This is a genomic window from Streptomyces sp. NPDC001204 (assembly GCF_053598035.1).
In genome coordinates, this window is sequence record NZ_JBSFJL010000006.1 from 111,664 (window position 1) to 168,386 (window position 56,723).

48 protein-coding genes and 1 riboswitch (2 of these 49 only partly in view) are annotated in these 56,723 nt (G+C 72.6%); of the genes, 23 read left to right on the forward strand and 25 right to left on the reverse strand.

Translation table 11 applies throughout. The features are described 5' to 3' along the window. On the reverse strand, window positions 1-892 hold the 5' portion of the coding sequence (locus tag ACWC91_RS10895; protein ID WP_450643005.1) for a Gfo/Idh/MocA family protein. It extends 167 nt beyond the left edge of the window; the window shows 892 of its 1,059 coding nt (coding positions 1-892); its start codon is at window positions 890-892; the stop codon falls past the left edge of the window. 120 nt (window positions 893-1,012) lie between these two features. On the opposite strand from ACWC91_RS10895, the gene ACWC91_RS10900 reads away from it, so the two are divergent. The 5 genes from ACWC91_RS10900 (at window position 1,013) to ACWC91_RS10920 (ending at window position 6,729) form a co-directional block, all read left to right on the forward strand. Then, on the forward strand, window positions 1,013-2,320 hold the full coding sequence (locus ACWC91_RS10900; protein WP_376500557.1) for a multidrug effflux MFS transporter: 1,308 nt from the start codon (window positions 1,013-1,015) through the stop codon (window positions 2,318-2,320). Next, entirely contained in the window at window positions 2,269-3,456 is a 1,188-nt protein-coding gene (locus ACWC91_RS10905) for a serine hydrolase domain-containing protein (RefSeq protein WP_225074432.1), read from the forward strand. Before ACWC91_RS10900 ends, ACWC91_RS10905 begins: the two co-directional genes overlap by 52 nt. A gap of 718 nt (window positions 3,457-4,174) precedes the next feature. Then, window positions 4,175-5,170 (forward strand): small ribosomal subunit Rsm22 family protein, encoded by a 996-nt coding sequence (locus ACWC91_RS10910; protein WP_450643008.1) that lies wholly within the window; start codon window positions 4,175-4,177, stop codon window positions 5,168-5,170. 70 nt (window positions 5,171-5,240) lie between these two features. Beyond that, window positions 5,241-5,870 carry a TetR/AcrR family transcriptional regulator gene (locus tag ACWC91_RS10915; RefSeq protein WP_225074430.1) on the forward strand — a complete coding sequence of 210 codons (630 nt, stop codon included), beginning with the start codon at window positions 5,241-5,243 and terminating at the stop codon, window positions 5,868-5,870. A gap of 121 nt (window positions 5,871-5,991) precedes the next feature. Continuing rightward, a complete protein-coding gene (locus tag ACWC91_RS10920; RefSeq protein WP_225074429.1) occupies window positions 5,992-6,729 on the forward strand; it encodes a bifunctional DNA primase/polymerase in 738 nt (245 codons plus the stop codon). A gap of 112 nt (window positions 6,730-6,841) precedes the next feature. Here the strand turns inward: ACWC91_RS10920 and ACWC91_RS10925 are convergent, their stop codons facing one another. The 7 genes from ACWC91_RS10925 to ACWC91_RS10955 form a co-directional block, all read right to left on the reverse strand. Continuing rightward, window positions 6,842-7,843: a hypothetical protein gene (locus ACWC91_RS10925; protein WP_225074428.1), complete on the reverse strand. Its 1,002-nt coding sequence runs from the start codon at window positions 7,841-7,843 to the stop codon at window positions 6,842-6,844. Beyond that, on the reverse strand, window positions 7,803-8,675 hold the full coding sequence (efeU, locus tag ACWC91_RS10930) for an iron uptake transporter permease EfeU (RefSeq protein WP_225074427.1): 873 nt from the start codon (window positions 8,673-8,675) through the stop codon (window positions 7,803-7,805). Before efeU ends, ACWC91_RS10925 begins: the two co-directional genes overlap by 41 nt. A 3-nt stretch (window positions 8,676-8,678) precedes the next feature. After that, window positions 8,679-9,938 carry an iron uptake transporter deferrochelatase/peroxidase subunit gene (efeB, locus tag ACWC91_RS10935; RefSeq protein ID WP_225074426.1) on the reverse strand — a complete coding sequence of 420 codons (1,260 nt, stop codon included), beginning with the start codon at window positions 9,936-9,938 and terminating at the stop codon, window positions 8,679-8,681. Window positions 9,939-9,948: 10 nt separating this feature from the next. Continuing rightward, entirely contained in the window at window positions 9,949-11,085 is a 1,137-nt protein-coding gene (efeO, locus tag ACWC91_RS10940) for an iron uptake system protein EfeO (protein ID WP_450643011.1), read from the reverse strand. A gap of 187 nt (window positions 11,086-11,272) precedes the next feature. Beyond that, window positions 11,273-12,097 (reverse strand): heme ABC transporter ATP-binding protein, encoded by an 825-nt coding sequence (locus tag ACWC91_RS10945; RefSeq protein ID WP_450643013.1) that lies wholly within the window; start codon window positions 12,095-12,097, stop codon window positions 11,273-11,275. Continuing rightward, window positions 12,094-13,188: a FecCD family ABC transporter permease gene (locus ACWC91_RS10950; RefSeq protein WP_450643014.1), complete on the reverse strand. Its 1,095-nt coding sequence runs from the start codon at window positions 13,186-13,188 to the stop codon at window positions 12,094-12,096. The genes ACWC91_RS10945 and ACWC91_RS10950 overlap by 4 nt, the downstream gene beginning before the upstream one ends. Further along, window positions 13,185-14,198: a heme/hemin ABC transporter substrate-binding protein gene (locus tag ACWC91_RS10955; RefSeq protein WP_450643016.1), complete on the reverse strand. Its 1,014-nt coding sequence runs from the start codon at window positions 14,196-14,198 to the stop codon at window positions 13,185-13,187. Before ACWC91_RS10955 ends, ACWC91_RS10950 begins: the two co-directional genes overlap by 4 nt. Window positions 14,199-14,310: 112 nt before the next feature. Here ACWC91_RS10955 and ACWC91_RS10960 point away from each other — a divergent pair, with 112 nt between their 5' ends. The 3 genes from ACWC91_RS10960 to ACWC91_RS10970 all read left to right on the forward strand — a co-directional run bounded on the left by ACWC91_RS10960 (window position 14,311) and on the right by ACWC91_RS10970 (window position 18,321). After that, window positions 14,311-15,843: an HtaA domain-containing protein gene (locus tag ACWC91_RS10960; protein WP_450643017.1), complete on the forward strand. Its 1,533-nt coding sequence runs from the start codon at window positions 14,311-14,313 to the stop codon at window positions 15,841-15,843. A gap of 110 nt (window positions 15,844-15,953) precedes the next feature. Further along, a complete protein-coding gene (locus ACWC91_RS10965; protein WP_450725875.1) occupies window positions 15,954-17,612 on the forward strand; it encodes an HtaA domain-containing protein in 1,659 nt (552 codons plus the stop codon). Between the two features lie 64 nt (window positions 17,613-17,676). Beyond that, window positions 17,677-18,321 (forward strand): PhzF family phenazine biosynthesis protein, encoded by a 645-nt coding sequence (locus ACWC91_RS10970; RefSeq protein ID WP_225074420.1) that lies wholly within the window; start codon window positions 17,677-17,679, stop codon window positions 18,319-18,321. Window positions 18,322-18,422: 101 nt separating this feature from the next. Here the strand turns inward: ACWC91_RS10970 and ACWC91_RS10975 are convergent, their stop codons facing one another. Next, window positions 18,423-19,070: a biliverdin-producing heme oxygenase gene (locus ACWC91_RS10975; RefSeq protein WP_225074419.1), complete on the reverse strand. Its 648-nt coding sequence runs from the start codon at window positions 19,068-19,070 to the stop codon at window positions 18,423-18,425. 157 nt (window positions 19,071-19,227) lie between these two features. Continuing rightward, a complete protein-coding gene (gene map, locus ACWC91_RS10980) occupies window positions 19,228-20,085 on the reverse strand; it encodes a type I methionyl aminopeptidase (protein ID WP_225074418.1) in 858 nt (285 codons plus the stop codon). Between the two features lie 58 nt (window positions 20,086-20,143). Between map and ACWC91_RS10985 the strand changes: the two genes are divergently transcribed. Then, window positions 20,144-20,383 carry a hypothetical protein gene (locus tag ACWC91_RS10985; RefSeq protein WP_141361442.1) on the forward strand — a complete coding sequence of 80 codons (240 nt, stop codon included), beginning with the start codon at window positions 20,144-20,146 and terminating at the stop codon, window positions 20,381-20,383. Between the two features lie 47 nt (window positions 20,384-20,430). Here ACWC91_RS10985 and ACWC91_RS10990 read toward each other — a convergent pair whose 3' ends face one another. Beyond that, window positions 20,431-21,768, reverse strand: coding sequence for an MFS transporter (locus ACWC91_RS10990; RefSeq protein WP_281156233.1), 1,338 nt, complete (start codon window positions 21,766-21,768; stop codon window positions 20,431-20,433). A gap of 56 nt (window positions 21,769-21,824) precedes the next feature. Then, window positions 21,825-22,424: a hypothetical protein gene (locus tag ACWC91_RS10995; protein ID WP_225074416.1), complete on the reverse strand. Its 600-nt coding sequence runs from the start codon at window positions 22,422-22,424 to the stop codon at window positions 21,825-21,827. 106 nt (window positions 22,425-22,530) lie between these two features. On the opposite strand from ACWC91_RS10995, the gene npdG reads away from it, so the two are divergent. Next, complete coding sequence (npdG, locus tag ACWC91_RS11000) at window positions 22,531-23,235, forward strand: NADPH-dependent F420 reductase (protein ID WP_141361448.1); 705 nt, start codon at window positions 22,531-22,533, stop codon at window positions 23,233-23,235. An 87-nt stretch (window positions 23,236-23,322) separates the two neighbouring features. Then, on the forward strand, window positions 23,323-23,535 hold the full coding sequence (locus ACWC91_RS11005; protein WP_141361450.1) for a hypothetical protein: 213 nt from the start codon (window positions 23,323-23,325) through the stop codon (window positions 23,533-23,535). On the opposite strand, the gene ACWC91_RS11010 is transcribed toward ACWC91_RS11005, so the two are convergent. Next, window positions 23,525-24,334 (reverse strand): site-2 protease family protein, encoded by an 810-nt coding sequence (locus tag ACWC91_RS11010; RefSeq protein ID WP_225074415.1) that lies wholly within the window; start codon window positions 24,332-24,334, stop codon window positions 23,525-23,527. The two genes, ACWC91_RS11005 and ACWC91_RS11010, sit on opposite strands and share 11 nt — an antisense overlap. 153 nt (window positions 24,335-24,487) lie before the next feature. Here ACWC91_RS11010 and ACWC91_RS11015 point away from each other — a divergent pair, with 153 nt between their 5' ends. After that, complete coding sequence (locus ACWC91_RS11015) at window positions 24,488-27,955, forward strand: AfsR/SARP family transcriptional regulator (protein WP_450725877.1); 3,468 nt, start codon at window positions 24,488-24,490, stop codon at window positions 27,953-27,955. A 25-nt stretch (window positions 27,956-27,980) separates the two neighbouring features. Here ACWC91_RS11015 and ACWC91_RS11020 read toward each other — a convergent pair whose 3' ends face one another. The 3 genes from ACWC91_RS11020 to panB form a co-directional block, all read right to left on the reverse strand. Next, window positions 27,981-28,811 carry an ABC transporter permease gene (locus ACWC91_RS11020; RefSeq protein WP_450644217.1) on the reverse strand — a complete coding sequence of 277 codons (831 nt, stop codon included), beginning with the start codon at window positions 28,809-28,811 and terminating at the stop codon, window positions 27,981-27,983. After that, complete coding sequence (locus tag ACWC91_RS11025) at window positions 28,808-29,833, reverse strand: ATP-binding cassette domain-containing protein (RefSeq protein WP_225074412.1); 1,026 nt, start codon at window positions 29,831-29,833, stop codon at window positions 28,808-28,810. The genes ACWC91_RS11020 and ACWC91_RS11025 overlap by 4 nt, the downstream gene beginning before the upstream one ends. Before the next feature lie 192 nt (window positions 29,834-30,025). Beyond that, the gene (panB, locus tag ACWC91_RS11030; RefSeq protein WP_281157371.1) at window positions 30,026-30,892 is read right to left on the reverse strand and encodes a 3-methyl-2-oxobutanoate hydroxymethyltransferase; all 867 of its coding nucleotides are present in this window, start codon (window positions 30,890-30,892) and stop codon (window positions 30,026-30,028) included. Window positions 30,893-31,084: 192 nt separating this feature from the next. Here panB and ACWC91_RS11035 point away from each other — a divergent pair, with 192 nt between their 5' ends. From ACWC91_RS11035 to ACWC91_RS11050, 4 genes are all read left to right on the forward strand, one after another. Continuing rightward, window positions 31,085-32,683, forward strand: coding sequence for an MFS transporter (locus ACWC91_RS11035; protein ID WP_450644220.1), 1,599 nt, complete (start codon window positions 31,085-31,087; stop codon window positions 32,681-32,683). A 121-nt stretch (window positions 32,684-32,804) separates the two neighbouring features. Next, window positions 32,805-33,431, forward strand: a complete 627-nt coding sequence (locus ACWC91_RS11040; RefSeq protein ID WP_225074409.1) for a TetR/AcrR family transcriptional regulator — start codon at window positions 32,805-32,807, stop codon at window positions 33,429-33,431. Between the two features lie 176 nt (window positions 33,432-33,607). After that, window positions 33,608-34,663: an endonuclease/exonuclease/phosphatase family protein gene (locus ACWC91_RS11045; protein WP_450644222.1), complete on the forward strand. Its 1,056-nt coding sequence runs from the start codon at window positions 33,608-33,610 to the stop codon at window positions 34,661-34,663. Between the two features lie 110 nt (window positions 34,664-34,773). Beyond that, entirely contained in the window at window positions 34,774-36,087 is a 1,314-nt protein-coding gene (locus ACWC91_RS11050) for an MFS transporter (RefSeq protein ID WP_225074407.1), read from the forward strand. Window positions 36,088-36,148: 61 nt separating this feature from the next. Here the strand turns inward: ACWC91_RS11050 and ACWC91_RS11055 are convergent, their stop codons facing one another. Both ACWC91_RS11055 and ACWC91_RS11060 read right to left on the reverse strand, forming a co-directional pair. After that, window positions 36,149-37,903 carry an NAD+ synthase gene (locus ACWC91_RS11055; protein ID WP_376500577.1) on the reverse strand — a complete coding sequence of 585 codons (1,755 nt, stop codon included), beginning with the start codon at window positions 37,901-37,903 and terminating at the stop codon, window positions 36,149-36,151. A 258-nt stretch (window positions 37,904-38,161) separates the two neighbouring features. Beyond that, window positions 38,162-38,683: a hypothetical protein gene (locus tag ACWC91_RS11060; RefSeq protein WP_450645098.1), complete on the reverse strand. Its 522-nt coding sequence runs from the start codon at window positions 38,681-38,683 to the stop codon at window positions 38,162-38,164. 468 nt (window positions 38,684-39,151) lie between these two features. On the opposite strand from ACWC91_RS11060, the gene ACWC91_RS11065 reads away from it, so the two are divergent. Then, on the forward strand, window positions 39,152-39,475 hold the full coding sequence (locus ACWC91_RS11065) for a hypothetical protein (RefSeq protein ID WP_450725879.1): 324 nt from the start codon (window positions 39,152-39,154) through the stop codon (window positions 39,473-39,475). A gap of 7 nt (window positions 39,476-39,482) precedes the next feature. On the opposite strand, the gene ACWC91_RS11070 is transcribed toward ACWC91_RS11065, so the two are convergent. From ACWC91_RS11070 to ACWC91_RS11080, 3 genes are all read right to left on the reverse strand, one after another. Continuing rightward, window positions 39,483-41,417 (reverse strand): S53 family peptidase, encoded by a 1,935-nt coding sequence (locus ACWC91_RS11070; RefSeq protein WP_281155500.1) that lies wholly within the window; start codon window positions 41,415-41,417, stop codon window positions 39,483-39,485. Between the two features lie 276 nt (window positions 41,418-41,693). After that, window positions 41,694-42,326 (reverse strand): DUF305 domain-containing protein, encoded by a 633-nt coding sequence (locus tag ACWC91_RS11075; protein WP_225074402.1) that lies wholly within the window; start codon window positions 42,324-42,326, stop codon window positions 41,694-41,696. Beyond that, complete coding sequence (locus tag ACWC91_RS11080) at window positions 42,323-42,997, reverse strand: DUF3105 domain-containing protein (RefSeq protein WP_450644898.1); 675 nt, start codon at window positions 42,995-42,997, stop codon at window positions 42,323-42,325. The genes ACWC91_RS11075 and ACWC91_RS11080 overlap by 4 nt, the downstream gene beginning before the upstream one ends. Window positions 42,998-43,150: 153 nt before the next feature. Here ACWC91_RS11080 and ACWC91_RS11085 point away from each other — a divergent pair, with 153 nt between their 5' ends. Further along, on the forward strand, window positions 43,151-43,594 hold the full coding sequence (locus ACWC91_RS11085; RefSeq protein ID WP_450644900.1) for an RrF2 family transcriptional regulator: 444 nt from the start codon (window positions 43,151-43,153) through the stop codon (window positions 43,592-43,594). 117 nt (window positions 43,595-43,711) lie between these two features. Here the strand turns inward: ACWC91_RS11085 and ACWC91_RS11090 are convergent, their stop codons facing one another. Then, window positions 43,712-44,923: a globin domain-containing protein gene (locus ACWC91_RS11090; protein WP_450643240.1), complete on the reverse strand. Its 1,212-nt coding sequence runs from the start codon at window positions 44,921-44,923 to the stop codon at window positions 43,712-43,714. A 327-nt stretch (window positions 44,924-45,250) separates the two neighbouring features. On the opposite strand from ACWC91_RS11090, the gene glnA reads away from it, so the two are divergent. Further along, complete coding sequence (gene glnA / locus ACWC91_RS11095) at window positions 45,251-46,612, forward strand: type I glutamate--ammonia ligase (RefSeq protein WP_141361480.1); 1,362 nt, start codon at window positions 45,251-45,253, stop codon at window positions 46,610-46,612. Between the two features lie 102 nt (window positions 46,613-46,714). Here the strand turns inward: glnA and ACWC91_RS11100 are convergent, their stop codons facing one another. Then, complete coding sequence (locus tag ACWC91_RS11100) at window positions 46,715-47,941, reverse strand: NlpC/P60 family protein (protein ID WP_450643238.1); 1,227 nt, start codon at window positions 47,939-47,941, stop codon at window positions 46,715-46,717. 8 nt (window positions 47,942-47,949) lie between these two features. Continuing rightward, a riboswitch (cyclic di-AMP (ydaO/yuaA leader) is annotated at window positions 47,950-48,129 on the reverse strand. 330 nt (window positions 48,130-48,459) lie between these two features. Here ACWC91_RS11100 and ACWC91_RS11105 point away from each other — a divergent pair. Beyond that, entirely contained in the window at window positions 48,460-51,456 is a 2,997-nt protein-coding gene (locus ACWC91_RS11105; protein WP_225074397.1) for a bifunctional [glutamine synthetase] adenylyltransferase/[glutamine synthetase]-adenylyl-L-tyrosine phosphorylase, read from the forward strand. 120 nt (window positions 51,457-51,576) lie between these two features. Here the strand turns inward: ACWC91_RS11105 and ACWC91_RS11110 are convergent, their stop codons facing one another. Beyond that, window positions 51,577-52,419 (reverse strand): phosphatase PAP2 family protein, encoded by an 843-nt coding sequence (locus ACWC91_RS11110; protein ID WP_281155497.1) that lies wholly within the window; start codon window positions 52,417-52,419, stop codon window positions 51,577-51,579. Between the two features lie 75 nt (window positions 52,420-52,494). Next, the gene (locus tag ACWC91_RS11115; RefSeq protein ID WP_141361486.1) at window positions 52,495-53,529 is read right to left on the reverse strand and encodes a LacI family DNA-binding transcriptional regulator; all 1,035 of its coding nucleotides are present in this window, start codon (window positions 53,527-53,529) and stop codon (window positions 52,495-52,497) included. Window positions 53,530-53,974: 445 nt separating this feature from the next. On the opposite strand from ACWC91_RS11115, the gene ACWC91_RS11120 reads away from it, so the two are divergent. The 3 genes from ACWC91_RS11120 to ACWC91_RS11130 form a co-directional block, all read left to right on the forward strand. Further along, entirely contained in the window at window positions 53,975-55,252 is a 1,278-nt protein-coding gene (locus ACWC91_RS11120) for an extracellular solute-binding protein (RefSeq protein WP_225074394.1), read from the forward strand. 100 nt (window positions 55,253-55,352) lie between these two features. Next, on the forward strand, window positions 55,353-56,357 hold the full coding sequence (locus ACWC91_RS11125) for a carbohydrate ABC transporter permease (protein WP_225074393.1): 1,005 nt from the start codon (window positions 55,353-55,355) through the stop codon (window positions 56,355-56,357). Window positions 56,358-56,376: 19 nt separating this feature from the next. Then, on the forward strand, window positions 56,377-56,723 hold the 5' end (the start) of the coding sequence (locus tag ACWC91_RS11130; RefSeq protein ID WP_225074392.1) for a sugar ABC transporter permease. It continues 559 nt past the right edge of the window; only the first 347 of its 906 coding nucleotides appear in the window; it begins with the start codon at window positions 56,377-56,379; the stop codon falls past the right edge of the window.

Sequence of the window (56,723 nt, forward strand, 5' to 3'; positions counted from 1 at the left end):
TCACCTCCAGCGCCTCGTGCCGCAGGCTGGTGCGCGGACCGTCGGCCGGGTCCGCGGTGAACTCCTCCGGCTCACGCCCGTGCCGGCGCAGCACGAAACGCTCCGGGTGGAAGAAGCCGGAGGGCACGTCGATCCGGCCCTGGGAGCCGGTGACCGAGGCGCAGGTCGCCGTGGAGCCCGTGATGGAGCAGTGCAACTGGGCCAGCGCGCCGCCGTCCCAGGAGAGCAGCGCGCCGGTCTGGAGGTCGACACCCTCCGCGGACAGCACCGCCCTGGCCGTCACGTCCGACGGCTCGCCGAGCAGCAGCTGCGCGAACGCCACCGGGTACACGCCGAGGTCGAGCAGCGCCCCGCCGCCGAGGTGCGGGTCGCGCAGCCGGTGCGAGGGCGGGAAGGGGCCGGCGAGCCCGAAGTCGGCCTGGACGGTGCGCACTTCGCCGATCGCGCCGTCCTCGACCAGTGCCTTCAGGCGCCGTACCAGTGGATTGCAGTACATCCACATGGCCTCCATCAGGAACCGGTCGTGCTCCCGGGCGAGCGCGACGAGTTCCCGGGCCTGCCGCAGGTTCAGCGTGAACGGCTTCTCGCACAGCACGTTCCGCCCGGCCTCCAGGCACAGGCCGGCGGCCGCCCGGTGGGCCGCGTGCGGGGAGGCGACGTAGACGACGTCGACGTCCGGGTCGTGGGCGAGCGACTCCCAGTCGCCATAGGCCCGCGGGATCCCGAACCGTTCCGCGAACGCCCTCGCCGGCTCCTCGGCCCGCGAGGCCACCGCCACGACCTCGGCGTCCGGCAGGTCCACCAGGTCCGCGGTGAACGCGGCCGCCATCTGGCCGGTCGCCAGAATCCCCCAGCGCACCGTCTGTTCCGCCACCCCGGACACTTCCGACATCCCGGACCCCACCCTCGCTCACGCGTTCCTCGGCTCGGTGTACGAGCTGAGAGCATAGGCGGCGGATCAGACGGAGAAGGCCGAAGACGGCCGGTGAGGGCCGGAGAGGGAGGGGCACACATGTCGGAGGGTGGGGCGCCGGCGCCGCACGCGCCGCGGACGGCCGTACCGGAGCGGGGACTCGCCGGACCACCGGCGCGCGCGGCCCGCAATGCCGGGCTGCTGGTGACCCTGATCCTCGGCGGCCTGACCGCGACGCCTCCGCTCGCGATGGACATGTACCTCCCGTCGCTGCCGGAGGTCACCCGGTCCCTGCACGCCCCGGCCGCGACCGTCCAGCTCACGCTGACCGCCTGCCTGGCCGGCATGGCGCTCGGGCAGATCGTGGTCGGCCCGATGAGCGACCGGTGGGGGCGCCGCCGCCCGCTGCTGGCCGGGCTGGCCGTCTACGTCCTCGCCACCGCGCTGTGCGCGCTCGCCCCGAACGTCGAGACGCTGGTCGCCTTCCGGCTGGCCCAGGGACTGTCGGGCGCGGCCGGCATCGTGATCGCCCGCGCGGTCGTCCGGGACCTGTACGACGGCGTGGCCATGGCCCGCTTCTTCTCCACCCTGATGCTGATCTCCGGGGTCGCCCCGATCGTGGCGCCGCTGATCGGCGGGCAGATCCTGCGGGTGACGGACTGGCGGGGCGTGTTTGTCGTCCTCACGGTGGTCGGGGCGCTGCTGGCCGTGGTCGTCTGGACCCGGCTGCCGGAGACCCTGCCGCCCGCCCGGCGGCACGGCGGCGGGGTGGGCGAGACGCTGGGCTCGATGCGCCGGCTGCTCGCCGACCGCGCCTTCACCGGGTACCTGCTCGCGGGCGGCTTCGCCTTCGCCGCGCTGTTCGCGTACATAGCGGCCTCACCGTTCGTGATCCAGGAGATCTACGGCGCCTCCCCGCAGACGTACAGCCTGCTGTTCGGGCTCAACTCGGTCGGGCTGGTCATCGTGGGCCAGATCAACGGCCGGGTGCTGGTCGGCCGGGTCCGCCTGGACCGGGTGCTGGCAGTCGGCCTCGCCGTGGTCATCCTGGCCGCGGCCGGCCTGCTGCTGATGGCCGCGGGAGTCTTCGGGAACGTGGGCCTGGCGCCCGTGGCCGCCGCGCTGTTCGTGCTCATGTCCGCGATGGGCGTCACCCTGCCCAACACCCAGGCGCTCGCCCTGATGCGCACCCGGCAGCACGCCGGCTCCGCGTCCGCCCTGCTCGGCACGTCGTCCTTCCTCATCGGCGCGGTCGCCTCCCCGCTGGTCGGGATCGCCGGGGAGCACACCGCCGTGCCCATGGCGCTGGTCCAACTGGCGGCCGCGCTGGTGGCGCTGGTCTGCTTCATGGGAATGTGCCGTCCCTGGAGGCCACGTGCGGCCGGGAGCCCGGGGGAGGAGAGCTGAGCGCACCGAGACTGCGCGGGGACACCCCGGAGAATGCCGGACTGGACCCCGCCGAGCTGCGGCACCTCGTCCGCGAGGTCCACGACCTCACCGCCGGGGAGCACCCCTGGGCGGCGGGCGCCGTCGTCATCGCCGGGCGTGGTCCGGTGGTCGCCGTCGCCGAGGCGGCGGGCTGGGCGGTGCGGTACGCGTCCTACGACCCCGCCACCGACCGGGGGGTCGAACTGCCGCTCTCCCAGCGGGTGCCTATGACCCTGGACACGCCGTTCGACCTGGCCTCCCTCACCAAGCTGTTCACCGCGGTCGCCGCCGTGCAGCAGATCGAGCGGGGCACGCTGGGCATCGACGCGCGGGTGGGGGCGTACCTGCCGGAGTTCCGGGCCGCCGCCGCGCACGGCGTCACCGTACGGCAGCTGCTCACCCATACCTCCGGGCTGCGCCCCGAACTCCCGCTGTACGACTGCCCCGACGACGCCTCCCGGTCGGCGATGCTGCGCGCGGAGGCCCCGGTGGGCGAACCCGGCACGTACACCTACTCGGACCTCAACCCGCTGCTGCTCCAGCGCGTCCTGGAGCGGATCACCGGCCGCCCCCTGGACGTCCTGGTCCGCGACGGGATCACCCGCCCGCTGGGCATGGCGTCGACCCGCTTCGGCCCGTGCCCCGGCGCGGCGGCGACCGAGGACCAGCGGCGGCCCTGGGCCAAGGCGGACCGGGGGATGCTGCGCGGGGAGGTCCACGACGAGAACGCCTGGGCGCTGGGCGGTGTGGCCGGGCACGCGGGCCTGTTCTCGACGGCCCCCGACCTCGCGGTCTTCTGCCGCGCGCTCCTCGCGGGCGGCTCCTACGGTCCCGCACGGATCCTCGGCCCCGACTTCGTCGAGCTGCTGCTCGCCCCGCCGGGCCTGGGTTTCGCCGTGGACCAGCCGTGGTTCATGGGCGAGCTGGCGGGCGGCGGCGCGGCGGGCCACACGGGCTTCACCGGCACGTCCCTGGTCCTCGACCCGGCCACGGACACCTTCCTGGTCCTCCTGGCCAACACGGTCCACCCCCGCCGCCGCCCACCGACAAGCGCCCCGCGCACGGCAGCCGCGACCCGCCTGGCACGAGCGGTACGAGCAGGCCGCCGGGCCTGAGCGGCGAGCGGCCCGGGTGACCTGCGGGGGAGTGGGAGGCACGGCGGTCCGGGCGGCATGCCGGGCTTGGGTGGTCCGGGTGGTGTGCCGGGCCTGAGCGGCGCTCGCGGTCCGGTCGACCTGCGCGGTGGGAGGCGCGGGCGCGGTCCGGGCGGCATGCCGGGCTTGGGTGGTCCGGGTGGTGTGCCGGGCCTGAGCGGCGCTCGCGGTCCGGTCGACCTGCGCGGCATGGGAGGCGCGGCGCTCCGGGCGGCATGCCGGGCTTGGGTGGTCCGGGTGGTCTGCCGGGCCTGAGCGGCGCTCGCGGTCTGGTCGACCTGCGCGGCATGGGAGGCGCGGGCGCGGTCCGGGTGGTGTGCCGGACGTGGGAGGCGCGAGCGTGGTCGGGGCGGCGTGCTGGGTCTGGGAGACGAGAGCGGGTCCGGGGTGGCTCGCTGCGACCCGGCCGGCGCGGGCGGCCCAGGCGGCCTGCCGGACGTGGGAGGCGCGAGTGGGGCCGGGCTGCCCGCCGGGTCTGAGAGGCGCGAGCGGCCAGGGCGGTATGCCGGGCCTGGGAGGCGCGGATGGTCCAGGCGGCCCGCCGAAGCTGAGAGGTGCGGGCGGGCCGTTGGAGCTGGGGGCTCCGGGCGGGCCGTTGGAGCGGGGGGCTCGGGCGGGACGTCGGAGTTGGCAGGCTCGGGCGGTTCGGGGGGCTCGGGGGAGCTGAGAGAATCGGACGGTGAATGACGTCGTACCCCCGTCGGAGACCCTCCGTGCCGCGCTCTCCGGGCTGCTCGACGGGCTGCCGCCACGGCAGGCCGCGGGTGCCGTGGAGCGGCTGATCGCCAACTACCGGGGAAGCACCCCGACCGACGCGCCGATCCTGCGCGACCGCGCGGACGTGGTCGCCTACGCCGCCTACCGGATGCCGGCCACCTTCGAGGCGGTCCGCTCGGCGCTGGACGCGTTCGCGGAGGCCGCGCCCGAGTGGACGCCCGCCAGTCACACCGACGTCGGCGGCGGGACCGGCGCCGCCGCCTGGGCCGTCGGCGCCACCTGGGACGGCATCCGGCCGGTGACCGTGCTCGACTGGGCCGAGCCCGCGCTCGCCCTCGGCCGGGAGATCGCCGAGGCCGACCCGGCCCTGCGGGACGCCCGCTGGCAGCGCGCCCGGATCGGCGCGGCGCTCACCCTCGACGACACCGACCTCGTCACCGTCTCCTACGTCCTGGGCGAGCTGACCGAGGCCGACCGCGCGGCCGTCGTGGCCGCCGCCGCGGCCGCCGCCCGCGCCGTCGTGGTCGTCGAGCCCGGCACACCCGACGGCTACGCCCGCGTCATCGAGGCCCGGGACCGGCTGATCGAGGCCGGCTTCCAGGTCGCCGCGCCCTGCCCGCACAGCGCCGCCTGCCCGATCGTGCCCGGCACGGACTGGTGCCACTTCTCGGCCCGGGTCAGCCGGTCCTCCCTGCACCGGCAGGTCAAGGGCGGCTCCCTCGCGTACGAGGACGAGAAGTTCAGCTACGTCGCCGCCACCCGCTTCCCGGTCGCCCCGGCCCCCGCGCGCGTCGTCCGCCGCCCCCAGATCCGCAAGGGCCAGGTCCTGCTGAACCTCTGCACGCCCGACGAGGGCCTGCAACGGGAGACGGTCACCAAACGCCACGGCGACCTGTACAAGGCGGCCCGCGACACGGACTGGGGCGACCCCTGGCCGCCTCTCGACCCGACGCGCTAGAAACCTGCCCCCGCACGGTCCGGGAGGAGTGGCGAGACGCGCCGTCTCACACCCCTGCTACCGTCGGCGCATGCCCGACAAGCCCGCCCCCGACGCCAGCCGCCGCAGTGAGAAGTCCCGCCGCGCGATCTACGCCGCCGCCCTCGCGCTCGTCGCGGAGACCGGGTACCCGAAGACCACGATCGAGTCGATCGCCGCGCGGGCCGGGGTGGGCAAGCAGACGATCTACCGCTGGTGGCCCTCGAAGGCGGACGTGCTCATGGAGGCGTTCCTCGACCTCGGCGAGCAGGCGGCGGCCCGGCAGGGAGACGCGCGGGAGGACGGGCAGCCGGACGGGATCCCCGACACCGGCGACCTCGCCGCCGACCTCAAGGCCGTCCTGCGCGCCACCGTCGACGAGCTGTTCGACCCGGCGTTCGAGGCGCCCGCCCGGGCCCTGGCCGCCGAGGGCGTGGTGAACGAGCAGCTCGGCCGGGAGTTCGTGGCCAAGCTGCTCCAGCCGCAACTGGAGCTGTACGTCCGCAGGCTGCGCTCGGCCCAGGACACCGGCGCCGTACGCCCCGGAGTCGACCCGCGCATCGCCCTGGAGCTCTTCGTCTCCCCGCTCGCCCAGCGCTGGCTCCAGCGCACCGCGCCGATCTCCTACGAGTACACCGACACCCTCGTCGACTACGCCCTGTACGGGCTCGCGCCACGCTGAGCGCCGCCGCGGCCGCCCCGGAGGCGGGCGCGGCCACCCCGGTTGCGGGCTCCGGCCCCCCGAGGCGGAGGATGGTGGGACCATGGGGCATGCTGTCCACACCAGCGAGGTCAGGGGATAGATGAGCGCGGAGTTCGGCGACCGCACCGGCCGGCAGGGCAAACTCACCAGGTGGCTGCGGGGACGCCGCCCCAAGGAGACGGCCGGCGACGGCGGTCGTGAGGACCTGCTGCTCGCCGCCGCCACCGCGGGACTCCCCCTCGCGCCCGCCGCGCACCCGGCCACCGCATACGGCTGCTCCTGCGACCGCGTCGGCTGTCCCACGCCCGCCCGGCACCCGGTGTCGTTCGCCTGGCAGACGCAGTCGACCACCGACCGCGCCCAGATCGAGCGCTGGGCCCGGCACCAGCCGCAGGCCAACTTCATCACCGCGACCGGAATGGTGCACGACGTCCTCGACGTGCCCCTGGAGGCCGGCCGCGAGGCCCTGGAGCGGCTGCTCGCCGAGGGCGTCGAGGTCGGCCCGGTCGCCGAGAGCGACGACGGCCGCATGCTGTTCTTCACCCTCACCCGCGGCACGCCCGAGGACGAGGACGAGTGGTGGCCCTGCGAGCTGGACTGCCATCCGGAGACCATGGACGAGCACCCGGGCCTGCGCTGGCACTGCCGCGGCTCCTACGTCCTGGTACCGCCGGCCCGCCTGCCCGGCGACGACGACCAGCAGGTGCGCTGGCTGCGCGGCCCCGAGCACGCCCTCCCGGACCCGCTGAGCCTCCTGGAACCCCTCACCGACGCCTGCGCCCGCCACGCCGCCCAGGCACCGGACCCCCACTCCACGACCTGGCCCCTGCACCACTGAATCCCCGGCGCCGCTGAACTCCCGGGTACCACCGAACCCCCTGCGGCGGAACCCCGTGGCCCGGGGACCCCGTGCCGGACACCGTGTGCGCGGTCCGTGCGGGTCCCGGACCCTACTCGCCCTGGGCCGAGGTGAGGCCCTGGACGCGGGCCAGTATGGACACCCGCTGCCCGGCCGCGCCCCTCGGCGGATCGAGGGCCACCTCGTTGGAGACGAACTCCATCGTCAGGGACTGCTTGACCTCGCCCGTGGTGAGGGCCTGGACGTCCTTGTTGGGGGTGGGGACGGAAGCCCCCTCGGCGGCGGTCTGCTTCTCGTAGTGGCGGGTGGTGAAGAACACCAGCGCGCCGCCGTCCGCGGTGCGCAGCGCCAGAGGGGCGTAGGCGCCGTCCGTCAGGGGCTGGTCGATGTACTGCCGCGCCAGCCCGGGCCGGCTCGCGGCCCTGGTACGCAGCTTGCGCCAGCCGGTGGTGTGGGTGCCGTCGGCGAAGGTGTCCCCGCCGCTGCCCAGGTACGCCGCGTAGTCCTTGCTCAAGTCGCCGGGCGCGACCGCCAGTTCGGTGCTGCTCTCGGGCAGTGCCTCGGCCAGGCCGTCCGCGTCCTTCCGGAACTTTGGTACGTCTCCGGGGGATGCCAGCGTCAGGAACGCCACCCGCCACTGCTCGGTGACGCCGTAACGCAGGAACACCAGCAGCCACCGCTGGTCGCCGCCCTTGTTCCCCTTGGCGTCGGCGAGGAACCAGCGCGGCCAGCCCGCCTTCTTGGGGATCGTGAACTTCGTGTCCGTCAGCGTCAGCGGCGTGTGCGCGGAGTTGCCGCCCGGGTTGTTGGTGCGCCCCGCCTTCAGCCGCGCGCCGTCGATGGCGCCGAGCGCGCCGGTGACGAAGTCCGCGTCCAGGGTGCGGTCGTAGGCCTTGTCGGCCTTGTTGTAGGCGTCGGTGAACCGTGCCAGCGCCTTCGCGGCCTCCGCGGGGGTGGTGGCCGGGAGCACCTCACGCTCCCCGTGCACCACCACGCACCCGCTCGCCGTCAGCGTCAGCGCGGCCGCCGTGACCGCCGCCGTCGCCCAACGCTCAAGCCTGCGAAGCCTTTGAGGGTCGCGAACCCTGCCCATCAGCCACCGTCACCTTCCTCTTCCCGGAGGCGAACCCTACCGGGGCGAAGAAGACCGTGAGCGTCGGGACCAGGTACAGCAGCCACACCGTGACCTGGATGACCGTCGGGTCCGGCTGGAAGTTGAACACGCCCTTCAGCAGCGTGCCGTACCAGCTGTCCGGCGGGATGGCGCCGCTGATGTCGAAGGCGAGGTTGCCCAGCCCCGGCACCCAGGCGGCCTCCTGGAGGTCGTGGACGCCGTACGCCAGCACGCCCGCCGCGACGACGACCAGCATGGCGCCGGTCCAGGTGAAGAACTTGGCGAGGTTGATCCGCAGCGCGCCCCGGTAGAACAGCCAGCCCAGGAGGACCGCCGTGGCCAGGCCGAGGGCGACCCCGATCAGCGGGCGCGGGGTGCCGTCGGAGGCCGCGTGGACCGACGCCCACACGAACAGCGCCGTCTCCAGGCCCTCACGGCCCACGGCCAGGAACGCGGTGGCGACCAGCGCGCCCGTGCCCATCGCCAGCGCCTGGTCCAGCTTGCCGTGCAGCTCGGACTTCAGATGCCGGGCGGTGCGCCGCATCCAGAAGACCATCCAGGTCACCAGGCCCACGGCGACGATCGACAGGGTCCCGCCGAGCGCCTCCTGCGCTTCGAACGTCAGCTCCTGGGAGCCGAATTCGAGGACGCAGCCGAAGCCCATGGCGATCGCGACCGCGATGCCGATGCCGGTCCAGATCGGCCTCAGGGCGTCCCTGCGGCCGGTCTTGACCAGATAGGCGATGAGGATGCACACGACGAGGCTGGCTTCCAGCCCCTCGCGCAGGCCGATCAGATAGTTGGAGAACACGGGTCACGCCTCCTCGGACAGCAGGGTGCGTCCCCACCAGTCGTGCGCGTCACGCACGCCGGGCGGAACCGCGAAGACCGCCGAACCCACGTGCTGGATGTACTGGTTGAGCGCGTCCGACGCCGCCAGCTTGCGCTGGAGCGGGATGAACCCGTTGCGTGGGTCGCGCTGGTAGGCCAGGAAGAACAGTCCGGCGTCCAGGCGGCCGAGGCCGTCGGTTCCGTCGGTGAAGGAGTAGCCGCGGCGCAGGATCGTGATCCCGCCGTTGGCGTCGGGGTGCGAGAGCCGTACGTGCGCGTCGGGCTTCATCGCCTTCAGGAACGGCTCGTCGTGCTCCTTGGCCCTGCCGACCGGTGCGCCCTCGCCCTTGTCCCGGCCGAAGATGTCCTCCTGCTCCTGGAGCGGAGCCCGGTCCCAGGTCTCGATGTTCATCCGGATGCGCCGGGCGACGACGTACGAACCCCCGTGCATCCAGGCGTCGTTCGCGCCGCCGTCCTTGTCGCCGACCCAGACGAACTCGTCCAGCCGGCCGGTCTCGGTGCCCGCGATGTTGCGGGTGCCGTCCTTGAAGCCGAAGAGGTTGCGCGGGGTGTGGGCGTCCGGGGTGGTCGAGGAGGTCTTGCCGAAGCCGAGCTGGGACCAGCGGACGGCGACCTTGCCGAAGCCGATGCGGGCCAGGTTGCGGATCGCGTGCACGGCGACCTGCGGGTCGTCCGCGCAGGCCTGGATGCACAGGTCGCCGCCGGTGCGGGAGCGGTCCAGGTTGTCGCCGGGGAACTTGGGCAGGTCCACCAGGGCGGCCGGCCGCCTGTCCCGCAGCCCGAACTTCTCGAACAGCGACGGCCCGAAGCCGATGGTCAGCGTCAGCCGCGAGGGCTTGAGACCGAGCGCCTCGCCGGTGTCGTCGGGCGGCGCCTCGGCGAGTCCACCGTACGCGCCCTCACCGACCTCCTTGCCCGCGGTCATCCGGCGCGCGGCGGCCGTCCAGTCCTTCAACATCCGCACGAACTCGGCACGGTCGTCGGTCTTCACGTCGAACGCGGCGAAGTGCAGGCGGTCCTGCACGGGCGTGGCGATGCCGGCCTGGTGGGCGCCGTGGAACTCCACCGCGCCGCCCGCCTCCGCGCCGACCGGGTCGAGGTCGGAGCCGGCCTTGGTCATCGCCACCGCGCCGCCGGCCGCGACGGCACCGAGCGCGATCCCGGCCCCGCCCCAGCCGATCACGGCACGGCGGGACGGAGTGCCGCCCTGGGTCTCGGTCATGTCCCGCCCTCTACTTCACAACGGCCGCGGCGAGCTTGGACAGCGGCTCGGCGAGCGCGTTCACCGCGTCCGAGAGCTCCTTGCGCTCGTCCTTGCCGACCTTGTCGTAGGAGACGAAGTCGTACGACGTCTTGTCCGTGCGGTACTTGTCGAGAAGCGTTTCGAGCGCGGCGAACTGCTTGTCGAGCTCCTTGGCCAGCGCCGGGTCGTTCTTCGAGGCGACCGGCTTGAGGAGTTCGTACGCCTTCTGCGCGCCCTCGACGTTGCCCTTGAAGTCGACCAGGTCGGTGTGGGCGTAGCGGTCCTCCTCGCCGGTGACCTTGCCCTGGGCGACCTCGTCGAGGAGTTCCTTGGCGCCGTTGGCCATGGAGGTCGGGGTGATCTCGGCGGTGCCGACCCGCTTCTGCCAGTCCTGGAGGTCGGTGAGGAGCTGGCCGGCGAGCGCCTTCTCTTCGGCGCCGATCCTGCCATCCTTCCACAGCGACTTCTCCAGGCGGTGCCAGCCGGTCCACTTCTGGCCGTCCTCCAGGCCGTCCTCGCGGACGTCGACCTTGGGGTCGATGTCGCCGAAGGACTCCGCGACCGGCTCGGTGCGCTCCCAGCCGAGGCGGGAGATCGCGTACGCCTTCTTGGCGGCCGGCACGTCGCCGGCCTTGATCGCCTTCACGAAGGCCTCGACGCGGGGCAGGGTCTCGTCGGCCTGCTCCTGGGCGTACCGGCGGTAGTCGGCGACGGCCGCGTCCAGCTTCGGGTCGCGCTTGGCGACCGTGCCGCCGGTCGCCTTGACCTCCTGGCGGATGCCCTTGCCCTTCATGCCCGGCTTGCAGGCGATGACGTAGTCGCCGGCCTTCACCTCGGCCGTGACCTTCTGCTTGATGCCGGGGCCGATGTTCTCGCGCTCGGCGACGATCCGGTCGTCCGGGAAGAGGAGGTAGACCTCGGTGACCTTCGAGCCCTTGTTCTCGATGGCGAGCTCGACGTGCCCGGCCGGGAACGCCTTCTTCGACACCTCGCAGGAGTCGTCCTTCGCGGTCACGTCGACCACACGGCCGGCGTCCTGCGTGCCGCTTTTCTGCGTACAGGCCGTCACGGCGGTCAGCGCGACCGCCGCCGCGGCGGTGATGACGGAGAAGCGGACGGCTCGCACGAGGGCTCCCGGAAGTGGCTGGAAGGTGACCTGACACCCCACGACCCTTGGTGAGGCTTGCCTAACTTAACCGAGGCTTACCTGGTTCCTACCCGTGCGGACCGTGATTCCTGTCTCATGATCGGCGCACGGGAACGAACTGATCGCGAATATGTCAAGAACGGGCAAAGGGGTGGTCAAGGTCGAGTCAAAGGCTTCGTCTGGGGGTCACCAGGACCGCGCCCGTACGCGGGTGCGGCAGTACTTCGACCCCCTGGTCGTAGACCCGGGAGAGCAGTGCCTCGGAGAAGACCTCGGCGGGCGGTCCGTCGGCCACGACACGACCGGCGCACAGGATCGCGACCCGGTGCGCGTACGCGGCGGCCAGTCCCAGATCGTGCAGCACCACGACGACCGCGTCCCCGGCGTGCGCCCTTTCCCGGCACAGCCGAAGCACCATCTCCTGGTGCTTCAGGTCGAGCGCGGCGGTCGGCTCGTCGAGCAGCAGCAGCGGTGCCCGCTGGGCCAGCACCCGGGCGAGCGCGACCCGGGCCCGCTCGCCGCCGCTGAGCGCCGGGAACGGGCGCGCGGCGAACGCGGTCACCTCGGTGGCGGCCATCGCCTCGGCCACGATCCGCTCGTCCTCGTCCGGGGAGGCCGAGGACGCGTGCGGGGCACGGCCCATCCGTACGACTTCCTCGACGGCGAAGGGGAAGGAGAGCGCCGCCGACTGCGGCAGCACGGCGCGGCGCAGCGCGAGTTCGGGCGCGGACCACTCGTGGGCCGGGCGGCCGTGGACGCGCACCACGCCCCGGGTGGGCGGGAGATCGGCGGCGAGCACGCCCAACAGGGTCGACTTCCCGGCGCCGTTGGGGCCCACCAGGGCCAGCACCTCACCGGCGCGGACCGCGACGTCGACGCCGTCGAGCACCTCGCGGGCGCCCCGGCGCACATGCAGCGCCTCCGTCTCGGCGAGCACGTCACCGGCCCGGGCCGCGGCGGGGGGAACCGGTCGGATCCTCGGCAGTCTCATGCCCAGCCTCCTTGCCTGCGGCGGGTGCGGCGCAGCAGCCAGAAGAAGAACGGGCTGCCGACCAGTGCGGTGAGCACGCCGAGCGGAAGCTCGGCGGGTGCGGCGACGGTGCGGGCGGCCAGGTCCGCGGCGAGCAGGACGAGCGCGCCGAGCAGGGCGCTACCCGGCACCAGGAAGCGGTGCCCGGGCCCGGCCGCCATCCGCAGCAGATGCGGTACGACCAGGCCGACGAAGCCGATGATGCCGGAGACACTGACGGCCGCCGCGGTCAGCAGGGCGATGACCAGCACCAGCACGACGCGCAGCCGCTCCACGTCCACGCCCAGGTGCCGGGCCGGACCCTCGCCGAGCGAGAGCAGGTCCAGACGGCGCGCGTACAGCGGCGCGACGCCCAGTCCGAGCACCGCGCACGGCAGGACGGCCATGACCTTCGGCCAGGTGGCCTGGGAGAGCGAGCCGAGCTGCCAGAAGGTGATCTGGTTGACCGCGGCGGAGTCCGCGAAGAACAGGAACAGCCCGATCAGGGCGCCCGCGAAGGCGTTCACCGCGATCCCGGTGAGGATCAGCGTCACCACCTCCGTACGGCCGCCCGAGCGCGCCATGGCGTACACCGGCAGAACCGTGCCCAGACCCGCGACGAAGGCGGCCACCGGGACCGTCCAGGTGCCGAGGAAGTCAAGACCGAGGGCGATCGCGGCGACGGCGCCGACCGCCGCGCCCGAGGAGACCCCGATGACGCCCGGCTCGGCCAGCGGATTGCCGAACACTCCCTGCATCAGCGCGCCCGCGCAGCCCAGCGAGGCGCCCACGAGCAGGGCAAGGACGATGCGCGGGAAGCGCACGTTCCACAGCACCGACTCCGCGACCCGGTCGAGACCGCTGCCGCCGAGCCCGATCCGGTGCAGCACGGAGGAGAGCACCTCACCGGTCGGCACCGGGTACGCGCCGGTCCCGGCGGCGAGGGGCACCAGCACGAGCAGACCGAGCACCAGAGCACCCGTCAGGAACCAGGACGTGCCGCGCCGCTTCCGGCCGGCCGGCGCGGGCGCCGCCCGGAGGGGTCGTACGGGCTTGTCGTCCAGCGCCGTCACCGGGCGCCGCCCGCGTACAGCTGGTCGACGATCGAGCGCAGCACCTGGTCCGTGCGCGGGCCGTAGTTGAGCAGTACGCCGTCCTCGACCGACACGACCCGGCGCTCCATGCCGGCCGGTGTCTGGGCGATGCCCGGGATCTTGACCAGCCCGTCGAGGCCGCCGACGGATTCGAGGCCCTTGCTCATCACGAGGATCGCGTCCGGCGCGGCCTTCGCCAGCGCCTCGGTGGTGATGGCGGTGAAGTCCTTCGTCAGCCCCGAGCCGGCGCCCGCGTCGATCCCGCCGGCCGCCTCGATGAGCGAGGTCGCACCGGACCCGGCGCCGCCGATGAGATAGACCGAGGCCGAGCCGCGCAGGTACAGGAAGGCGACGCGGGGGTGGTCGGCGTGCGCCGGGATCGCCTCGCGGACGGCGTCGATCCGGTCCTGGGAGCGCTTGGTCAGCTCCTGGCCCGCGGCCGGGACGCCGAGCGCGTCGGCGACCGCCCGGATGCGCGCTCCCACGTCGGCGAGGCCCGCGGCCGGCTTCACCACGAGGACGGGGACGCCCGCGGCGCGGATCTGGTCCATGGCCTCCACCGGCCCGCTGGTGGTCTCGGCCAGCACCAGGTCCGGGGCGAGGGACAGGACGCTCTCGGCGGACACGTCGTGATTGCGTGTCACCACCGGCAGTTCCGCAGCCTGCTGGAAGGTGGCGGTGATGTCACGGGCGACGACCCGGTCGCCGAGCCCCAGCGTGAACACGATCTCGCTGAGGCTTCCGGACAACGGGACGATCCTGCGCGCCTTCTCGACGGTCACCTCCTCGGCGTCGGCGGAGCGGACCGTGACGGGCAGCCGGGGTGAGGGTGTTCCGGCCAGGGGTTCGAGGCGGTTGCCGACGGCGGCGGCCGCCGTCCCGGCCGCGGCTCCCTGGTCCGTGCCGGAGGGTCTGGAGCCGGAACAACCCGTAGCGGTCAGAGTGAGGGCGAGCACGGACACCAGTGCTCCCGCCAGTGTTGTGCGCAAGCGTCGCACGGTTCCGTCCGTTCCTTTCGGGGGGTACTGCCAGCATCTGACCGGCACAGCTTAGGTTAGCCTTACCTTCGTTCGCCACCGGTTGTGGATCGGGAGGTTCCCCATGCCCGCGCGTCTTCGCGCTCTGGTCACTGCGTCGTTCACGGTTCTCGCCGTGCTCGCCGCGGCGCTGTCGGCGGTCCTGCTGCCTGCCGCCGCCGCGCACGCGGAGAGCCGTACCGTCCAGGGCGGCCGACTGGACTGGGGCATCAAGTCCTCCTTCCAGAGCTATGTCACCGGGCCCGTGGCCAAGGGGAGTTTCCTCCTGACCGGCGGAGCCGCGACCGTCGGCGGCAGCACCTTCCGCTTCCACTCGGCGAGCGGCTCCTACGACGGCGCCACGGGCGCGTTCCGCGCGGCCTTCTTTGGCGGGGTCCGCTTCGTCGGACATCAGGCGGCGAACGGCGGGTATCAGCTGGACCTCACGCTCAGCCGTCCCACCGTGAGCATCAACGGCTCCGTCGGCACCCTCTACCTGGACGTCGTCAGCAAGGCGAAGGACACCGGGAGGGTCACGACCTCCGCGCAGGTGCCCTTCGCCACCCTCTCCCTCGGCGGCATCGACATGAGGGGCGGCGACGCCGTCGTCCTCAACAACCTGCCCGCCACCCTCACCACCCAGGGCGCCCGGTCCTTCGCCGGCTACTACACGGCCGGGACCCCGCTGGACCCGGTGAGCCTCGCGGCGGACGTACGCCCGGCCGCGAAGGCGGCGGCCCCGTCGCCCACGCCCACCCCGTCCGCGTCCAAGTCCGCGCAGAAGGAGACGACTTCGCGCCGGACGCTCGTGAACGGCGCCGTCGACTGGGGTGTGCGCCGCACCTTCCGCGAGTACGTCACCGGCGACATCGCCCGCGGCAAGTGGACCCTGACCGGCGGGGCCCAGGACGGCGGCGCCCTCTTCCGCTTCCCCTCCGGCCGGGGCACGTACGACGAGGGCGCACTCGACGCCACCTTCAAGGGCATCGTGCGCTTCACCGGCGCGCACGGCCTGGACCTGGAACTGAGCGCCGTCCGCGTCACCGTCGCCAAGGGAACGGGCGCGCTCTACGCAGACGTGGCGAGCGACCGCCTGACCGGCAAGAGGGTCCCCCTGGTCACCTTCGCGGCCAAGGGCCTGACCGCCCGCGACGGCCTGGCGAAGGTGACCGAGGCACCGGCCGAGCTGACAGCCCGTGGCGCCGAGGCGTTCGGTGGGATGTACCCGGCGGGCACCGCGATGGACCCGGTGTCCCTGGCCGTCGCCCTCACCGGCACCGCCGAGCTGCCCGCCCTGCCCGACCTGGGCAGCGCGGTCACCGGAACCGCCTCGCCCGCACCCACGACGGCCGCCCCCGCCCCCTCGGCCGAGCCGGTCGCGGCCACCGGCGACGACGGCACTCCGGTCCTGCCGGTCGCGCTCGGCGCGGCAGGTGCGCTGGTGGTGGCACTCGGCGGGGCGGCGCTCTACCGCCGCAGGAACCGTACGGCGTCCGCCGCGCCCGCCGAGGGTTCCGGTACGGCGGCGGACTCCGGTGCCGAGGCCTCCGGCTCCGGTTCCGAGACCGACTCCGGCTCCGACTCCGGTGCCGGCGAGGAGCGGTCCGCCGGGTCGTGACCCTGCCCGGCCGTCTCGGCCGGCCGGGCCCCAAGCCCCTCCCCTCAACCCCCCACGTCCTGATTCCCTCCGCCGCCCCACAGGCGGACCCCGTCACGAGGAGAACCGTCATGTCCGCCACCGCCACCCGCGCCCGCAGACGGCCGGTGATGTTCGCCGCCGCCGTGGCCACGGCCACCGCGCTGGGCGCCGCCGCCCTGGCCACGGCCCCCGGTGCCGCCGCGGCCTCCGTGCCCCTGACCGGCTACGAACTGAGCTGGGGCATCAAGGAGTCGTACCGCAACTACGTCACCGGCCCGTACACCAAGGGCACGTTCACCGTCACCGACGGCGCCTCCCAGGCCGACGGCAACGGCGTCTTCACCTTCACCGACGGCCAGGGCACCTACGACAGCACCAACCACACGCTGCACCTGGCCTTCAAGGGCACCCTCGTCGCCGAGTCGCCGGTGCACGGGTTCAAGCGGGTGCTCAGCGACTTCCAGTACGACAGCGCCACGGGCGTCCTCACCGCCGACCTGACCGCCGACGGCGGGCCGACCCAGCAGGACGTGCCGTTCGCCAAGGTCGCGGCCCCGGCCGGCTCGGACATGAGCGGCCTGGACACCACCCTCACCACCGAGGCCGGCACCTTCCTCGGCAGCCCCTCCTACGCGGGCGCGGCGGGCGACCCGCTGTCGGTGGTGAAGAAGCAGGGCACGACGTCCCCGAGCCCGTCGCCCAGCGAGTCGGAGACCACCTCGCCCGAGCCGACGTCCTCGCCCGAGCCGACGTCCTCGCCCGAGCCGACGTCCTCGCCCGAGCCGACGTCCTCGCCCGAGCCGACGTCCTCGCCCGCCTCGCCGGCTTCGCCGAGCGAGTCGGAGACCGGCAACCCGTCGTCTCCGAAGCCCAGCGACTCGGCCTCCCAGAGCGCCAAGCCCACGGCGTCCACCTCCCCGTCCGCGTCCACCGCTCCCGCTCCCTCCAAGGGCGACATAGCGGACGGCAGGCTGACCTGGGGTGTGAAGGAGTCCTTCCGCGGCTACGTCGTCGGCCCGGTGGCCAAGGGCCTGATCACGGCGTCGGACGGCGCCTCGCAGGCGTCCGGCAACGGCGCCTTCACCTTCGCCGACGCCACCGGCACCTACGACACCGAGGCCGGCACCCTCTCCGCCGCGTTCAAGGGCTCGGTGAACTTCACGGGCCACCAGGGCGAGGGCGGCGGCTACGGGCTCGACCTCACCCTCGACAATGTCCGGGCCGCTCTCGACGGCGGGTCCGGCAAGCTGACCGCCGATGTCACCAGCCTCGGCGAGAAGTCGCCGAACGTGGTCCTGGCCGACCTGAAGGGCGCCTCCATCAAGCTCGCCGCCAAGAACGACGTCATCACCGTGAACGACGTGACAGCGACGCTGACGGAGGCCGGCGCCAAGGCGTTCGGCGGCTTCTACGACAAGGGCGCCGCGCTCGACCCGGTGAACCTGTCCGTCGCCCTCACCAAGGGCGCCGAACTCCCCTCCGGCAACGGCACGTCGGGCGGCGGCTCCGGCACGGGCGGCACCGGAACCTCCGGCGGCACGGGCGGCACGGGCGGCACGGGCGGCATCGGCGGTACCGGTTCGACGACCGGCGGCACCGGCTCCACCACCGGCGGCATCGGCGGCAGCATGGCCGCGACCGGCTCCAACGTCCCGGTCGGCGCCCTGGGCGCGGCCGCCGCGGCGACCGTGGCGGCGGGCGCGGGCGTGCTCTACGCTCTGCGCAGGCGGCGCGACACGCAGGCCTGATCCGCGTCGGCGGCGGTACCGTCCCGTTCGGACGGCACCGCCGCCGCGGTGCTTCAATGCCCGGGTGACTGACTACGACGTGCTGCGCGTCTTCAGCGGGCCGCGCGGCGGCTACGGCAACGAACTCGGTGTCGTCCGCGACGGCTCGCGCGTTCCGGACCGGGACGACCGCCAGGAACTGGCCGCCAAACTCGGCTTCAGCGAGACGGTGTTCGTCGACGACCCCGAGCGCGGCGTCATCGACATCTTCACCCCCACCCTGCGCCTGCCGTTCGCGGGCCACCCCTGCGTGGGGGTGGCCTGGCTCCTTGACGTGCCGGAACTGGTGACCCCCGCCGGGACCGTGGGCACCCGCCTGGACGGCGAGTTCACCTGGATCGAGGCCCGCCCCGAGTGGGCGCCGCCACGCACCCTGCGCCAGTACGCCACCGCCGCCGAGGTCGACGACCTGCCCGTACCGCCACCCGGCGAGTGGATCTACGCCTGGTCCTGGGAGGACGAGGCCGCCGGCCGCATCCGAGCCCGCGCCTTCCCCGGCCGCGACGACGGGATCGAAGAAGACGAGGCAACAGGCGCGGCGGCCCTGCTCCTCACGGCCCAACTGGGCCGAGCCCTCAACATCATCCAGGGCACGGGCTCCCAACTCCTCACGGCCCCCCAACCGGGCGGCTGGGTGGAGGTCGGGGGCCGCGTGGTCCTGGAACGCTGAAACGCTGTCAGCCCCGGGCGCATCGGGCCACCGCGCAGGCGGTCGGCCCGTTGGCCGTACGGGTGGGGGAGCGTTCCGGTTGATCCACAGTGGTGGGCCGGTCACGCCGAGAGGGGGAACTCCTCGCCCAGCGCGTGGAAGACCGCCGTGTTCAAGGTGAACGCCCGCTTGCACTCGGTCACGATGCGCTGCTTCTCCAGGTCGTCGGCGTCGACGGTGTCCAGGAGTTCGCGGTAACCACGCTTGAAGGCGGCCGGGTTGGGGATCCCCTCGAAGACGTAGAAGCGGACGCCGTCACCCTTCTTCGTGAAACCCCACGTCTTCTCCGCCTTGTCCCGGATGATCTGGCCGCCGGAGAGGTCGCCGAGGTAACGGGTGTAGTGGTGGGCGATGTAGCCGGCCGGCCACTGCTCGGCGCACTCGCGCACCCGTGCCGCGTACGCCTCGGTCGCGGGCAGCGCGCTCAGTCCCGAGCGCCAGGAGGCACCGCGCAGATGCGTCAGGTCCCGCTCCAGCGCGGCCAGCCGGAACAGCTCGGGCCGGATGAACGGGCCCGCCACCGGATCCGACGCCAGCCGTTCGGCCCCGTCCTCCAGTGCCGCGTACACGAACCAGAGCTGTTCGGTGTACCGCGCGTACGCCTCCACGCCGAGCCCGCCGCCGAGCAGATCACTCATGAAGGTCGAGGTCTCCGCCTCCGTGTGCTGCTCGTGGGAGGCGGTGCGGATGAGTGTCGAGAAGGAATCCATGAGGCCATCCTCTAAGGTAAGGCTTGCCTAAGTCAATGGGTTTACCGACACCCTGTCGGGAAAACCTTACCCCGAATTCCGACCAAACGGACAGAGAGGAGATAAGGAAAGGCCCGCCCCCGAAGGGAGCGGGCCACGTGGGCGCGGTGCGGCCTCACTACGGCAGCGTGAGGATCTCCGTCCCCGTCTCCGTCACCACCAGCGTGTGCTCGAACTGGGCGGTGCGCCTGCGGTCCTTGGTGACGACCGTCCAGCCGTCGTCCCAGACGTCGTACTCGTACGTGCCCAGCGTCAGCATCGGCTCGATCGTGAAGGTCATCCCGGGCTGGATGAGCGTCGTGGCATGCGGGCTGTCGTAGTGCGGGACGATCAGCCCGGAGTGGAACGACGTGTTGATGCCGTGACCGGTGAAGTCCCGGACCACGCCGTAGCCGAACCGCTTGGCGTACGACTCGATGACCCGGCCGATGACGTTGATCTGCCGTCCGGGGCGGACCGCCTTGATCGCGCGGTTGAGGGCCTCGCGGGTGCGCTCCACCAGCAGGCGGCTCTCCTCGTCCACGTCACCCACGAGGTACGTCGCGTTGTTGTCCCCGTGCACCCCGCCGATGTACGCCGTCACGTCCAGGTTGACGATGTCGCCGTCCCGCAGCACGGTCGAGTCCGGGATGCCGTGGCAGATGACCTCGTTGACGGAGGCGCACAGCGACTTGGGGAAGCCGCGGTAGCCGAGCGTGGACGGATAGGCGCCGTGGTCGCACATGAACTCGTGCGCCACCCGGTCCAGTTCGTCCGTGGTGACGCCGGGCGCGATGTGCCGGGCCGCCTCCTCCATCGCCCGCGCGGCGATCCGCCCGGCGATCCGCATCGCCTCGACGGTCTGAGGCGTCTGCACCTCCGGCCCGGCGTACGGCTTCGGCGCCGGCCTGCCGACGTACTCGGGGCGGCGGATGTTTCCGGGCACGGAACGGGGCGGGGACAGCTCCCCGGGGACGAGCAACGACTGGCCAGACATGTCGGCGAGTCTATCCGGGGGCGATGGGGGAACATGTCCGTGGCGAGAGGAGCTGGTCATGGCCCTGTTCAAGAAGCGGACCGCCGGAAAGCCGGGCGAGTGGTACTACTGCCTGGAGCACAAGAAGGTCGAGGAGGGGCCCGAGTGCCCCGCCAAGGACCGGTTCGGCCCGTACGCCTCCCGCGAGGAGGCCCAGCACGCGATGGACACCGCCCGGGAACGCAACCTCCAGTGGGAGAACGACCCCCGCTGGCACGACGCGCCGGCGGGCGGCACCGAGGAGGGCAGCGGGGGCTGATCAGGCCCGAGGACGCGTGATCACATCGATCACACCGCTCACAGCGATCACGCGGCCGCGCGCACGGCGGCGGCCGCGCGGTCCTCGCGCGACCGCACCGCGTGCTCGTTCGTCCGGGCGTCGTACCGCATCAGCCCCGGCAGGCACAGCGCCAGCAGCCCCACCGCGCCCGCGCACAGCAGCCCGCCCGACCACACCGACGCCCGTACGCCCCACCACGCGGCGAAGGAGCCCGAGCGGACCTGCCCGAGCTGCGGGCCCGCCGAGTAGGACAGCAGCTCGATCCCGGCGAGCCGGCCGCGCAGCGCGTCCGGGATCGTCTGGTTCCACATGGCGCCCCGGAACACCCCGCTGACCATGTCGCAGCCGCCGGCCACGGTCAGGAACAGCAGCACCAGCCACACATTGCCCACGGCGCCGGCGGCGGCCACCGCCAGACCCCACAGCAGCGCCGCCAGCACCACCATCCGCCCGTGCCGGTGCACCCGAGAGGTCCAGCCGCTGGTCAGACTCACCAGCAGCGAACCGAGCGGCACGGCGGCGTACATCAACCCCAGCGCCCACCGCGCGTCCAGCTCGTCCGCGAGGAAGGGCAGCACGGCCAGCGGCATCGCCAGGAACATCGCGGCCAGATCGACCACGTACGTACCCAGGAGCTCCTTGCGGCCCCAGGCGTACCGGGCGCCCTCGGCGATGGTCCGCAGGGACGGCTTCGCGGCCTCGTGGGTGGCCGGCTGGGCGGCGATGCGCACCACCAGGACGACCGAGACCGCGAACGTCAGCACGTCCGCGGCGTACGCCCAGGACAGGCCCGCGTACGCGACCACCACGCCCGCCGCGGCCGGGCCCGCCACCCCGCCGACCGTCCAGCGCAGGGAGTTGAGCGCGGTCGCCGCCGTGAGGTGCTCGTGGGCCACGATCCGCGGCCACAGCGAGTCCAGCGCGGGCCGCTGCACGGAGGTCAGGGCGGCACAGAGGGCGGCAATCACGTACAGCGGCCAGACGGCCGGGTGCGGCAGCAGCGCTCCGGCCAGCAGCGCCGCGCTGAGCAGCCCCTGCCCGACCTCGGTCCACAGGATCAGCCGGCGCTTGTCCAGCGCGTCCGCGAGCGCCCCGCCGTACAGCCCGAACACGATCAGCGGTACCAGCTCCACGGCTCCGAGCGCGCCCACCGCCGCGGCCGAACCGGTCAGCTCCTTCAGCTGCACCGGCAGCGCGACGAAGGTCAGGAAACTGCCGAAGTTCGTGACCAGGCCCGACACCCACAGCCGCCGGAAGTCGCGCGAGGCCTTCCAGGGGGCGAGGTCGGGGAGCACGGCCCGCAGGCCGGAGCCACCGGAGGCACCGGAGATCTCGGGGGCAGGGGCGGGGGAGTCCTCGGTCACGAGGGGCCATCGTCGGCAGGGGGAGGGCCGGCGGCAACCGATTTTCCCGGGCGCGGCTACCAGCGCGGTGGCGGAGGTGCAGTCAGGAGGTCCGTCAGCCGCGACAGGCGGTCCCGGAAGCGGCGGCGGCCGCGCGGGGCCGGCAGCGCGTTCTCCCCGGCCGCCGCGCTCACCAGGTGCTGCACGGTGTCCAGGTCCAGCTCGGCCCCCGGCGGCACCGCCAGCGTCTCGTGGGCCATCGCCTCCAGCTCGCCCCCGCCGGAGCCCAGGGCCAGCACCGTCGCTCCGGCCCGCCGGGCCTCGTGCACGCGCTCCAGGAGCGGGGCGGGCTCCTCCGGGGCCACCACGAGCAGCGTCTCGCCGCGCCGGGCCGCCGCCAGCCGCCCCAGCCCCACGGCCAGGTGCTCCCGGTCCGCGGGGCGCGGGGCGTGCCGGACGAGCGTCGGGGCCAGCTCCGGGGTGCCCGACCAGGCGGCCTCGTCCACCAGATGTGCCGCCAGGTGCCAGGGCTCGTCCTCCGGTGTGCCCACGAGCAGCAGCCCGCCCCCGTGCGACACGACGGACCCCCGCAGCACCCCCGCGAACCGCCGGGTGGCCCCCAGCCACTCCGTTCCGGCGAGCACCTCGCGCAGCAGCGTGACCCGTACGGCGTCCATACGCGGGCATCCTGCCGCAAACGGGCGCGGCCGGCGCGGACTTCGGTCCGTCTTCGCCCTTCCGGGGGACCCGGCGGCAGCGGGGCCGCGGACGTAGAGTCGGCGCATGACCTCTAGCGACAGTGCACACAAGGCCCCCGCCAAGGACCCCTGGGACCTCCCCGACGTCTCCGGGCTGGTCGTGGGCGTGCTCGGGGGAACCGGTCCGCAGGGCAAGGGCCTGGCCTACCGGCTCGCCCGCGCCGGGCAGAAGGTGATCATCGGCTCGCGTGCCGCCGAGCGGGCCCGGGCGGCGGCCGAGGAGACCGGGTACGGCGTCGAGGGCGCCGACAACGCGGAGACCGCGCGCCGCAGCGACATCGTGATCGTCGCCGTGCCGTGGGAGGGCCACGGCAAGACCCTCCAGGCCCTGCGCGAGGAACTGGCCGGCAAGCTCGTTGTGGACTGCGTCAACCCGCTCGGCTTCGACAAGAAGGGCGCCTACGCCCTCAAGCCGGAGGAGGGCAGTGCCGCCGAGCAGGCCGCGGCCCTGCTGCCGGACTCACGGGTGACGGCGGCCTTCCACCACCTGTCGGCGGTCCTCCTCCAGGACTCCGGGATCGAGCGGATCGACACCGACGTGATGGTCCTCGGCGAGGAGCGCGCCGACGTGGAGACCGTCCAGGCGCTGGCCGGCCGCATCCCCGGCATGCGGGGCGTCTTCGCCGGGCGGCTGCGCAACGCCCACCAGGTGGAGTCGCTGGTCGCGAACCTGATCTCGGTCAACCGCCGCTACAAGGCGCACGCGGGACTCCGCATCACGGACGTATGAGCCGATGGGGGACACTGTTGCCGGACGCTTCCGCACGGAGGCCTCCGCCATGCCCGAAGCAGTGTCCCCCGACAGGAGCCGACCGCCATGCAGCCCTCGCCCCCGTCCGGCCCGGCCCGGCGACTCGCCCTCTACGCCCTGATCGTCTGCGTGCTCGCGGTGGCCGCGGCCGTGGTCTCCTTCGTCCAGGGCAGCTGGCTCGGGGTGGTGTGGATCCTGCTGGCCGGGCTGTCGTCCAACATGACCTGGTACTACGCCCGCCGCGGCCGGACGGGGCAGGACCGCTCCGTCACCGGCTGACCGTGCACAGCGCGCTGGGGCCGTCCCAGAAGCGGTACAGGTCCCAGCCGCAGGCCTGGTCCAGGTACCCGACGCCGAGGTGACGCAGGATCGCGTGGATCATGTCGAAGAAGGCGCTCCCGACCGACGGCAGGAACAGCAGCGCGAAGACCAGCAGCACGCCGAACGGCGCGATCGACTGCACCTGGCGCTTGACGCCGGGCGACAGCCAGGGCTCGATCACGCCGTAGCCGTCCAGGCCCGGGACCGGCAGGGAGTTCAGGATCGCCGCCGTCACCTGGAGCAGCGCGAGGAAGGCCAGAGCGAACCGGAACTCGCCGGGCACGCCGTCCAGCGCGCCGAGCCAGAACGGGGCCGTGCACACCACCGCGAACAGCGCGTTCGTCAGCGGTCCCGCCGCCGAGACCAGGCTGTGCCGCCAGCGGCCCCGGATCCGGCCGCGCTCGATGAACACGGCGCCGCCGGGCAGTCCGATCCCGCCCATGACCAGGAACAGGAGCGGAAGCAGGATGCTCAGCACGGCGTGCGTGTACTTCAGCGGATTCAGCGTCAGGTAGCCCTTGGCGCCGACCGTGACGTCACCGCTGTGCAGCGCGGTGCGCGCGTGCGCGTACTCGTGCAGGCACAGCGAGACGATCCAGGCCGCGGTCACGAACAGGAACACGGACAGGCCCGGGCGGGCCGGAATCGGGTGGAGTCCGGTCCAGGCGGCCCAGCCCGCGACCGCGGTGACGGCCAGGATGCCGAGGAAGACGGGGCTGACCCGGCGGTCGCCGTGGCGGGTGGTGACGGACGTCATGGGGGACGGCTCCTGTGCTCGTACGGTTCGTCCGGCGAGCCCGACCGTACCGGGCACACGGGGAGAACGTCCCGCCCCGGGTCCCGGGTTCCGGGACCTACCGGGCGCCGCGCCGCGGAAATCCCGTGACCGGCCGTGACACCACCGGAGACAATGGACCCCGTGCGCTATCGCATCCTCGGCACCACCCAGGCGCTCCGCCCCGACGGCACCGCCGTCCCGGTCGGCGGGGCGCGGCTGCGTGCCCTGCTGACCGTGCTCGCCCTGCGGCCCGGCCGTACGGTCCCGGTGCGCGTCCTCGTCGACGAGGTGTGGGACGACGAACCGCCCGCCGACGCCACGGGCGCGCTCCAGGCCCTGGTCGGGCGGCTGCGCCGGACGCTCGGCGCGGACGCGGTGGCCTCCGCGGAGGGCGGCTACCGGCTCGCCGCCGCCGCCGACGAGGTCGACCTGCACCGCTTCGAGCGGCTGGCCGGGGAGGGCCTGCGCGCGCTGGGCGACGGCGACCCCGCGAAGGCGGCCGTCGTCCTCGACGACGCCCTCGCGCTGTGGCGCGGCCCCGCCCTCGCCGATCTGCCCGACCGCACCGCCGAGGCGGCCCGCTGGAACACCCGTCACCTGGACGTGCGCCGCGCCCGCCTCACCGCCGCCCTCGCCCTCGGGTATGCCGAGCAGAGCCTGCCCGAGCTGACCGCCCTGTGCGACACCCGCCCCTTGGACGAACCCCTCCAGACCCTCCGCCTGCGCGCCCTGCGCGACGCGGGCCGCACCGCGGAGGCCCTGGCCGCCTACGAGGACGTACGCCGTCTGCTGGCCGACCGCCTCGGCTCCGACCCGGGGCCGGAACTGCGCACCCTGCACGGGGAACTGCTGCGGCCGTACGGGCCGCGCCCCGCCGGGGGGCCGCGGCAGGCACCCGCCCCGGCCGCGGGCACCGGGACGCGGGCCGCCGCGCCCGGTTCCGGCACGGTGTCGGGGCCGCGCGCCGCCGAGAACACCGCCGCCCCCGCGACGGCACCCCTCGCCGGGCCCGCCGCCGGCGTCCCGGCCGGCGCCGGGGGCGAGCAGGCGGACCCCGCCGTGGCCCCCGTGACGGTCACCTCCCCCCCGAGCAACCTTCGCGCCCGGCTCACCTCCTTCGTGGGCCGCGAGGCCGACATCGAGACGATCCGGGCCGACCTCGGGGCCGCGCGTCTCGTGACGCTGCTCGGGCCGGGCGGCGCCGGGAAGACCCGGCTGTCGCAGGAGGCCGCCGAGGCCCTGCGGCCGGTGCCGCGGGACGGGGTGTGGCTGGCCGAACTCGCCCCCGTCGACGACGCCGAGGCCGTGCCCGAGGCCGTGCTCACGGCCGTCGGCGCCCGCGAGACCGTGCTGTACGGCGCCGGGGCCGAGGAGATGCGAGCCGTGGTCGCCGAGCGGCACGACGACCCCGTCGACCGGCTGGTGGAGCACTGCGCCCGGCGCCGCATGCTGCTCCTGCTCGACAACTGCGAGCACGTCGTCGACGCGGCCGCCCGCCTCGTCGAGGAGCTGCTCGCCCGCTGCCCCCAGCTCACCGTCCTCGCCACCAGCCGGGAACCCCTGGGCATACCCGGCGAGGTGCTGCGGCCGGTCGAGCCGCTGCCCGAGCCGGTCGCGCTGCGGCTGCTCGCCGACCGCGGGGCCGCCGTACGGCCCGGGTTCCGCCCCGACGCCGACCAGGACACCGCGGACGCCTGCGCCGAGATCTGCCTGCGCCTGGACGGGCTGCCGCTCGCCATCGAACTCGCCGCCGCCCGGCTGCGGATGCTGGCCCCACGGCAGATCGCCGACCGGCTCGACGACCGCTTCCGCCTGCTCACCTCCGGCAGCCGAACCGTCCTGCCCCGCCAGCAGACCCTGCGGGCCGTCGTCGACTGGTCCTGGGACCTGCTCGACGCCGAGGAGCGGAACGTCCTGAGCCGGCTGTCCGTCTTCGCCGGCGGCTGCGACCTCGCCGCCGCCGAGGCCGTGTGCGGCCCCGCCGCCTTCGACGCCCTCGCCTCCCTCGTCGACAAGTCCCTCGTGGTGGCCACCCCCGCGGCCGACGGCGGGATGCGCTACCGGCTGCTGGAGACCGTCGCCGAGTACGCGGGGGAACGGCTCGACGAGGCCGGAGGCCGCACCGAGACCGGGCGCGCCCACCTGACGTACTACCGCGAACTGGCCCGCACCACCGACCCGTTGCTGCGCGGCTCCGGACAACAGGCGGCCATCGCCAGGTTCGAGCTGGAGTACGAGAACCTGCGCACCGCCCTGCGCCACGCCGTCGCCGTACGCGACGAGCAGGAGGCCCTGTGCCTGCTCCTCTCGCTCGCCGGCTACTGGCAGATGCGCGACATGCGCATCGAGGCCCGCAACTGGTGCGGCGAGATCATGGCGCTCGGCCCCGACCCCTTCACCGAGCCGGTCCGGCGCGCCGCACCGGTCTGGCAGCGGTGCACGGACGCCCCGCCCCCGATGACGGGCGAGGTCCTCGCCGAGGCCCGCCGGGGCCTGCACCTTATCCATCTCTCCTGTATGGACACCGAGTTGGAGGCCTGGGAGTCGCCCGAGGCGAAACGGAAACTGCGGCTCATCGCCGAGGTCTACCAGCCCGGCCAGCCGCAGATCTGCCGCAGCCCCGGCATGCTCTGGATGTTCGCGGTGATGCTGACCGGCGACGTGGAACGCCTGCGCGAGGTCACCGACGCCGCCGTACGCACCTGCCGCGAGACCCCGGGGTTCGAGTGGGAGCTGGCCCACGCCCTCCAGTGGCGCGCCAACCTGCTGGCCAACCGCACCGACTGGGCCGGGGACGCGGGCCGGGACGCCGAAGAGTCGCTGGAGATCTTCCGCCGCCTCGGGGACTCCTGGGGCACCGCCGAGGCGCTCTCCGCGCGCGCGGAGGCCCTGGAGCGCACCGGCGCCTACCTGCCGGCCGCCGCCGACTACCGGGCGGCCATCGAGCACGCCGAACGCCTCGGCGCCCCCGCCCAGGTCGCCGTCCTCAACGCCCGCCTGGGCAGCGTGCTGATGGAGGCGGGCGACGCCGAACAGGGCGAACGGCTGCTGCGCGAGGTCATCGAGCAGAGCCGCAACGGCCACAACGACGCCATGCCCGCCGCCCGGCTCTACCTCGCGGGCTGGCTGGGCATGGCCGGCCGCATCTCCGAGGCGCGCGAGCAACTGCTCCTGCTGCGCGAGGAGTTCGGCATCGCGCACTTTGTCGTCTTCGACGCCTTCATCCTCGGTGCGGAGGCCTGGCTGGACGCGGCCGACGGCGACTACGAGAACGCCCTCGACAAGTCCCGCCGGGCGCTGGAGCAGGCCCAGAACCCGCTGTCCCAGGCCATCGCGCCCCATATGCGCTCGGCGTACCTGACCATCGGTGCCACGGCCCTGGCCGGCGTGGACGGCGGACGCCGGGCCCGGGACGCCGCCCGCTGCGTCGGCGCCGCCGACGCCCTGCTGCCGCCCCGCCACGTCCCCTCGTCCCTGGAACGCCATGTCTACGACGAGGTCGTCGGGCGCACACGGGCGCTGCTCGGCGAGGAGGCGTACCAGGCCGCGTACGCGGAGGGCGGCGGCCTGTCCCCGCAGGAGGCCGCCGCCCTGATCTGAGCCGCACCGGCGCGCAGCCGTGCGGTCAGCTCTTGGTGCGGAACTTGTGGATCGCCACCGGCGCCATCACCGCCGTGAGCACCGCCGACCAGGCCAGGCTCACCCACAGGCTGTGCGCCACCGGGCCGCCCACCATCAGTCCGCGGGCGGTGTCCGCGAGCGCGGACAGCGGGTTGTACTGGGTGAAGGTCCGCAGCCAGCCCGGCATCGTCCCGGGCGGGGCGAAGATGGACGAGCCGAACTGGAGCGGCATCAGCACCAGGAAGCCCATCGCCTGCACGGACTGCGCGTTCTTCATCACCACGCCGAGCGTGATGAACACCCACATCAGCGCCGAGCCGAACACCGCCGACAGGCCCACGGCGGCGAACAGGCCGGGCCAGTTCTCGATGTCGAAGCCGACCAGGACGCCGACGATCAGCAGGATCGCGGTGGCGATCAGCATCCGCAGCAGCTCCACCGCGATCTTGGCGAACAGCACCGAGCCGCGCCCGATCGGCAGGGACCGGAAGCGGTCCATGACACCGGAGTTGAAGTCCTGGTTGAAGCCGGTGCCCACGCTCTGGGCCAGGTTCATCCCCATCATGGCCATCAGGCCGGGCACGATGTACTGCACGTACTGCTGCTGCCCGCCGCCCAGCGACTGCCCGATCGAGCCGCCGAAGACGTACACGAACAGCAGAGTGAAGATCACCGGGAACAGGATCGCGTCGAACATCGACTCCGGGTCCTGCCGGATCCACAGCAGGTTGCGGCGGACCAGCGCGCCGGTGTGCCGCAGATGGCTGCGCAGCGGGATCCGGGCGTCGGCCTTGAGGCCGGCGGAGCCCAGCGGGGTCGTGGTGACGGCACTCATACGGCGACCTCTTCGCGGGTGTCGGCGGGCACGGTGTCCTGCGGGGCACTGGCGCGGTGGCCGGTGAGGGACAGGAACACCTCGTCCAGGCTGGGCAGTTCGGTGGTGATGGAGGTGATCGTGACACCGCGCGCGGTGACCGCGCCGACCACGGCGGTCAGCTGCTCGTCGCTGAGGACCGGCACGAGCAGGGAGCCGGTCGCGGTGTCGACGGTCGTCGCGGCGAGCCCGGTGATGCCCAGGTCGTCGAGCATCCCGGCCAGCGGGCGCACTTCGAGCGGGTCGGCCGGCTTCACGCGCAGGGTGCGCCCGCCGACCTTCGCCTTCAGCTCCTCGATGCCCCCGCCCGCGACGACCTTGCCGCGGTCGACGACGGTCAGCTCGGAGGCGAGCTGTTCGGCCTCCTCCATGTACTGGGTGGTCAGCAGCACGGTGACCCCGTCGCCGACCATCGCCTTGACCTCGGCCCACACCTCGTTGCGGGTGCGGGGGTCGAGTCCCGTGGTCGGCTCGTCCAGGAACAGGACTGCGGGCCGCCCGATCATCGAGGCGGCGAGGTCGAGCCGCCTCCGCATGCCGCCGGAGTAGGTGCGGGCCGGCCGCCGCGCGGCCTCGGTGAGCGAGAACCGCTCCAGCAGCTCGTCGGCGCGGGCGCGGGCCTCCTTGCGCGGCAGGTCGAGGAGCCGGCCGATCAGGTACAGGTTCTCCCAGCCGGGGAGCTTCTCGTCCACGGAGGCGTACTGCCCGGTCAGCCCGATGACCCGGCGCAGCTGCCGGGGCTGGCGGACGACGTCGTAGCCGGCCACGGTGGCCTGTCCGGCGTCCGGGGCGAGCAGGGTGGACAGGATGCGTACGAGGGTGGTCTTGCCGGCTCCGTTCGGCCCGAGCACGCCCATCACGGTGCCCTCGCGCACGTTCAGGTCCACGCCGTCCAGCGCCTTGGTCTCGCCGTAGTGCTTGACCAGCCCCCGCACGGTCACGGCGTTCGGCACGCCGCCGGGGTTGTCGTCGATTCGCGTCATGCCCCGAACGGTGCCAGCCCCCACCGACAAACCACCGACAGTCCGCCGACAGACGCCTGACCGGCATCTGTCGGGCGCGGTGAGCCGTCCCCCGGCCGCACCCCCGGGCCACCGTCCGGGAAACCGGCAGCCCCCGCCGACGGGGGAAGATCGGCGGGGGCTGCCCTGGTACCGCGATGGCTCGACCGGAGGTCAGTGCACCGAGTGCTCCTCCAGGGGGAACGTCCCGCCCACCACGTCCTCCGCGAAGGCCTTGGCCGCGTCGCCCATGACCTCGCGCAGGTCGGCGTACTTCTTGACGAACTTCGGCACGCGCCCGCCGGTCAGCCCGAGCATGTCGGTCCACACCAGTACCTGCGCGTCCGTCTCGGGACCGGCGCCGATGCCGACCGTCGGGATGTGCAGCACCCGGGTCACCTCGGCGGCCAGTTCGGCCGGCACCAGCTCCAGGACCACCGCGAACGCGCCCGCGTCCTGAACGGCCTTCGCGTCCCGCAGCAGTTGCTGCGCCGCCTCCTCGCCGCGGCCCTGGACGCGGTAACCCATGGCGTTGACGGACTGCGGGGTCAGGCCGATGTGGGCCATGACCGGGATGCCGGACTCCACCAGGAGCCGGATCTGCTCGTGGGAGCGCTCGCCGCCCTCCAGCTTCACCGCGCCGACGCCCGCCTCCTTCACCAGCCGGGTCGCCGAGCGCAGCGCCTGCACCGGGCCCTCCTGGTAGGAGCCGAAGGGGAGGTCGCCGACGATCAGGGCGCGGCGGGTGCCGCGGACGACCGCGGCCGACAGCATGGTCATCTCGTCGAGCGTGACGGGCACGGTCGTCTCGTAGCCGAGATGACAGTTGCCCGCGGAGTCGCCGACCAGCATCACCGGGATGCCGGCCTCGTCGAAGACGGACGCGGTCATCGCGTCGTAGGCGGTGAGCATGGGCCACTTCTCGCCGCGTTCCTTGGCGAGGGAGATGTCGCGAACAGTGATGCGGCGGGTGCCCTTACCCCCGTACAGCGCCTTGCTGCCGTCGGAGGGCTTGTTGTGGGCAGCCGAAAGCTGCGTCATGACAACGGCTCCTTCAGTCATCTCGGGGCGCCCTTACGGCGTCCCCGGATCCCTCCCATGGTGGCACCTCGTGCCGGACGCGGCCAGAGGAGCCCCGTGTGCGCAACGTCTCGGCACAGAGGGCGTAAGATCTGGGTAAAGGATTGCGATACGAGACGGTCTCGTATCGGAAGTGCCCCTACGCTCGGCGCCATGACTAATCCTGCCGACCGTGCCGCCCACGGCCCCCGGGTTCCGGAAGCGGTGCACCGCCGCCGTTGGGCGATTCTCGGCGTGTTGATGCTGAGCCTGCTGATAGTGGTGCTCGACAACTCGATCCTGAACGTCGCGATCAAGACCATCTCGACCCCCGCCCCGACCGGCCTGGGCGCCACGCAGAGCGAGCTGGAGTGGGCGATCAACGCCTACACCCTCGTCTTCGCGGGCCTGTTGTTCACCTCGGGCCTGGTCGGCGACCGCATCGGGCGCAAGAAGGTCCTGATCGGCGGCCTCGTCGTGTTCGGCGCCGGTTCCGCGCTGGCCGCCGAGTCCGGCTCGCCGGGCCAACTCATCGCCTTCCGCGCCGTGATGGCCCTCGGCGCCGCCTTCGTCATGCCGGCCACCCTGGCCGTCCTGATGAACGTGTTCGAGCGCGAGGAGCAGCCCAAGGCCATCGGCATCTGGGCGGGCGGTGTCGGCCTGGCCATCGCGATCGGCCCGATCACCGGCGGTCTGCTCCTGGACCACTTCTGGTGGGGCTCGGTCTTCCTGGTCAACGTTCCCATCGTCATCCTCGCGGTCGCGCTGATGCTGTGGCTGGTGCCCGACTCCCGCGACCCGCGGCCCGGCCGCCTCGACCCGATCGGCGTGGTGCTGTCCGTCGTCGGTCTGGTGCTGCTCGTCTACGGCATCATCCGGGGCGGTGAGCTCGCCGACTTCACCAACGCGACCGTGCTGTCGACGATCGTGGCGGGCCTGCTCGTCCTCGCGGCCTTCGTGGTCTACGAAAAGCGCAGCGACCACCCGTCCCTGGACGTCACGTACTTCAAGAACAAGGTCTTCTCGGCCGCCATGACCGCCATCGCGCTGGTCTTCTTCGCGCTGATGGGCGTGACGTTCTTCGGCGTCTTCTACACCCAGAGCGTGCGCGGCTACTCGCCGCTGGAGTCCGGTGTGCTGATGCTGCCGCTCGCCGTCGCACAGCTGATCTTCGCGCCGCGGGCCCGGCTGGTCGTCGACCGCTTCGGCAACAAGGCCACCACCACGGGCGGACTGATCCTGCTCGCCGCCATGCTGGCCGCCTTCGCCGGCTTCGAGGCCGACACGCCGATCTGGCTGCTGGAGGTCGTCTTCTTCCTCATGGGCACCGGCATGGCGCACATCATGACGCCGACCAGCGTCGTCATCATGCAGGCGCTGCCCCGCGAGAAGGCCGGCTCGGCCTCCGCGCTCAGCAACACCTTCCGCCAGGTCGGCGGCGCCCTCGGCATCGCCGTCCTCGGCTCGGTGCTCTCGACGGCGTACCGCAGCGACATCGAGGGCAAGCTCGGCCTGCTGCCCGCCGGACTGCGGGACAAGGCCGGCGAGTCCATCGAGGCCACCCTCGGCGTCGCGGCCAGGCTCGGCCCGCAGGGAAAGGCCCTGATCGGCCCGGCCAACGACGCCTTCCTGCACGCCATGCACGTCACCGCGCTGTGCGGCACCGTGGTCGCGCTCGTCGGCGCGGTCGTGGTGGCCGTGTTCCTGCCGGGCAAGGAGGCCCTGCCGCAGAAGGGCGAGGAGGAAGAGGAACTGGTGGTGGCTGTGGAGTAGCCGCGGCACGGGGGCCACACGGCGACGGGGGACTGCCGGCCGGAGGCGGCCGTCGGTGGGTTGAACCCACCGGCGACCGCCCGATAGGACAATCTCCCTGTACGACGAAAGGACGGCCCACGTGAGCCTTGCCGACAGCCACGCCGCTGCCGACGCCCCTGTGCGAGGGCGCCCCCGCAGCGAAGCGGTGGAACACGCCATCGTGGAGGGCGTGATGAAGCTGCTGGAGGACGGCGTGCCGCTGGCCGAACTCTCCATAGAACGCATCGCCCGCACCGCGGGCGTCGGCAAGGCCACCATCTACCGGCGCTGGAGCGGCAAGGAGGAGCTGTTCGTCGACGTCGTACGCGCCGCCGAGCCCCCCGACCCCGATCTGCCGGGCACCTCCATGCGCGACGACCTCGTGGCCATCCTCGAACAGCTGCGCCGCCGCGGCCTGGTGAGCCGCAGCTCGCTCATCCTGCACAACGTCTACGCTCAGATGAAGAGCAGCCCGAAGATCTGGTGCGCCTACCACGCGACCGTGGTCGAGCCGCGGCGCAAACTCCAGGTGGAGGTCCTGCGCCGCGGGCAGCGCGACGGCGAACTGCGCGGGGACGTCGACGTCGACCTGCTCGCCGACCTCTTCGTCGGCCCCATGCTGGTGCGCAGCGTGATGCGGCCCGACGCCGGCCTGCCGGAAGGTCTGTCGGAGCAGATAGTGGACGCGGTGCTCGAAGGGCTACGGCCTGTCAGTTCCCCGCGCTGATGTGCGCGTTTCGTCACAGATGGGGCTGTGGGCGGCGCAGCCGGAACTCCGCGCGCCGACTTCTTCGTCATCCTGCCCGTACGGCCGTCAAGGACGGCGGGAACGGTGCCGATCATCCCCTAGGGTCGTAGAACACGGGGGTGAACGGTGTGCACGGCAGGCAGTGAGGCGACGGTATGGCGCGACAGGCGTACGTGACGGAGACGGCGGGCGGCTCGGGGCCCGAGCGCCCAGGGGACCGGCTCCGGCGCCTGGCGCACGGCTTCTCCGACGGCCGGCGCGGTGACGCGCGGTTGTGGCGCCGGGGCCTCCTCGTCGCCGCGCTCGCGGTCGTCCTCGCCCTGGTGATGCTGACGCACGCGCAGATCCCCAACCGGATCGGCAACCTCGGCAGTCTCACCGAGACCTTCCTGCCGTGGGCGGGCCTGTTCGTACCGGTGCTGCTGGTGCTGGCCCTGGTGCGCAGGTCGCCGATCGCGCTGATCGCCGTGCTGCTGCCCGGGATCGTCTGGCTCAACCAGTTCGGCGGCCTGCTCACCGACAAGACGGGCACCGGCGGCGAACTGACGGTCGCCACGCACAACGTCAACGCCGACAACCCCGACCCGTCCGGCACCGCCCGCGATCTGGCCGCCTCCGGCGCCCAGGTGCTCGCCCTGGAGGAGCTGAAGACGTCCGCGCTCCCCGTCTACGAACGGACGCTCGCCCCGGCGTACCGGTACCACACGGTGCAGGGCACGGTCGGGCTGTGGAGCAAGTACCCGATCAGCGGCGTCCGCTCCGTCGACATCAAGCTGGGCTGGACGCGCGCCCTGCGCGCCACCGTGGGGACGCCCGAGGGGTCCGTCGCGGTGTACGTCGCCCACATGCCCTCGGTGCGGGTGAAGCTGAACGCCGGCTTCACCGCCGCGCAGCGCGACGAGAGCGCGGACGCGCTGGGCGAGGCGATCGCCGGTGAGCAACTGCCCCGGGTGGTCCTGCTCGGCGATCTGAACGGCACCATGAACGACCGCTCGCTCAACGCCGTCACCTCCCAGATGCGCTCCACCCAGGGCGCCGCGGGCAGCGGCTTCGGGTTCAGCTGGCCGGCGTCGTTCCCGATGGCGCGGATCGACCAGATCATGGTCAGGGGAGTGGAGCCGGTGAGCTCCTGGACCCTGCCGCGCACGGGCAGCGACCACCTGCCGGTGGCCGCGCGTGTGAACGTCACCACATCGGCAACCGGGTCTTAACCTGCTGGAATACTGGGCCTGAGAGGCTTTGTTCCGTCTCCGAACATACGCGGATCTCCGCGGTACGGAACTCCATGCCCCGCACGCTTCGAAGCTCTGAAAGGCCCTCCATGCCCCTGGCTGTGCTCGCCCTCGCCGTGGGCGCCTTCGGCATCGGTACCACCGAGTTCGTCATCATGGGGCTGCTCCCCGACGTCGCCGACGACCTGCACGTCTCGATCCCCGCCGCCGGGCACCTGGTCTCGGCGTACGCGCTGGGCGTCGTCATCGGCGCCCCGCTGCTGGCCGCCGTCACCTCGCGGCTGCCCCGCCGGCACGTCCTGATCGGCCTCATGGCCCTGTTCGTCGTCGGCAACGCGCTGTCCGCCCTCGCCCCCGGCTACGACTGGCTGCTGGCCGCCCGCTTCCTCAGCGGACTGCCGCACGGCGCCTTCTTCGGTGTGGGCGCCGTCGTCGCGGCGACCATGGTGCCGCCGGAGCGCAGGGCCCGCTCGGTGTCCCTGATGATGCTCGGCCTGACCCTGGCGAACGTCGTCGGTGTCCCGGCCGCCACGCTCATGGGCCAGCGCCTCGGCTGGCGTGTGACCTTCCTCGCGGTCAGCGTGATCGGGGTCGCCGCGATAGCGTCCCTCGTCCTGCTGGTCCCGCGCGACCGCGGCCACGCCCCCGCGGCCGGACTGCGCCGCGAACTGGCCGCCCTGCGCTCCCTCCCGGTCTGGCTGGCCCTGCTGACGACCGTGGCGGGCTTCGGCGCGCTGTTCTCGGCGTACAGCTACATCACGCCGATGCTCACCGGCTCCGCCGGGTACGCCGAGGCCGGAGTGACGCTGCTGCTGGCCCTGTTCGGGGTGGGCGCGACCGTCGGCAACCTGCTGGGCGGGCGCCTGGCCGACCACTCGACGCGGGGCACGCTGTTCGGCGGCCTCACCGCGCTGGCGGTCGTGCTGGCGCTGTTCCCGTTGCTGATGCGGACCGAGTGGAGCGCGGCCCTCGCGGTGGCCCTGCTGGGCACGGCGGCGTTCGTCACCGGTTCGCCGCTCCAGCTCATGGTCATGGAGAAGGCGTCCACGGCCCCGTCCCTGGCCTCCGCGGCCAACCAGGCCGCCTTCAACCTGGCGAACGCGGGCGGTGCCTGGATCGGCGGGCTGGCGCTCGCCGCCGGCCTCGGCGTGACCTCGCCGGCGCTCGCGGGGGCGGTCCTCGCGGTGCTGGGCCTCACGGTGGCCGGCCTGGCGTACCGGGTGGACCTGCGGCGGGCGGGTGCCGCGACCGCCGGTGCCGTGCGGGCCGGGCGGGAGCGCGTGGTCGCCTCGCACGTGCCGTCCACGGCCCGTACGGGGGTCCCTTCCCGCTCGACGAGCACGGGGGAGCTCCGGGACGAAGCCGTCCGGGCCGAGGGCGGTGCGGGTGGTCCGGGGGCCTAGCCCCGGCGGCACCCGCACGCACCCGCACGCCCCCGTACCCCCCCTGTACAGGACCCGGCGCCTACGCCGACTCCCGCCAGCCGTTCGTGATCGGCAGGCGCCGGTCCTTCCCGAAGCCCTTCGCGGAGATCTTCGTGCCCGGCGGGTACTGGCGCCGCTTGTACTCGGCCGTGTCGACCATGCGGAGCGTCTTCGTGACCAGCTCGCGGTCGTATCCGGCGGCGACGATCAGGTCGGCGCCCTTGTCCTGGTCGACGTAGAGCTCCAGGATCGCGTCCAGCACCGGGTAGTCCGGGAGCGAGTCGGTGTCGACCTGGCCGGGGCGCAGCTCCGCGCTCGGCGGCTTGGTGATGGAGTTCTCCGGAATCGGCGGGACCTCGCCCCGCTCGGCCGCGGCCCGGTTGCGCCACTCGGCCAGCCGGAAGACCGACGTCTTGTACACGTCCTTGATCGGGCCGTACGCGCCCACCGAGTCGCCGTACAGCGTCGAGTAGCCCACCGCCAGCTCCGACTTGTTGCCGGGCGCGAGGACGATGTGGCCCTCCTGGTTGGAGACCGCCATCAGCAGGGTGCCGCGCAGCCGGGACTGGAGGTTCTCCTCGGCCAGGCCCGTCAGGCCCAGGGAGCCCATGTACGCGTCGAACATCGGCGCGATCGGGACGGTGCGGAAGTTGAGGCCGGTGCGCCGTGCCAGCTCCGCGGCGTCGTCCTTGGAGTGCTCCGAGGAGTACTTGGACGGCATGGAGACGCCGTACACGTTCTCCGCGCCCACCGCGTCGCAGGCGATCGCCGCGACCAGCGCGGAGTCGATGCCGCCGGACAGGCCGATCAGCACGGAGCGGAAGCCGTTCTTGCGCACGTACGCGCGCAGGCCCACGACCAGTGCCGTGTAGACCTCCTCGTCGTCGTCCATGCGCGCGGCGTACCCGCCCGCCGGCTCCGGCTCGTAGGCCGGCAGCGGCTCCTCGGACAGCACCGTCCGGTCGATGCGCAGACCGTCGTCGACCACGCCCGTGGGCGCCTTCGCCGAGGCGGCCGGCAGATCCAGGTCCAGCACCATGAGGTCCTCGGCGAACTGCGGCGCCCGCGCGACCACCTCGCCGTCCGGGGCGACCACGATCGAGTCGCCGTCGAAGACCAGCTCGTCCTGCCCGCCGGTCATGGCGAGGTAGGCGAGGGTGCAGCCGGCCTCCTGGGCCCGCTTGCGGACCAGGTCGAGGCGGGCGTCGTCCTTGAGGCGCTCGTACGGCGAGGCGTTGATCGAGACCAGCAGCCCGGCGCCCGCGCTGCGCGCGGCCGGGACCCTTCCGCCGTCCTGCCACAGGTCCTCGCAGATGGCGAGCGCGACGTCGATGCCGTGCACCCGCAGGACCGGCATGGTGTCGCCGGGGACGAAGTAGCGGAACTCGTCGAAGACGCCGTAGTTCGGCAGGTGGTGCTTGGCGAAGCTCAGCACCACCTCGCCGCGGTGCAGCACCGCCGCCGCGTTCTGCGGAGCGCCGGCCGGCATGCCGTACCTCGGCTGGGCGGTCTCACCGCGGTCGAGGTAGCCGACGAGCACCGGCAGCTCCCCGAGGCCCTCCGCGGCGAGCCGGGCGGCGAGGTCGCGCAGCGCGGCGCGGGACGCCGTCACGAAGGACGACCTGAGGGCCAGGTCCTCGACGGGGTACCCGGTCAACGCCATCTCCGGGAACACCGCGAGATGCGCTCCGCGCTCGGCGGACTCCCGGGCCCGGCGGACGATCGCCTCGGAGTTCCCGGCGAGGTCTCCGACGCGCGAGTCGATCTGGTTCAGGGCGAGACGTAGTTGAGGCACGCGCCCAGTGTAATCGTCAAAGCGACGCGATAGCCGGGCGCGGAGGTGTGGGCCACCCCACGCCGCCCGCGCCCGCGCGGGGGCCGGGGAGCGCCGCGGCGGACCGTGCGCGGACGACCGAGCGGCGCGGCGGCCTGGCAACGGGCCGCCGCGCCGCTCCCGCGTTCCCGGCGGCACCCCCGGCCTTGCCACGACGCGGGCGGACTACCCGCGCGGGCCCGCCGTGAGTCCGTCAGGCGTGTCCGGCGTGCTCACCGCTCACGTGTACGCCACCCACTGCGCCCAGGCGCCCGTCTGGGACCCCTTGACCTGGATGACGGCGATGTCGACCGGGATGTCCTCGGGCAGGTTGCCGGTGGCCCAGGGCGAACAGTACGGGGAGTTGTGCCCACGGGTGGAGGCGATCCGGTCCACGTACCCGTCCCGGTTGTAGTCGAGCCAGGTCTCGATGCCCCAGCCGTCCGCCGATGTGTCGCACGCCTTGATCGCGTCGCCCGGAGTGGAACCGGACGGGTTGTCGCTCCACTGGCCGTAGCCGCCGCTGATGGGCAGCTTGTACACCGACTGAACGCCGGCACCGCCCTGCGGCGCCGCGCTCTTCTGGGCACCGCTGCCCGGCATCATGAGCCGGCCGGCGGGCGAAGCCGCGCCGCTGCTGGACGCGGACGCCGGGCCGGCGGCGAACAGGCCCGCGGAGGCCAGGGCGAGCACCGCCAGCCCCACGGTGCCTCGCCTGACGAACCGTCCACGCTTGTTCTGCCTTGCTCCTCCGTCGCTCACGATGGTCCCTTCCCCGTTGGAATCAGGTGATCGCAGGCAAGCTTTTGTCAGGAATAATCCGTTCAGGAGTCAAGAACCGGTCAAGCTGTGACGTATTGCCGCCAATGTCCAGTCGACCGCGACGGGCCGCCGTGCGGCGCCTTGCGTCCCACTGATCGCACCGCGACGAAACCTTCCCCGACCTCCGGCCCCGCGGGCGCCCGGACACCGGTCTGCGGGAAGCCGTCCCGCCGTTGCCCGTGCGTGGCGGGCCGTCCGCCGGCCGGCTGTGGGTCCTGGGGGCCGGGGGGCTTTCGCGTGCGTGACGGTAACGGCCATCGTGCCCGTGCCCATGCCCGTGCCCGTGCGCTTGTCGCGCCTGCGCGGGCGTCTGCCCCTGTCGGCCGGTGCCTGGCCGTGAGGAGTCGTCCGCCTTCATGTGGTCCGTCCGCCGGCCGGCCGTGGGCCCTGGCCGGCAGAGGTTCGCCCGTGGGTGCGACCGTGCCGCCCCGTGCGCTCGCGCCGGTTGTCCGGGCGCCCGTTCCCGCCGCCCCGCGGCGGTCGCGGACGCTGCCGTCCGGCCTGCCGGTCACCGTGATCGCCGCCGACGACCCGCGCCGGGCCGCGTCCTGGCGGGAGCGGTGGCTCGCCCGGCAGCGGGCGCTCGCCGCGGTCCCGGGCGGCGCGTTCCGGCCGGGCGCACCCGCCGGCCACCTGCTCGTGCTCGACCGCTCCGGGGACGTCGCCGACGCCCTGCTGCACGCGCGCGTGCGCCCGCTCCTCCCGGAGGAGAGGCGGGCGCACGGCCGCTGACCTGGTGTCAGCGGCGGTAGGACTCCACGTAGCCGTTCGCGGGGGAGCCGACGCCGGTGACGGTGTCGTAGCCCTTGACCGCCTTGAGCGAGCTGTCCTTGCCGAGGCTGCGGACGGAGACGCTCAGGCCGTCCGCGGCGTCGACGCCGTTGACGTAGTCGACCCGCGCGACCGCGAGGTCCTTGCCGGTCGGCTGGTCCACCACGTCGTGGTACACCTTCGAGCCGTACTTGGCGTAGATCGCCGGGTTGGCGAAGCCGATCGCCTTGCCGCCGCGGGCCTCCTGGGCGAGACCCTGGACGGCCGCCATGACCGGCGCGGCCAGCGAGGTGCCGCCGATGCGGTACTCGCTGTACCGCTGCGACCCGTCCGGGAAGGTCTGTGTCTGGCCCACCAGGAAGCCGGTGTTCGGGTCGGCGACCGCCGCGATGTCCGGGACGACGCGGTTGCCGGCGGCGTTGTTGGCCGTGGCCAGCGCCTTCGGCACGACGCCCTTCTGGTACGACGGCTGCGCCACGGTCCGGCTGGTGCCGCCGCCCGCGCCCGAGGTGAACGCGCCGGGGAAGCCCGCCCAGCTCCTGCCGTCCGCGGACAGCGAGGCCTTCTGGGTGCCCCAGCCGGTCTCCCACAGGTACTTGTGGCCCTTGCCGACGGCCAGCGAGGTACCGCCGACGGCGGTCACCCACGCCGAGTTGGCCGGGGTGTCGACCTGCTTCGTACCGGTGTTGGCGACCTCGTCGCCGTCGTCGCCGGAGGAGAAGTAGAAGCCGATGCCCTCGACCGCGCCGAACTGGAAGACCTGGTCGTAGGCCGCCGCGACGTCCGGCGTCTCGTTGGCCTCGATGTCGCCCCAGGAGTTGGAGACGATGTCGGCCAGGTGGTTGTCGACGATCTTGCTCAGCGAGTCGAGCAGATCGTCGTCGTAGCAGGAGGCGGCGCCCACGTAGACGACGTTCGCGTCCGGCGCGACCGCGTGCACGGCCTCGACGTCGAGGGTCTCCTCGCCGTACCAGCCGGCCGCTCCGCACTCCTCGGTGTCCGTGTAGCCGGCCGGGAGCACCTGGCGCAACTGGCCCGTCTTCCAGGGCTTGTCGCCGTTCTTCTTCGCGTAGCCGGCCGCGTCGAAGGCGATGGTCGGCGAGGCGTACGCGTCGGTGATGGCGATGCGGACGCCCTTGCCGGTGTACTTGCCGGCGCCGTAGGCGGACCGCAGTTCCTTGCCGGTGTAGCCCTTGACGGCGTACGGGACCTTCTGGCCGTACGCGGAGGGCAGCGTGCTCGCCACGTTCGAGCCGTAGTACGTGGAGAACGGCCCTGCGTTCTTGAACACGTCGTCCGGCGGCGGCAGCTGGTCCTTGTGCTTCGCCTTGTGCGGCGCGTTGTCCAGGCCGGTGACGGTCAGGACGGCGCCGTCCAGGGAGGCCGGCACCGAGGCCGTCCGCGCCGGGGCGCGGTAGGTCTTCGAACCCTTGGCGAAGTTGTGCAGCTGGGTGCCGAACGCCTTCTCGACGGCGGCGACGTCACCGGAGACGGCGACGTAGTGCGCCGTCACGGAGGTGACCTTCAGCCCCGACGACGCCAGCCACGACTTCACGGCGGCCACCTGGGCCTTCGTCGCGCCGAAGCGCGTCTGTGCCTCCTGGGCGCTCAGGTATTTGCCGTACGAGGCCGAGGACGGGTCGGACACCGCCGCGGCGTACTGGGCGAGGCCGGCGGCGTCCCGTCCGGCCAGGTAGACCCGGGCGTGGACCTGGGCGCTGTCCGAGGTGGCGCCCTTGTCCGCCGTGGCCGTCGCCCAGACGGGCCTGGTGCCCGCGAGCGAGCTGCGGCCCGGGTTGTCCGCGGCGTGCGCGGGTATGCCGAGCGCCAGTGCGCCGGCGAGCAGCGGCAGGGTCGCCGCCATGCTCATTCCGGCGCGCGCTGTGGCACGGTTGGATCTCATAGAACCCCCTGCGATGCGTTCGCATGTGACGCAATGAGTGGTTGGTCCTCGCGCGATCCGCGCAGAACCCGCGGCGGTAAGGGTCTTTCGTTTGGATCACACGATCGGGGCCACTCTTCCCGATGAACCGTTCATGTCAGGGGAATGTGAAGGCCAAGAGAAACCCAAGGAACCGCCAGGCGCGGCGAATTGCGGCTTTCGCCCCCGGTCGCCGGAGAGTTGGGGGGCGTCCGGGGCGCGAAGGGGAAAGTCCGGGTTACGAAAGGGGCATCCGGGTCATGAACGGGGCGCCGCGCCACGCTCCTTGAGCATGTCGGCCATCAACCGCATCTCCGACCGCTGCGATTCGACCATGCCCCGCGCGAGCCTCTTCTCCACACCCACCGTGCAGCGGGCGACACAGCCCCCGGCCATGTGGACGCCGCCCTTGTGATGGTCCGTCATCAGCTGGAGGTAGAACACCTCGGCCTGCCTGCCGCCGAGTTCGCCGAGCCTGCGCATCTCGGAGTCGGTCGCCATGCCGGGCATCAGCGCGCCGTCCTGGCCGGCGGGCATGTCGCCCATGCCCATCCACGTCATCGGCGGGTCCGCCGACACCTTCGGCAGCTCCCACAGGTCGAGCCAGCCCAGCAGCATGCCCCGCTGGTTGGCCTGCGTCTGCGCGATGTCGTAGGCGAGGCGGCGCACTTCGGTGTCCGTCGTACGGTCGCGCACGATGAACGACATCTCGACGGCCTGCTGGTGGTGGACCGCCATGTCCCGGGCGAAGCCGGCGTCCGCGGAGCCGGCGGCGGGCGCCTCCACGGTGTGGCGCGCCCCGCCGCTGTCCTCGGCGACCGCGTACGTGATCGCCCCCGTCGCGACCAGCGCGGCCGCCGCGGCCCCGGCGATCAGCCCGATGTGCCTCAACGGTCCAGACCGCCCGTGCAGGTGGCGCCCGGCTCGGGCGTCTGCGGGCCCTGGACGAACTCGGCGAGGAACTTGTCCACCTGCGGGTCCTTCGCGCTCGTCACCGTGCGCTGGTGCGCCCAGGCGGACAGCATGAGGGGGTCCTTCTGGTCCTCGACCGGGCTCATCAGCGTGTACGGCGTCTTCCTCACCTTCGCCGCGAGCGCGGCCACGTCCGCCTTGGACGCCTTGCTGTTGTACGTCACCCAGACGGCGCCGTGCTCCAGCGCGTGGACGGCGCTTTCGTTCTTCACCGGTTCGGTGTACACGTCGCCGTTGCAGTTCTGCCAGACCGGGTTGTGGTCGCCACCGACCGGGGGCTCCATCGGGTAGGTCACCGGGGCGGTGGTGTGGTTGCGCTCCAGCGTGCCCTTCCAGGTCCGTACGCCGTCCGCGCGGGTGACGAAGTGCCCGCCGTCACCGTCCTTCTCCTCGCTCGCCGCGGCCGGTGCGGCGTCCGAGGACCCCGAGTTCAGGAGCACCACGCCGCCGGTGACCAGCCCGGCCACGACGACCACGCTCGCGGCCACCGTGAGCACCCGCGTGCGCCGCTCCCGGGCGCGCTGCGCCCGGCGCATCTCCTCTGTGCGGGCCTTGTGCTGTCCGGTGCCGGTCGGGTGCGCGGAGTCCATGGCGGAGTCCTTCGTGGGGGAAGGGGCGGGCGGGTGTGAGGTGCGGGCGGCCGTGCGTGCCCGAGGGGCCCGCTGATCGTAGTGGGACCGGAGCGCCCTCCGGGAGACCGCCGATAAGTTGAACGGCGGATGCGCATTATCTACCCTGTCCGCATGCGGCTGCTGCGTTCCACCGACATGGCGCTGCGCGTCCTGATGCGGCTCGCGGTCGCCGGCGAGTCGAGCCCCACGACCCGGGAGGTCGCGGGCGACATGGGCGTGCCGTACACGCACACCGCGAAGGTCGTCGCCGAGCTCCAGCACCGGGGGCTGCTCGCGGCCCGCCGCGGCCGCGGCGGCGGACTGACGCTCACCGAAGCGGGCCTCAACGCCTCGGTCGGCGCCCTCGTACGCGCCCTGGAGGGCGAGGGCGACGTGGCCGACTGCGAGGGCAGCATCCCCTGCCCGCTCAGCTCCGACTGCCGCCTGCGCGGCGCCCTGCGGCGCGCCCAGGAGGCCTTCTACGCCGCGCTCGACCCCTTCACGGTCGCCGACATGGTCGCGGCGCCGACGGGACCGCTGCTGCTGGGGCTGCCCGCCATGCGGCCGCCCACCTGAGCGCGGGGCACGCACGGTCAGCCCGGGAAGACCCGGAAGGACCCGACCGCACCGGAAGGCCGGCCGAGACGGTGCACACCGCCTCGGCCGGCCTTCGGAGCGCATCGGCCCGATCGGTCAGGCGGCCGGCTGGGCCAGCCACAGGTCCGGGCCGAAGACCTCGTAGTGGACGTCGGCCGGGGACACGCCCTTGCCGATCAGCTGCTCGCGCACCGCCCGCATGAAGGGCAGCGGGCCGCACAGGTACGCGCGCGTGCCGGCCCGGACGTCGACGTCGCCGAGGTCGACCAGGCCGGGCCGCCCGGCGCCTGCCGCGTCGTCGTCGGCATCGACGTCGTACCGCTCGTAGAAGAAGACCGGTTGCGCGTCCGGCAGCTTGGCCGTGTACGCCTGGTGGTCGGAGCGGAGCGCGTGCGCGGCGGGGGAGCGGTCGGCGTGGACCACGGTCACCGGGGCGCTGTGGCCGGTCAGGGCGAGCTGCTCCAGCATGGCGATCATCGGGGTGACGCCGATGCCCGCGGAGGCGAGCAGCAGCGGCGCCTCGGTCTCCTCCAGGACGAGGTCGCCGTACGGGGCGGACAGCTGGAGGACGTCACCCACGCGCACGTGTGCGTGCAGGTGGTTGGAGACCTCCCCGTCGGGCGTCGTGGCGTCGCCGGCCACCCGCTTGACGGCGAACTGCCGCACCGGCGATCCGGGGGCCGCGGTCAGGCTGTACTGGCGGATCTGGCGGGCCCCGTCCGGGAGCTCGACGCCGACCGAGACGTACTGGCCGGCGCGGTAGCCGGGCACCGGGGCGTCGTCGACGGGGCGGAGCTTGAAGGTGGCCACGTCCGCGGTCTCCTCGATCCGCTCGACGACCTCCCACTCCCGCCAGCCGCGCTGCTCGCTCTGCTCGTACAGGCGCTTCTCGATGGCGATGAGGGCGTTGGCCATCAGCCAGTAGACCTCGGTCCAGGCGGCGGCGACCTCCGGGGTCACCGCCTCCCCGAGCACCTCGGCGATGGCCGCGAACAGGTGCTCGTGGACGACCGGGTACTGCTCCGGTGCCACTCCCAGGGACGCGTGCTTGTGGGCGATGCGCTGGAGCATCAGGTCGGGGCGCTGGTCCGGGTTCTCCACCAGGTGGGTGGCGAAGGCCGCGATGGAGCCGGCCAGGGCCTGCCGCTGTGTGCCGGCGGCCTGGTTGCCGCGGTTGAACAGATCGCGCAGCAGCTCGGGGTGGGCGTCGAACAGTCTGGCGTAGAAGCGCTCGGTGATCTGACCGATGGCCGCGCCGACGGCGGGGAGGGTGGCGCGAACGGTGGCTGCTGACTGCTCGGACAGCATCGTGACTCCTCGATGACTCGATCGGATGGGCTCGATCGCTCGACTGATCGAAACGGTATTGAAACTTGCATTTGAGATGCAAATTATGGAGGCGTGTCCTCGGTCACGTGGGTGAAGGTTCGGCCATTACGGATGACGGTGCGAGCGGGCAAGATGGGCGGCAGAGCGGTACGTCTGCGGTACGCGGGGCGAGCGCCCTCGCGATGGCCGGGCGACGGGCCCCGCAACACGGGCGAAACGCGGCCGTGGTGGGATGCTCAGGTGCCCGACGGTCTCCCGTGACACCGAATACAGGCGGCCTGACCAGCAAGGATGGGGAAGCGGAAGATGGACAAGCAGCAGGAGTTCGTGCTCCGGACGTTGGAGGAGCGCGACATCCGGTTCGTACGCCTGTGGTTCACGGACGTGCTCGGCTTCCTCAAGTCCGTGGCCGTCGCGCCCGCAGAGCTGGAACAGGCCTTCGACGAGGGCATCGGCTTCGACGGCTCCGCCATCGAGGGCTTCGCCCGGGTCTACGAGTCCGACATGATCGCCAAGCCCGACCCGTCCACGTTCCAGATCCTGCCCTGGCGCGCGGAGGCCCCCGGTACGGCCCGCATGTTCTGCGACATCCTCATGCCGGACGGCTCCCCCTCCTTCGCCGACCCGCGCTACGTCCTCAAGCGCGCCCTGGCCCGCACCTCCGACCTCGGCTTCACCTTCTACACCCACCCCGAGATCGAGTTCTTCCTGCTCAAGAACCGCCCGCTGGACGGCTCCCGCCCCACGCCCGCGGACAACTCCGGCTACTTCGACCACACCCCGCAGGCCATCGGCATGGACTTCCGCCGTCAGGCGATCACCATGCTGGAGTCGATGGGCATCTCGGTGGAGTTCTCCCACCACGAGGGCGCCCCGGGCCAGCAGGAGATCGACCTGCGCTACGCCGACGCCCTGTCCACCGCGGACAACATCATGACGTTCCGCCTGGTCATGAAGCAGGTCGCGCTCGAGCAGGGCCTCCAGGCCACGTTCATGCCCAAGCCCTTCTCGGAGTTCCCCGGCTCCGGCATGCACTCGCACCTGTCGCTGTTCGAAGGTGACCGGAACGCCTTCTACGAGTCCGGCGCCGAGTACCAGCTCTCGAAGGTGGGCCGCTCCTTCATCGCGGGCCTCCTCCGCCACGCCGCCGAGATCTCCGCGGTCACCAACCAGTGGGTCAACTCCTACAAGCGCATCTGGGGCGGCTCCGAGCGCACCGCGGGCGCCGGCGGCGAGGCCCCCTCGTACATCTGCTGGGGCCACAACAACCGCTCGGCCCTGGTCCGCGTCCCGATGTACAAGCCCGGCAAGACCGGCTCCGCCCGAGTGGAGGTCCGCTCCCTCGACTCCGGCGCGAACCCCTATCTCGCCTACGCCGTCCTCCTGGCCGCCGGCCTGAAGGGCATCGAGGAGGGCTACGAGCTCCCGCCGGGCGCCGAGGACGACGTCTGGGCCCTGTCCAACGCCGAACGCCGCGCGATGGGCATCGAACCGCTCCCGCAGAACCTCGGTGAGGCCCTGACCCTGATGGAGAACAGCGACCTGGTCGCCGACACCCTCGGCGAGCACGTCTTCGACTTCTTCCTCCGCAACAAGCGCGCCGAATGGCACGAGTACCGCTCGGAGGTCACGGCCTTCGAACTGAAGAAGCACCTGCCGGTGCTGTAGGCGCAGGTCAGGAAGGTTTCCCGCCCATTAGGCGGAGGGGGCCGACGGTCGCGGACCGCCGGCCCCACGCCCTCACCGCTCCTGGGCGGGCCGGCACACGCCTTACGCGGGGCGGACGACGCTGTGGATCGGCATGTAGTAGATCGACTCCTCGCGGACGTTCGCGCCCGAGTGCGGCGCGTGGATCATCATGCCGTTGCCGATGTAGATCCCGACGTGGCTGATGTCGTCGTAGAAGAAGACCAGGTCGCCGGGCTCGGCCGCGGAGACGGGGACGGTCGTGCCGGCCTGCACCTGGTCCCAGGTGGTGCGGGGCAGCGAGATCCCGGCGGACTTCCAGGACGCCTGCGTGAGCCCGGAGCAGTCGTACGACCCGGGGCCGGACGCGCCCCACACGTACGGCTTGCCGATCTGGGCCCTCGCGAAGTCGATGACCTTGGCTGCCTTGGCGGCATAGCCGGTGCTCGATCCGGCATCCGCGCTCGTGCCCGCGCCCGTGCTCGATCCGGCGCCCGCGCTCGTGTCCGCTCCCGTGCCCGTTCCGCTGCTCGCTTTCGCGTCGGAGCTCTGGGCCGCCTGCTCCTGCTCGCGCTTCTGCGCCGCCGCCTTCGCCTCCGCCGCCTGCTTGCGGGCCAGCTCCGCGGCCTTCTGCCGGGCGAGCTCCTGCTTCTTCTTCTCGATCGCCGCCAGCCGCGCCTTCTCCTCGGCGGTCAGCGTCGACAGCAGATGGCGTGCCTCGCTGAGCTTCTTCTGGACGTCGACCTTGCTGGTCCTCAGATCGTTCTGCGAGGTGGTCAGCGACTCCAGGACCTTCGTCGCCTCGGTACGCTTCCTCGTCGTCGAGAGCTGTGCGGTCCGGTAGTCGTCGACGGCCTTCTTCTGCCGCTCGGTGAGCTGGCTCATCAGATGGTCCTGGTCGAAGTACTGCTGGGGATCCTTCGCGAGCAGCAGCGTCGCGGTACCGGAGATCCCTCCCGTGCGGTACTGGGCGGCTGCGAACAAGCCGAGCTCGCGCCGCGCCTCGTTCAGCTTCGCGGTGCGCTTCGCCACGTCGTCGAGGAGGCCGTTCACGCGTTTGCGCTGCGTGGTGGTCTTCTCCTTGGCCGCGTTGTACCTCTCGGTGGCCACCCCGGCCTGGTGGTAGAGGTCGTCGACTCTCTTCTGCACCTCTTCGAGGCTGGGCTTCCGGGGCTGTGCGGGCGCGGCGTTCGCCGTCTGGGACAGCAGTGCCACGGAGGTGAGGGCCGCGGTCGTCAGACCGAGGGCCGGGGACGTGCGCAGTCCGGCGATCCGGGTGGACGTGGTCCGGGCTTTGCGGTGCGACGCCAAGGGTGGCGCCTCCTTCCGTAGACCGCCTACCGGGTTAGCTGTCGGGTTCGGGCGGGTGGTCGGAAGGGCTGCCCTACCGTCCCGTGCGCGCCGTGGGGGACGCGTGAACGGGACCGATTCACCCCAGGGATGCGTGGGTCCCCGGCTCCGGCGGCCGTGAGGCGCACCGGACTCGGCGCAGGCCACCCGTCCCGGCGTTGCTCGCCGGCGGGGTACGGGGTGCCCGCCGGGCACGCTAGCCAACGCTTGTGACTGCTGTGAAGGTTGGTGCGTGATATGTCCGCTACGTTTTCGTGACTTTCACGGTGCGCATACGGATGCCTGCACTCCGATGCTTTTCGGACTTCTGGCTGAAGGAGTACCTGTCGGTGTCGCAGGGGCCGCCCCCAGCGCGGAAGGGGTGACAGGGGGTGCGTCCGGCCTCTGACCGTGCGGAAAGCTGGACCGCCGTCAGGGCTCCGGCCCGGGAGTCCGGATAGGCTCTGGCCAGGACGGGCTTGATCCGACGGGAGGCCGGGATGACGGCGCCGGGGCGCAGGAGCAGTACCTTCACGCGGCTGCTGCGGCACGGCTTCATCCATGCCTCGGACGCCGAGCGGCTGCTGGACGGGCCGGACCTCGCGCCGCTCCGGGACGATCCGGTGCTGCTGGAGGCGCTGGGCGCCACCGCCGACCCGGATCTCGCGCTGGGCGGGCTGGTCCGGCTGCTGGAGGCGCAGCCGGGGTCCAAGGCCCGCCGCGAGCTGCTCGACACGCTGATAGCGGCCAAACCGCTGCGCGACCGGCTGCTCGGTGTGCTCGGCGCCTCCACCGCGCTCGGCGACCACCTCGCCCGGCACGCGGGCGACTGGCGGGCGCTGGTCACCTACGAGCCGCGCGACCTGCACCCGGGGGTCGAGGAGTTCGAGCACGGGCTCGCCGACGCCGCCGACCCGGTCGGGCTCCGCGTCGCCTACCGGCGCTGCCTGCTGTCCATCGCCGCCCGCGACGTGTGCGGCACCACGGATGTCGCCGAGACCGCGGCCGAGCTCGCCGACCTCGCCACCGCCACCCTGCGTGCCGCGCTCCGGCTCGCGCGGGCCGCCGCGCCCGAGGACGACGCGCTGTGCCGGCTCGCGGTGATCGCGATGGGCAAGTGCGGCGGCCACGAACTCAACTACGTCTCCGACGTCGACGTGATCTTCGTCGGTGAGGCCGAGGACGGCGCCGACGAGGTCAAGGCCCTGCGCGCCGCGACCCGGCTCGCCTCGCACATGATGCGGATCTGCTCCGAGACGACCGTGGAGGGCTCGATCTGGCCGGTCGACGCCAACCTGCGGCCCGAGGGCCGCAACGGGCCGCTGGTGCGCACGCTCAGCAGCCATGTCGCCTACTACCAGCGGTGGGCCAAGACCTGGGAGTTCCAGGCGCTGCTCAAGGCCCGCCCGGTGGCCGGCGACCTGGAACTGGGCGGGCAGTACATCGCCGCGCTCGACCCGCTGGTCTGGCAGGCCGCCGAGCGCGAGAACTTCGTCGCCGACGTGCAGAAGATGCGCCGCCGCGTGGTCGAGACCATCCCCGTGGCCGAGGTCGAGCGCGAGCTGAAGCTCGGGCCGGGCGGCCTGCGCGACGTCGAATTCGCCGTGCAGCTTCTTCAGTTGGTGCACGGGCGGACCGACCCGTCGCTGCGCAGCGGCTCCACCCTGGACGCGTTGCAGGCGCTTGCCGCCGGAGGGTACGTCGGCCGTGTGGACGCCGTGCAACTCGACGACGCCTACCGGTTCCTGCGTTCCCTGGAGCACCGCATCCAGCTGTTCCGGCTGCGGCGCACCCACCTCGTCCCCGAGGACGAGGCCGATCTGCGCCGGCTCGGACGGTCGCTCGGCCTGCGCAGCGACCCGATCACCGAGCTGACCCGCGAGTGGAAGCGGCACACCAGCGTCGTACGCCGGCTGCACGAGAAGCTGTTCTACCGTCCGTTGCTCGACGCGGTCGCCCAACTCGCCCCCGGCGAGGCCCGGTTGAGGCCGGAGGCCGCGCGTGAGCGGCTGGTCGCGCTCGGGTACGCCGACCCGGCGGCCGCGCTGCGGCATCTGGAGGCGCTGGCCTCCGGCGTCACCAGGAAGTCGGCCATCCAGCGGACCCTGCTGCCCGTGCTGCTGGGGTGGTTCGCGGACTCCGCCGATCCGGACGCCGGGCTGCTGAACTTCCGCAAGGTGTCGGACGCGCTCGGCAAGACCCCCTGGTATCTGCGGCTGCTGCGGGACGAGGGGGCCGCCGCCGAGAACCTCGCCCGGGTGCTGTCGGCCGGGCGGCTCGCGCCCGACCTGCTGATGCGCGCGCCCGAGGCCGTGGCACTGCTGGGCAACGGTGACGCGGGCGGCCTCGAACCGCGCGGCCGCGCCCAGCTGGAGCAGGAGGTCCTCGCCGCCGTGCGCCGCGCCGAGACCCCCGAGCAGGGCGTCACGGCGGCGCGCGGCGTACGCCGGCGGGAGCTGTTCCGTACCGCCGCCGCCGACATCGTCGGCTCCTACGGCACCGAGACCCGGCCCGCCGAGGCCGATCAGGGCGCGCTCGTGGACCAGGTGGGCGGCGCGGTGTCCGACCTGACCGCGGCGACGCTGGCCGGGACCCTGCGGGCGGTCGTGCGCAAGGGATGGGGGGACACCCTGCCGACCCGGTTCGCGATCATCGGCATGGGGCGCTTCGGCGGGCACGAGCTGGGCTACGGCTCGGACGCGGACGTGCTGTTCGTGCACGAGCCGTGGGAGGGCGCCGACGAGCGGGAGGCCGCCGAGGCCGCGGCCCGGGTGGTGGCCGAGACGCGGCGGCTGCTCCAGATCCCGAGCGCGGATCCGCCGCTGCTGGTCGACGCGGATCTGCGGCCCGAGGGGAAGTCCGGGCCGCTGGTGCGGACGCTCAAGTCGTACGAGGCGTACTACCGGCGGTGGTCGCTGGTGTGGGAGTCCCAGGCGCTGCTGCGGGCCGAGCCGGTGGCCGGGGACGAGGACCTGGGGCGGCGGTTCATCGAGCTGATCGACCCGTTGCGGTATCCGCGCGGCGGGCTGCGCGACGACGCGGTGCGGGAGATCCGGCGGCTGAAGGCCCGGATGGAGTCCGAGCGGCTGCCGCGCGGCACCGACCCCAAGCTGCACACCAAACTGGGGCCGGGCGGGCTGTCCGACGTGGAGTGGACCGTGCAGATGCTCCAGATGCGGCACGCGGCGGGGGAGGCGTCGCTGCGGACCACGCGGACGCGGGAGGCGCTGGCGGCGGCACGGGAGGCGGGTCTGGTGTCCGCGGAGGACGCCTCCACGCTCGACGAGGCGTGGGTGCTGGCCACGCGGGTGCGCAACGCGGTGATGCTGGTGCGGGGCCGGGCGGGGGACACGTTCCCCACCGAGTCGCGGGAACTAGCCGCGGTGGGACGGTACCTGGGATACGGGCCGGGGCACGCGGGCGACATGCTCGACGCGTACCGGCGGACGGCACGCCGGGCCCGGTCGGTCATGGAGGAGCTGTTCTACGGTTCGTGAGACGGCCGGCCCGGCGGCACCGCCACGGAGCAAGGCCTCCGCAGGCCGTGACGGTGGCCCGGCGGCACCGCCACGGAGCAAGGCCTCCGCAGGCCGTGACGGCGGCCCGGCAACACCGCCCTATGCCTCCGTGGGCCGCAGCGCCGGCGTCAGCCGCGGCAGCGCGTGCGGCAGCGCCCCGTACCAGGCACGGACCACCGTGAAGCCGAAGGAGAGGCACAGGACGCCGCCGACCGCGTCCAGCCAGAAGTGGTTGGCGGTGGCGACGATGACGACCAGGGTGGCCACCGGGTAGAGCAGGCCGAGGACGCGCAGCCAAGGGATCGTGCACAGGGTGAAGACGGTCAGGCCGCACCACAGGGACCAGCCGATGTGCATGGACGGCATCGCGGCGTACTGGTTGGACATGTTCTTGAGGTCGCCGGACGCCATGGAACCCCAGGTGTGGTGGACCTGGACCGTGTCCACGAAGTGGCCGCCGGTCATCAGGCGCGGGGGCGCCAGCGGGTACAGGTAGTAGCCGAGCAGCGCCACGCCCGTCGTCACGAAGAGGGTGAGCCGGGCCGCCGCGTAGCGGCCGGGGTGCGTGCGGTAGAGCCACACCAGGACGCCGATGGTGACCACGAAGTGCAGCGTCGCGTAGTAGTAGTTCATGCCGATGATCAGCCAAGTCACCGAGTTCAGGGCATGGTTGACCGAGTGTTCGACGGCGATGCCGAGCTGGTGCTCGGCGTCCCAGACCCAGTCCGCGTTGCGCAGCGCCTTGGCCTTCTGCTCCGGGACCGCGTTGCGGATCAGCGAGTACGTCCAGTAACTCACCGCGATCAGCAGGATCTCGAACCACAGCCGCGGCCGGCGGGGGGTGCGCAGACGCTCCAGGACGGTGGGGGACTGCTCGTCCGTGACGAGGGGCGGAACGGCCTCTTTCCGGCCTTCCAGTCGTGTCTCGGTCGAGTCACCCATAGGCACAGAGTCTGCCAGAAAAGCCTTCGTCCACCGATCATCCCCCGGTCGGGTTCCGTTCGCATGTTCTCCGCCTCAGGGACGAGCGCGGTCCCCGGGGGCCGAAGCGGTCGAACCGCGCACCACCAGCTCCGGCATGAACACGAACTCGCTGTGCGGCGCGGGCGTCCCGCCGATCTCCTCGAGCAGCGTGCGCACCGCCGCCTGGCCCATCGCAGGCACCGGCTTGCGGATGGTCGTCAGGGGCGGGTCGGTGAAGGCGATCAGGGGGGAGTCGTCGAAGCCCACCACGGAGACGTCCCGGGGGACCTCCAGCCCGCGCTGTCGCGCCGCCCGGATCGCGCCGAGCGCCATCATGTCGCTGGCGCAGACGATCGCCGTGCAGTCCCGTTCGATGAGCGCGGTGGCCGCGGCCTGGCCGCCCTCCAGGGTGTAGAGGGAGTGCTGGACCAGCTCCGACTCGACGACGTCCGCGGCCAGGCCCAGCTGGTCCTGCATGGCGCGCACGAAGCCCTCGATCTTGCGCTGGACCGGCACGAAGCGCTTCGGGCCGAGGGCCAGACCGATACGGGTGTGCCCCAGGGATGCGAGGTGGGTGACCGCCAGGGTCATCGCGGCCCGGTCGTCGGGGGAGATGAACGGCGCCTGCACCTTGGGGGAGAAGCCGTCCACGAGGACGTAGGGCACGCCCTGGGCGCGCAGGCGCTCGTAGCGCTCCATGTCGGCCGTGGTGTCCGCGTGCAGACCGGAGACGTAGATGATCCCGGCGACCCCGCGGTCCACCAGCATCTCGGTCAGCTCGTCCTCCGTGGACCCGCCGGGGGTCTGGGTGGCGAGCACCGGGGTGTAGCCCTGCCGGGTCAGCGCCTGGCCGATGACCTGCGCCAGCGCCGGGAAGATCGGGTTCTCCAGCTCCGGGGTGATCAGGCCCACCAGCCCCTCGCTGCGCTGCCGCAGCCGTACCGGGCGCTCGTAGCCGAGGACGTCGAGGGCGGCCAGCACGGACTGGCGGGTGGTGGCGGCGACGCCCGGCTTGCCGTTGAGGACGCGGCTGACGGTCGCCTCGCTCACCCCCGCCTGGGCGGCGATGTCGGCAAGCCGTGTGGTCACGTGACCGGACTGTACCGGCCGGCCCCCGCCCTGCACACCGACGGGGCGCCTGGTGCGAGCCGTTGAACGGCCCGCTGCGGGCTGCTGCGTCATCGCGATCCCTCGTGTTCGGTCGGCGGCCGGTCGACGTCCGGGTCTCGGCGTCCGGTCCGCAACGGGATGATTCCTCCCCCGCCATCGTCTGGCAAGGGCTTGCAGAGTCTTGCACAAGTGTCCGAGGGGCCGCCTGCCCGCGTGAAATCAGGGCCGTAGGTCCTGTCTCGGCGGGTCACGAAGTGGTAACTCGCCCGTAGTCTTGCGCTTTTTTTCTGCAAGGTCTTTCGCGGAGCTTGCAACGCTGTTACGTTCTCGGTCGCCCGGCGGCGGCAACGGCGCGGTCGGCAACTCGGCAGGGCGGCGGACGGGGCCGTTCCCTGTTCACGGGCTTAACCCTCAAGGAGAACTCATGCGGCGTGGCATAGCGGCCACCGCGCTGGTTGCGTCCCTCGCCCTCGCGGCGACGGCGTGCGGCGGGAGCGACAGCGACAACGGCGGCAAGGCCGACGGTCCGGTGACCATCACGTGGTGGGACACCTCCAACGCCACCAACGAGGCACCGACGTACCAGGCCCTGGTCAAGCAGTTCGAAGCGGCCAACAAGGACATCAAGGTCAAGTACGTCAACGTCCAGTTCGACCAGGCGCAGAACAAGTTCGACACGGCCGCCGGCTCCAAGGGCGCCCCGGACGTGCTGCGCTCCGAGGTCGGCTGGACCCCGGCCTTCGCCAAGAAGGGCTATTTCGTGCCGCTGGACGGCACCGAGGCACTCGCCGACCAGGACAAGTTCCAGCCCAACCTGATCAAGCAGGCCCAGTTCGAGGGCAAGACCTACGGCGTCCCGTTCGTCACCGACACCCTGGCCCTGGTCTACAACAAGGCCCTGTTCGAGAAGGCCGGCATCACCGAGGCGCCCAAGACCTGGGACGAGCTGAAGTCCGCCGCCGCCAAGATCAAGGACAAGACCGGCGTCGACGGCTACTGGGGCTCCACCCAGGCCTACTACGCCCAGAGCTTCCTCTACGGCGAGGGCAGCAACACGGTCGACGCCGACGCCAAGAAGATCACCATGAACTCGCCGGCCGCCAAGAAGGCCTACGGCACCTGGCTGAGCCTGTTCGACGGCAAGGGCCTGCACAAGGCCGACACCACCGCCGACGCCTACGCCCACATCCAGGACGCGTTCGTCAGCGGCAAGGTCGCCGCGATCATCCAGGGCCCCTGGGAGATCACGAACTTCTACAAGGGCTCCGCCTTCACGGACAAGTCCAACCTGGGCATCGCCACCGTCCCGGCCGGTTCCGCCGGCACGGCGGGCGCCCCGACCGGCGGCCACAACCTCTCGGTCTACGCCGGCTCGGACAAGGCCCACCAGGACGCGGCCCTGAAGTTCGTGAACTTCATGACCTCGGCGAAGTCCCAGGAGACCATCGCCCTGAAGAACTCCACGCTGCCCACCCGCGACGACGCCTACACCGCCGAGGTCAAGGCCGACCCCGGCATCGCCGGCTACCAGGGCGTCCTGCCCGCCGCCCAGCCGCGCCCGGCGCTGCCCGAGTACGGCTCCCTGTGGGGCCCGCTCGACACCGAGCTGCCCAAGATCGCCGCCGGCAAGGAGTCCCTGGACAAGGGCCTGAGCAACGCCGAGCTCGCGATCGCCAAGCTGGTCCCCGACTTCAGCAAGTGAGTCCGCGTGGCCGCCGGACCTCTCCCGCGACAGGGAAGGACCCGGCGGCCACCGGCCTGTGCCCAGCCCCATTCCCTGATCTTGCAAAAGGTGTCGAACCATGACAGTCGCCATCGACCGCGCGACCGGCAGGCGCCGCGGTGACCGCGCGCCTCGGCCCGGGCTGGGGCAGCGCCTGAAGAACGGCTTCCAGAAGTACTGGTACGCCTACGCGATGATCGCGCCGGTGGTCGTCGTGCTCGGCGGCATCGTGGGCTACCCCCTGGTGCGGGGCTTCTACCTGACCCTCACCGACGCCAACAGCCTCAACTCGGCTCGCACCATCGGCGTCAACCACATCGAGGCCACCTACCGGTTCATCGGGCTGGACAACTACAAGGACATCCTCTTCGGCCCGACCTCGTACGACCGGTTCTGGTCGCACTTCCTGTGGACCGTCTTCTGGACGGCCGCCTGCGTGTTCCTGCACTACAGCATCGGCCTCGGCCTCGCGCTCATGCTCAACCAGAAGCTGCGCGGCCGCACCTTCTACCGGCTGATGCTGGTCCTGCCCTGGGCCGTGCCGACCTTCGTCACGGTCTTCTCCTGGCGAATCATGCTCGCCGACTCCGGCGTGCTCAACCAGGTGCTCGGCAGTCTGCACCTGCCCCAGCCGCAGTGGCTGGAGGACACCTTCTGGCAGCGGTTCGCCGCGATCATGGTCAACACCTGGTGCGGTGTGCCGTTCATGATGCTCTCGCTGCTCGGCGGCCTGCAGTCCATCGACGCCACGCTCTACGAGGCCGCGGAGATGGACGGCGCGACCGCCTGGCAGCGGTTCCGGCACGTCACGCTGCCCGGTCTGCGCTCGGTCAGCTCCACCGTGGTGCTGCTCGGCGTCATCTGGACCTTCAACCAGTTCGTGATCATCTTCCTGCTGTTCGGCCCCTACAGCGCGCCCGACGCCCAGATCCTCGTCACCTGGGCCTACTACCTGGGCTTCGGACAGCAGCCGCGCGACTTCGCCCAGTCGGCCGCCTACGGCGTGCTGCTGCTGTCGATCCTGACCGTCTTCACCTCCTTCTACTTCCGCTGGCTGAAGCGCAATGACCAGCTCGCCGTCTGACGCCGCAGGAGCCGCCGCCATGAGCACCACGACCCTCGAAAAGACACCGGCCGGCCCGGCCTCCGCCCCTCCTTCCCCGCGCCGGACCCGTCGGCGGGGCGAGCGCGGCCGGCTCGGCGGCGCCCTGCTGCACGGCGGCCTGGCCGTGGCGAGCCTCATCGCGCTGGCACCGGTGGCCTGGCTGTTCTTCCTGTCGCTCGGCCCGGACAAGGACGACTACCTGCACCCCGGCCGGATCTTCGGCAAGCTCACCTTCTCCAACTACAGCTTCGTGCTGCAGCACACGGCCTTCTTCGACTGGCTCAAGTCCACGATGATCGTGGCCCTCGGCACCACCCTGATCGGCGTCTTCGTCGCCGCCACCAC

What these genes read in the sequence shown, in the direction of transcription:
- ACWC91_RS10900 (WP_376500557.1), top strand. Translation starts at nt 1,013, where the DNA reads ATGTCGGAGGGTGGGGCGCCGGCGCCGCACGCGCCGCGGACGGCCGTA.
- ACWC91_RS10915 (WP_225074430.1), top strand. Translation starts at nt 5,241, where the DNA reads ATGCCCGACAAGCCCGCCCCCGACGCCAGCCGCCGCAGTGAGAAGTCC.
- ACWC91_RS10920 (WP_225074429.1), top strand. Translation starts at nt 5,992, where the DNA reads ATGAGCGCGGAGTTCGGCGACCGCACCGGCCGGCAGGGCAAACTCACC.
- ACWC91_RS10925 (WP_225074428.1), bottom strand. Translation starts at nt 7,843, where the DNA reads ATGGGCAGGGTTCGCGACCCTCAAAGGCTTCGCAGGCTTGAGCGTTGG.
- efeB (WP_225074426.1), bottom strand. Translation starts at nt 9,938, where the DNA reads ATGACCGAGACCCAGGGCGGCACTCCGTCCCGCCGTGCCGTGATCGGC.
- ACWC91_RS10945 (WP_450643013.1), bottom strand. Translation starts at nt 12,097, where the DNA reads ATGAGACTGCCGAGGATCCGACCGGTTCCCCCCGCCGCGGCCCGGGCC.
- ACWC91_RS10960 (WP_450643017.1), top strand. Translation starts at nt 14,311, where the DNA reads ATGCCCGCGCGTCTTCGCGCTCTGGTCACTGCGTCGTTCACGGTTCTC.
- ACWC91_RS10965 (WP_450725875.1), top strand. Translation starts at nt 15,954, where the DNA reads ATGTCCGCCACCGCCACCCGCGCCCGCAGACGGCCGGTGATGTTCGCC.
- ACWC91_RS10975 (WP_225074419.1), bottom strand. Translation starts at nt 19,070, where the DNA reads ATGGATTCCTTCTCGACACTCATCCGCACCGCCTCCCACGAGCAGCAC.
- map (WP_225074418.1), bottom strand. Translation starts at nt 20,085, where the DNA reads ATGTCTGGCCAGTCGTTGCTCGTCCCCGGGGAGCTGTCCCCGCCCCGT.
- ACWC91_RS10985 (WP_141361442.1), top strand. Translation starts at nt 20,144, where the DNA reads ATGGCCCTGTTCAAGAAGCGGACCGCCGGAAAGCCGGGCGAGTGGTAC.
- ACWC91_RS10995 (WP_225074416.1), bottom strand. Translation starts at nt 22,424, where the DNA reads ATGGACGCCGTACGGGTCACGCTGCTGCGCGAGGTGCTCGCCGGAACG.
- npdG (WP_141361448.1), top strand. Translation starts at nt 22,531, where the DNA reads ATGACCTCTAGCGACAGTGCACACAAGGCCCCCGCCAAGGACCCCTGG.
- ACWC91_RS11005 (WP_141361450.1), top strand. Translation starts at nt 23,323, where the DNA reads ATGCAGCCCTCGCCCCCGTCCGGCCCGGCCCGGCGACTCGCCCTCTAC.
- ACWC91_RS11010 (WP_225074415.1), bottom strand. Translation starts at nt 24,334, where the DNA reads ATGACGTCCGTCACCACCCGCCACGGCGACCGCCGGGTCAGCCCCGTC.
- ACWC91_RS11015 (WP_450725877.1), top strand. Translation starts at nt 24,488, where the DNA reads ATGGACCCCGTGCGCTATCGCATCCTCGGCACCACCCAGGCGCTCCGC.
- ACWC91_RS11020 (WP_450644217.1), bottom strand. Translation starts at nt 28,811, where the DNA reads ATGAGTGCCGTCACCACGACCCCGCTGGGCTCCGCCGGCCTCAAGGCC.
- ACWC91_RS11025 (WP_225074412.1), bottom strand. Translation starts at nt 29,833, where the DNA reads ATGACGCGAATCGACGACAACCCCGGCGGCGTGCCGAACGCCGTGACC.
- panB (WP_281157371.1), bottom strand. Translation starts at nt 30,892, where the DNA reads ATGACGCAGCTTTCGGCTGCCCACAACAAGCCCTCCGACGGCAGCAAG.
- ACWC91_RS11035 (WP_450644220.1), top strand. Translation starts at nt 31,085, where the DNA reads ATGACTAATCCTGCCGACCGTGCCGCCCACGGCCCCCGGGTTCCGGAA.
- ACWC91_RS11045 (WP_450644222.1), top strand. Translation starts at nt 33,608, where the DNA reads ATGGCGCGACAGGCGTACGTGACGGAGACGGCGGGCGGCTCGGGGCCC.
- ACWC91_RS11050 (WP_225074407.1), top strand. Translation starts at nt 34,774, where the DNA reads ATGCCCCTGGCTGTGCTCGCCCTCGCCGTGGGCGCCTTCGGCATCGGT.
- ACWC91_RS11070 (WP_281155500.1), bottom strand. Translation starts at nt 41,417, where the DNA reads ATGAGATCCAACCGTGCCACAGCGCGCGCCGGAATGAGCATGGCGGCG.
- ACWC91_RS11080 (WP_450644898.1), bottom strand. Translation starts at nt 42,997, where the DNA reads ATGGACTCCGCGCACCCGACCGGCACCGGACAGCACAAGGCCCGCACA.
- ACWC91_RS11085 (WP_450644900.1), top strand. Translation starts at nt 43,151, where the DNA reads ATGCGGCTGCTGCGTTCCACCGACATGGCGCTGCGCGTCCTGATGCGG.
- ACWC91_RS11090 (WP_450643240.1), bottom strand. Translation starts at nt 44,923, where the DNA reads ATGCTGTCCGAGCAGTCAGCAGCCACCGTTCGCGCCACCCTCCCCGCC.
- glnA (WP_141361480.1), top strand. Translation starts at nt 45,251, where the DNA reads ATGGACAAGCAGCAGGAGTTCGTGCTCCGGACGTTGGAGGAGCGCGAC.
- ACWC91_RS11105 (WP_225074397.1), top strand. Translation starts at nt 48,460, where the DNA reads ATGACGGCGCCGGGGCGCAGGAGCAGTACCTTCACGCGGCTGCTGCGG.
- ACWC91_RS11110 (WP_281155497.1), bottom strand. Translation starts at nt 52,419, where the DNA reads ATGGGTGACTCGACCGAGACACGACTGGAAGGCCGGAAAGAGGCCGTT.
- ACWC91_RS11120 (WP_225074394.1), top strand. Translation starts at nt 53,975, where the DNA reads ATGCGGCGTGGCATAGCGGCCACCGCGCTGGTTGCGTCCCTCGCCCTC.
- ACWC91_RS11125 (WP_225074393.1), top strand. Translation starts at nt 55,353, where the DNA reads ATGACAGTCGCCATCGACCGCGCGACCGGCAGGCGCCGCGGTGACCGC.